At 73.5% G+C, this 57671-nt stretch carries 47 protein-coding genes, 2 pseudogenes and 1 riboswitch (1 of these 50 cut by a window edge); of the genes and pseudogenes, 23 read left to right on the top strand and 26 right to left on the bottom strand.

Annotated features, from left to right (window positions below; genetic code table 11):
* Positions 1-22: 22 nt before the first annotated feature.
* The 10 genes from AB0P06_RS04850 to AB0P06_RS04805 all read right to left on the bottom strand — a co-directional run bounded on the left by AB0P06_RS04850 (position 23) and on the right by AB0P06_RS04805 (position 12480).
* Complete coding sequence (locus AB0P06_RS04850; protein ID WP_363605099.1) at positions 23-352, bottom strand: MazG-like family protein; 330 nt, start codon at positions 350-352, stop codon at positions 23-25.
* A 19-nt stretch (positions 353-371) separates the two neighbouring features.
* Complete coding sequence (locus AB0P06_RS04845; RefSeq protein ID WP_363605098.1) at positions 372-1697, bottom strand: UDP-glucose/GDP-mannose dehydrogenase family protein; 1326 nt, start codon at positions 1695-1697, stop codon at positions 372-374.
* A gap of 103 nt (positions 1698-1800) precedes the next feature.
* Positions 1801-2133: a hypothetical protein gene (locus AB0P06_RS04840; RefSeq protein WP_363605096.1), complete on the bottom strand. Its 333-nt coding sequence runs from the start codon at positions 2131-2133 to the stop codon at positions 1801-1803.
* Positions 2130-3137 (bottom strand): hypothetical protein, encoded by a 1008-nt coding sequence (locus AB0P06_RS04835; RefSeq protein WP_363605094.1) that lies wholly within the window; start codon positions 3135-3137, stop codon positions 2130-2132. Before AB0P06_RS04835 ends, AB0P06_RS04840 begins: the two co-directional genes overlap by 4 nt.
* A 60-nt stretch (positions 3138-3197) precedes the next feature.
* Complete coding sequence (locus AB0P06_RS04830; protein ID WP_363605093.1) at positions 3198-3425, bottom strand: hypothetical protein; 228 nt, start codon at positions 3423-3425, stop codon at positions 3198-3200.
* Between the two features lie 119 nt (positions 3426-3544).
* Positions 3545-4537 (bottom strand): methylmalonyl Co-A mutase-associated GTPase MeaB, encoded by a 993-nt coding sequence (gene meaB / locus AB0P06_RS04825; protein WP_363605091.1) that lies wholly within the window; start codon positions 4535-4537, stop codon positions 3545-3547.
* Between the two features lie 12 nt (positions 4538-4549).
* The gene (scpA, locus tag AB0P06_RS04820) at positions 4550-6754 is read right to left on the bottom strand and encodes a methylmalonyl-CoA mutase (RefSeq protein WP_363605090.1); all 2205 of its coding nucleotides are present in this window, start codon (positions 6752-6754) and stop codon (positions 4550-4552) included.
* Entirely contained in the window at positions 6751-8679 is a 1929-nt protein-coding gene (locus tag AB0P06_RS04815) for a methylmalonyl-CoA mutase subunit beta (protein WP_363605089.1), read from the bottom strand. The genes scpA and AB0P06_RS04815 overlap by 4 nt, the downstream gene beginning before the upstream one ends.
* Before the next feature lie 277 nt (positions 8680-8956).
* Positions 8957-11716, bottom strand: a complete 2760-nt coding sequence (locus AB0P06_RS04810; protein WP_363605088.1) for an FtsX-like permease family protein — start codon at positions 11714-11716, stop codon at positions 8957-8959.
* Positions 11713-12480 carry an ABC transporter ATP-binding protein gene (locus tag AB0P06_RS04805; protein WP_363605086.1) on the bottom strand — a complete coding sequence of 256 codons (768 nt, stop codon included), beginning with the start codon at positions 12478-12480 and terminating at the stop codon, positions 11713-11715. The genes AB0P06_RS04810 and AB0P06_RS04805 overlap by 4 nt, the downstream gene beginning before the upstream one ends.
* Before the next feature lie 243 nt (positions 12481-12723).
* Between AB0P06_RS04805 and asnB the strand changes: the two genes are divergently transcribed.
* From asnB to AB0P06_RS04790, 3 genes are all read left to right on the top strand, one after another.
* Positions 12724-14556, top strand: coding sequence for an asparagine synthase (glutamine-hydrolyzing) (asnB, locus tag AB0P06_RS04800; protein ID WP_363605085.1), 1833 nt, complete (start codon positions 12724-12726; stop codon positions 14554-14556).
* Positions 14557-14718: 162 nt separating this feature from the next.
* Positions 14719-14892, top strand: a riboswitch (M-box (ykoK) riboswitch).
* Positions 14893-15243: 351 nt separating this feature from the next.
* Positions 15244-16887, top strand: a complete 1644-nt coding sequence (locus AB0P06_RS04795; protein WP_363605083.1) for an NRAMP family divalent metal transporter — start codon at positions 15244-15246, stop codon at positions 16885-16887.
* 167 nt (positions 16888-17054) lie between these two features.
* Positions 17055-17720: a YoaK family protein gene (locus tag AB0P06_RS04790; RefSeq protein WP_363605168.1), complete on the top strand. Its 666-nt coding sequence runs from the start codon at positions 17055-17057 to the stop codon at positions 17718-17720.
* Between the two features lie 24 nt (positions 17721-17744).
* Here the strand turns inward: AB0P06_RS04790 and AB0P06_RS04785 are convergent.
* A pseudogene (locus tag AB0P06_RS04785) lies at positions 17745-17996 on the bottom strand (Uma2 family endonuclease); the annotation flags it as partial.
* A gap of 105 nt (positions 17997-18101) precedes the next feature.
* Positions 18102-18770 (bottom strand): hypothetical protein, encoded by a 669-nt coding sequence (locus AB0P06_RS04780; RefSeq protein ID WP_363605081.1) that lies wholly within the window; start codon positions 18768-18770, stop codon positions 18102-18104.
* Positions 18771-19205: 435 nt separating this feature from the next.
* Between AB0P06_RS04780 and AB0P06_RS04775 the strand changes: the two genes are divergently transcribed.
* From AB0P06_RS04775 to AB0P06_RS04740, 8 genes are all read left to right on the top strand, one after another.
* The gene (locus tag AB0P06_RS04775) at positions 19206-19730 is read left to right on the top strand and encodes a PadR family transcriptional regulator (protein WP_363605080.1); all 525 of its coding nucleotides are present in this window, start codon (positions 19206-19208) and stop codon (positions 19728-19730) included.
* The gene (locus AB0P06_RS04770; RefSeq protein ID WP_363605078.1) at positions 19727-20413 is read left to right on the top strand and encodes an ABC transporter ATP-binding protein; all 687 of its coding nucleotides are present in this window, start codon (positions 19727-19729) and stop codon (positions 20411-20413) included. The genes AB0P06_RS04775 and AB0P06_RS04770 overlap by 4 nt, the downstream gene beginning before the upstream one ends.
* Positions 20410-22638, top strand: a complete 2229-nt coding sequence (locus tag AB0P06_RS04765) for an FtsX-like permease family protein (protein ID WP_363605077.1) — start codon at positions 20410-20412, stop codon at positions 22636-22638. Before AB0P06_RS04770 ends, AB0P06_RS04765 begins: the two co-directional genes overlap by 4 nt.
* 213 nt (positions 22639-22851) lie before the next feature.
* The gene (locus AB0P06_RS04760; RefSeq protein WP_363605075.1) at positions 22852-23733 is read left to right on the top strand and encodes a hypothetical protein; all 882 of its coding nucleotides are present in this window, start codon (positions 22852-22854) and stop codon (positions 23731-23733) included.
* A 127-nt stretch (positions 23734-23860) separates the two neighbouring features.
* On the top strand, positions 23861-25012 hold the full coding sequence (locus AB0P06_RS04755) for an ATP-binding cassette domain-containing protein (RefSeq protein WP_363605074.1): 1152 nt from the start codon (positions 23861-23863) through the stop codon (positions 25010-25012).
* A 63-nt stretch (positions 25013-25075) separates the two neighbouring features.
* Positions 25076-26401 carry an ABC transporter substrate-binding protein gene (locus AB0P06_RS04750; RefSeq protein WP_363605073.1) on the top strand — a complete coding sequence of 442 codons (1326 nt, stop codon included), beginning with the start codon at positions 25076-25078 and terminating at the stop codon, positions 26399-26401.
* Positions 26398-27276 carry a sugar ABC transporter permease gene (locus tag AB0P06_RS04745; protein WP_363605072.1) on the top strand — a complete coding sequence of 293 codons (879 nt, stop codon included), beginning with the start codon at positions 26398-26400 and terminating at the stop codon, positions 27274-27276. The genes AB0P06_RS04750 and AB0P06_RS04745 overlap by 4 nt, the downstream gene beginning before the upstream one ends.
* A 9-nt stretch (positions 27277-27285) precedes the next feature.
* Positions 27286-28065, top strand: a complete 780-nt coding sequence (locus tag AB0P06_RS04740) for a carbohydrate ABC transporter permease (protein WP_363605071.1) — start codon at positions 27286-27288, stop codon at positions 28063-28065.
* Positions 28066-28073: 8 nt separating this feature from the next.
* Here the strand turns inward: AB0P06_RS04740 and AB0P06_RS04735 are convergent, their stop codons facing one another.
* Complete coding sequence (locus AB0P06_RS04735; protein ID WP_363605070.1) at positions 28074-28874, bottom strand: IclR family transcriptional regulator; 801 nt, start codon at positions 28872-28874, stop codon at positions 28074-28076.
* Positions 28875-28942: 68 nt separating this feature from the next.
* Between AB0P06_RS04735 and AB0P06_RS04730 the strand changes: the two genes are divergently transcribed.
* Entirely contained in the window at positions 28943-29716 is a 774-nt protein-coding gene (locus AB0P06_RS04730; RefSeq protein WP_363605069.1) for an inositol monophosphatase family protein, read from the top strand.
* Between the two features lie 113 nt (positions 29717-29829).
* Here AB0P06_RS04730 and AB0P06_RS04725 read toward each other — a convergent pair whose 3' ends face one another.
* From AB0P06_RS04725 to AB0P06_RS04705, 5 genes are all read right to left on the bottom strand, one after another.
* Complete coding sequence (locus AB0P06_RS04725) at positions 29830-30714, bottom strand: hypothetical protein (RefSeq protein ID WP_363605068.1); 885 nt, start codon at positions 30712-30714, stop codon at positions 29830-29832.
* A gap of 40 nt (positions 30715-30754) precedes the next feature.
* Positions 30755-32089 (bottom strand): Dyp-type peroxidase, encoded by a 1335-nt coding sequence (locus AB0P06_RS04720; RefSeq protein ID WP_363605067.1) that lies wholly within the window; start codon positions 32087-32089, stop codon positions 30755-30757.
* A gap of 19 nt (positions 32090-32108) precedes the next feature.
* The gene (locus tag AB0P06_RS04715) at positions 32109-33122 is read right to left on the bottom strand and encodes a hypothetical protein (RefSeq protein WP_363605066.1); all 1014 of its coding nucleotides are present in this window, start codon (positions 33120-33122) and stop codon (positions 32109-32111) included.
* A gap of 44 nt (positions 33123-33166) precedes the next feature.
* Positions 33167-33700, bottom strand: coding sequence for a hypothetical protein (locus tag AB0P06_RS04710; RefSeq protein ID WP_363605064.1), 534 nt, complete (start codon positions 33698-33700; stop codon positions 33167-33169).
* A gap of 94 nt (positions 33701-33794) precedes the next feature.
* Positions 33795-34775: an alcohol dehydrogenase catalytic domain-containing protein gene (locus tag AB0P06_RS04705; RefSeq protein ID WP_363605062.1), complete on the bottom strand. Its 981-nt coding sequence runs from the start codon at positions 34773-34775 to the stop codon at positions 33795-33797.
* Between the two features lie 218 nt (positions 34776-34993).
* Between AB0P06_RS04705 and AB0P06_RS04700 the strand changes: the two genes are divergently transcribed.
* From AB0P06_RS04700 to AB0P06_RS04670, 7 genes are all read left to right on the top strand, one after another.
* A complete protein-coding gene (locus AB0P06_RS04700) occupies positions 34994-36058 on the top strand; it encodes an aminopeptidase P family N-terminal domain-containing protein (protein WP_363605060.1) in 1065 nt (354 codons plus the stop codon).
* A gap of 26 nt (positions 36059-36084) precedes the next feature.
* Positions 36085-37005: a hypothetical protein gene (locus AB0P06_RS04695; protein WP_363605059.1), complete on the top strand. Its 921-nt coding sequence runs from the start codon at positions 36085-36087 to the stop codon at positions 37003-37005.
* 35 nt (positions 37006-37040) lie between these two features.
* Positions 37041-38750, top strand: a complete 1710-nt coding sequence (locus tag AB0P06_RS04690; protein WP_363605058.1) for a dihydroxy-acid dehydratase — start codon at positions 37041-37043, stop codon at positions 38748-38750.
* Between the two features lie 35 nt (positions 38751-38785).
* A complete protein-coding gene (locus tag AB0P06_RS04685) occupies positions 38786-39652 on the top strand; it encodes an SMP-30/gluconolactonase/LRE family protein (RefSeq protein WP_363605057.1) in 867 nt (288 codons plus the stop codon).
* 56 nt (positions 39653-39708) lie between these two features.
* Positions 39709-41196, top strand: a complete 1488-nt coding sequence (locus AB0P06_RS04680; RefSeq protein WP_363605056.1) for an aldehyde dehydrogenase (NADP(+)) — start codon at positions 39709-39711, stop codon at positions 41194-41196.
* The gene (locus tag AB0P06_RS04675) at positions 41187-41948 is read left to right on the top strand and encodes an endonuclease/exonuclease/phosphatase family protein (protein WP_363605054.1); all 762 of its coding nucleotides are present in this window, start codon (positions 41187-41189) and stop codon (positions 41946-41948) included. The genes AB0P06_RS04680 and AB0P06_RS04675 overlap by 10 nt, the downstream gene beginning before the upstream one ends.
* A gap of 81 nt (positions 41949-42029) precedes the next feature.
* Positions 42030-42371, top strand: coding sequence for a hypothetical protein (locus AB0P06_RS04670; RefSeq protein ID WP_363605053.1), 342 nt, complete (start codon positions 42030-42032; stop codon positions 42369-42371).
* Here the strand turns inward: AB0P06_RS04670 and AB0P06_RS04665 are convergent.
* Positions 42347-42817 (bottom strand): NUDIX domain-containing protein, encoded by a 471-nt coding sequence (locus AB0P06_RS04665; protein ID WP_363605051.1) that lies wholly within the window; start codon positions 42815-42817, stop codon positions 42347-42349. The two genes, AB0P06_RS04670 and AB0P06_RS04665, sit on opposite strands and share 25 nt — an antisense overlap.
* Positions 42818-42953: 136 nt before the next feature.
* The gene (locus tag AB0P06_RS04660; RefSeq protein ID WP_363605166.1) at positions 42954-44444 is read right to left on the bottom strand and encodes an SDR family NAD(P)-dependent oxidoreductase; all 1491 of its coding nucleotides are present in this window, start codon (positions 44442-44444) and stop codon (positions 42954-42956) included.
* A 309-nt stretch (positions 44445-44753) separates the two neighbouring features.
* On the opposite strand from AB0P06_RS04660, the gene AB0P06_RS04655 reads away from it, so the two are divergent.
* Positions 44754-46193, top strand: a complete 1440-nt coding sequence (locus AB0P06_RS04655) for a GuaB1 family IMP dehydrogenase-related protein (RefSeq protein ID WP_363605050.1) — start codon at positions 44754-44756, stop codon at positions 46191-46193.
* Here the strand turns inward: AB0P06_RS04655 and AB0P06_RS04650 are convergent.
* Both AB0P06_RS04650 and AB0P06_RS04645 read right to left on the bottom strand, forming a co-directional pair.
* A complete protein-coding gene (locus tag AB0P06_RS04650; RefSeq protein ID WP_363605049.1) occupies positions 46154-47026 on the bottom strand; it encodes a DUF5995 family protein in 873 nt (290 codons plus the stop codon). The genes AB0P06_RS04655 and AB0P06_RS04650 overlap by 40 nt on opposite strands.
* Positions 47027-47243: 217 nt before the next feature.
* On the bottom strand, positions 47244-48353 hold the full coding sequence (locus AB0P06_RS04645; RefSeq protein ID WP_363605048.1) for a PP2C family protein-serine/threonine phosphatase: 1110 nt from the start codon (positions 48351-48353) through the stop codon (positions 47244-47246).
* A 166-nt stretch (positions 48354-48519) separates the two neighbouring features.
* Between AB0P06_RS04645 and AB0P06_RS04640 the strand changes: the two genes are divergently transcribed.
* The 3 genes from AB0P06_RS04640 to AB0P06_RS04630 all read left to right on the top strand — a co-directional run bounded on the left by AB0P06_RS04640 (position 48520) and on the right by AB0P06_RS04630 (position 51447).
* On the top strand, positions 48520-49494 hold the full coding sequence (locus AB0P06_RS04640; RefSeq protein WP_363605047.1) for a pseudouridine synthase: 975 nt from the start codon (positions 48520-48522) through the stop codon (positions 49492-49494).
* 91 nt (positions 49495-49585) lie between these two features.
* Positions 49586-50380, top strand: a complete 795-nt coding sequence (locus AB0P06_RS04635) for an SDR family NAD(P)-dependent oxidoreductase (RefSeq protein ID WP_363605045.1) — start codon at positions 49586-49588, stop codon at positions 50378-50380.
* Entirely contained in the window at positions 50377-51447 is a 1071-nt protein-coding gene (locus tag AB0P06_RS04630; protein WP_363605043.1) for an S-adenosylmethionine:tRNA ribosyltransferase-isomerase, read from the top strand. Before AB0P06_RS04635 ends, AB0P06_RS04630 begins: the two co-directional genes overlap by 4 nt.
* A gap of 122 nt (positions 51448-51569) precedes the next feature.
* Here AB0P06_RS04630 and AB0P06_RS04625 read toward each other — a convergent pair whose 3' ends face one another.
* The 4 genes and pseudogenes from AB0P06_RS04625 to AB0P06_RS04610 form a co-directional block, all read right to left on the bottom strand.
* Complete coding sequence (locus AB0P06_RS04625) at positions 51570-55283, bottom strand: SpoIIE family protein phosphatase (RefSeq protein ID WP_363605042.1); 3714 nt, start codon at positions 55281-55283, stop codon at positions 51570-51572.
* Positions 55284-55426: 143 nt separating this feature from the next.
* Positions 55427-56080, bottom strand: a pseudogene (locus AB0P06_RS04620) (thiolase family protein); the annotation flags it as partial.
* A gap of 152 nt (positions 56081-56232) precedes the next feature.
* Positions 56233-56796, bottom strand: a complete 564-nt coding sequence (locus tag AB0P06_RS04615) for a hypothetical protein (RefSeq protein WP_363605041.1) — start codon at positions 56794-56796, stop codon at positions 56233-56235.
* A 126-nt stretch (positions 56797-56922) separates the two neighbouring features.
* Positions 56923-57671, bottom strand: partial view of a methyltransferase domain-containing protein gene (locus AB0P06_RS04610; protein ID WP_363605039.1) — the 3' portion only. The gene runs 376 nt beyond the window's last position; 749 of the gene's 1125 nt are visible here — the last part of the coding sequence; its start codon lies off the right edge, out of view; it ends in the stop codon at positions 56923-56925.

The following is a 57671-nucleotide window of genomic DNA, read 5'->3' as shown; positions in this document are numbered from 1 at the left end:
GGCAGCCGTCCGGTGGCGAGGGTCAGGTGGCGGCCGCCGCCTCGCGTCCCCGGCGGGTGCGGCGGTGGAAGATCTCGGTGAACGTTTGGCGCCAGCCGTGGGGGTCGACGTAGTGCATGGCGATCACGGACGCGATGACGGCGCCGGTCAGGTCGTTCTGCACCTCGGCCCACGAGTGGATGTCGGTGCAGGTGGTGAGTCCCTTCAAGCCGTGCAGGGCGTGCATGGCTTCGCCGGCTTCCTCGCCGACCTTTCCGATCTGAAGGGCTCTCAGTTCCTCCAGGGGCAGCTCGGCGCCGGCGACGCGGCACACGGCGGACAGCTTCTCGATCGCGTCGAAGAGATCTTCCATTGCCGTGACCCTTTCCTGGTTACCGGGTGGGTTGGGGTCGGCCAAGCTGGTGGACGGCCCATCCGTGGGTGCGCCACAGGTCGGCGTCCAGGACGTTCCGCAGGTCGATGACCAGCGGGTTTTGCACCAGCGACCGGAGCTCGGTGGGGTTGGCGTCGCGGAACTGCGGCCACTCGGTGCCGATCACGACCGCGTCCGCGTCGCGGGAGGCTTCGGCGGTGGTGTCGGCGTAGTCGAGTTCGGGGTGCCGGACGATTGCGGTCGCGTTCGCGTGCGGGTCGTGGACGGTGACCTGCGCGCCTCGGGTGTGCAGCAGTGAGGCCAGAGCGAGTGCGGGGGATTCGCGGACGTCGTTGGTGCCGGCCTTGAAGGACGCGCCCCACATGGCGATCCGAGCGCCGTTCAGGGGCCGCGCCAGGTGGGCTTCGACCAGGGCGGCGGCGGAGTGCGGCCGGTTCTCGTTGATGCGCTCGGCCGCCCTCAGCAACTCGGCGGCGTCGTTCGCGCCGAGGTGAGCGGCGGAGGCGGTGAACGCCCGGACGTCCTTGGGCAGGCAGCCACCGCCGTAGCCGATGCCGGGCTGCATTCCGCCGGCGCCGATACGCGGGTCCATGCCGAGGGCCCGCACCAGGGTGATCACGTCGGCACCGGCGGCGGTGCACATGTCCGCGACGGCGTTGACGAACGACACCTTGAGGCCGAGAAAGGTGTTCGCGGCGCCCTTGATCAGCTCGGCCGTCTCCGGGGTGGTGACGAACAGCGGGCAGCCGTCCGCCAGAATCGGCGCGAACACCTCACGCACGACGGCTTCGGCGTCAGGGCTGGTGAGCCCGGCCACCAGCCGATCCGGGCGAAGGGTGTCCTCGACGGCGTGGCCTTCGCGCAGGAACTCGGGGTTCCACACGACGTGGACGGCTTCGCCGGCCGGGGCGAGCCGCTGCACAAGCCGCGTCAGGTGGGCGGTGGTGCCGACGGTGACGGTCGACTTCCCGATGATCGTGCACGGCCGCGTCAGGTGCGTCGCGAGCGTCCGAGCGGCCCCGAAGACCTGTCCCGGGTCGTAGGACCGGCCGTCGGCGTCGATCGGGGTTCCGACCGCGAGGAAGTGCACGTCAGCGAACGCGGCGGCCTCGGCGATGCTGGTCGTGAACCGCAGTTGCCCGGAGCCGGTGTGTTTGGCGAGCAGTTCGGGCAGCCCGGCTTCGAAGATCGGGGCTTCGCCCTGGTTGAGCTGGTCGATCTTGGCTGCGTCGAGATCGACGCCCAGGACTTCGTGGCCGAGGTGGGCCATTCCGGCGGCGTGGGGGATGCCGAGGTGGCCGCAGCCGATCACGGAAACGCGCATCGTGGTCCTTGTCGGATGGAGTGGTCGCGGGGCGCGCGGGCGTGCGCGCTCCCGCGACGCTACCGGCCCGGCGGGGCCCAACTGACCGACATGTGATGGACCGTCACGCGGAGACGTTCGGCAACTCGCACAGCCGGCGCAGGGCAGGGATCGCGGCCTGCCGCACGACCACGTCGCCGGTATGGGCTCCCTCGATCGGGCAGGGCTTGAAGGTGCCGTTCTCCACCAGCCCTTCGGGGTCGACGTAAAAGATGCGCATATCCATCTCGCGGGCGCGCTGCTGGACCGCGCGCCGGTCTGCGTGCAAGCCGACGACCAGCAGGGCCCGGGCCTCGGGCAGCAGCGGCACCGGTGGGATCTTCTGGTCATAGCGGCGGACGAAGACCTCGGGCAGCCCGGCCCGCGCCGAGAGGCTGTCGAAGTTGTGCGTGATCACCGGGCCGACACCAAATGGCCGGTGGTGTGGAGGGCCTTGAGCGCGCGGTGCGCGGCCGTCGGCTCGGCCAGGAAGTATGCGCGGAACATCGCGACCAGGTCGGGTGCCTTGGTGTCGGCGCTGAGCAGCATCTCTGGGATCAGCGTGTCAGCCTCGTGGCTGAGGGTGAAAGCGTGGGACTGCGTCAGGGTGTTGTCGCGGCGGTCGGTGACCCGGTACACCTCGTGCAGGTAGTGCAGCGGCGGGATACCGGCTTCGATCGACGTGCCGCAGCCGACCTCGACCTGAAACGGCAGGAAGTCCAGGATCGGCGTCAGGTCGGGCGCGATCGTCGGCTCTCCACGTCGGTCCTTGATCCGCATGCCGCCCGCGAGAACGTCCCACGGCAGGTTCCGCACGGTGCGCGGAACCTTGAAGTCCTCCGAGATGAAGCACAGGTCGACGGACCGGAAGCCGGTCGGCGTGGGGCGCCCGGCACGCTCGTCCTGTGGGTGGTCGTCGTACTCGGCAACGGCGACCCGCAGGTCACCCTTCGCCCACACACCGTCGCCCTTCGAGCGCCACGCGCCCTGGTCGAGCCACATGCCGATCTGCCGCAGGTGTGTGGCGATCTCGTCGGCCGGGGCGGTGAAGGAGTGGAACAGGTACAGGTCCGAGAGGACCAGGCGCGTGACGGGGAACGTGTAGTCCAGCCCGTACTGGTAACGGTAGGCCCAACCGGGGGCGGTCGAGCAGACCTCCAGCAGGGTGTCCAGCGCGGTGTCCGACTGTCGGGTGTCCGCCTGTGCAAGGGCGATGCCGAGCAGCAGGCGGTTCCGCGCGGACGGCGTGAGGCTGGAGGTGTCGCCGATCGATTCGAACAGGCCGAGCGCCTTGCCGGGGCGGCCGGTCGATACGGCAGTGCCGACGGCCTGCGCGGTGACCGTGGCCGGTCCGAACGCCGTGCCGTTCACGGTCACGTCCCGGTCCATCCGGGCGGCGACCGCGTGGCCTTGGGACAGCAAGTCGTCGGCCCCGTCGACGTTGCCCTGACGGGCCGCGACGACGGCGGCGAACGTGACGTGTCACCCGTAGGTGGCGAGCAGGCCGAGCTCCCGGTGCCCGTAGTGGGGTTCGATCGACTCGTACGACGCCCGTGCGGTCTCCTCCGCCTGGTCGAGCCGGGCATCCCGCATGTAGATCCACGACCGGCCGGACGCGACCATGGCCGAGCGGACGGTGTCGCCGGAGCGGTAGGTCTCCCATGCGGCGGTGAGCCCGGCCGCGAGCTCGGCCGGGGGCGGCGGCTGCACGTCGACGCCGACATCGGCGGCGGTGTCGTGGACGGCGCGGGACAGTTCGCGCGGCCGTGCCGCCTGACCGTACGACGAAGCGCCTCGACATCGCGTGCGAGTCGAGGCGCTTCGTGGACCTAGGAGGCGCCGAAGAAGCTGTCCAGGATCTGCTGGGCGGCCAGGCCGGCCGGGAGGGAGCCGGCGCGGACCTGGGCCTCCAGTTCGGGGGCCAAGCGCCGTACTTCGGGGTGTTCGTGGAGGCGGGCGTAGAGCTGGTCGTGGACCATGGCCCAGGTCCACTCGACCTGCTGGTCGCGCCGCTTCGTCGCCAGCGCGCCGGTGGCGTCGAGGACCTTGCGGTGCTGCTGGAGCCGTTCCCACAGTACGTCGAGTCCGGCGCCGTCCCGGCCGCTGCAGGTGAGGACCGGGGGTGTCCAGGGCGCGTCCGGGGCCTGCAACAGCCGTAGCGCGCCGGCGAGTTCGCGCGCGGCGGCGCGGGCGTCGGTCTCGTGCGGGCCGTCCGCCTTGTTGACCGCGATGACGTCGGCGAGCTCCAGTACGCCCTTCTTGATGCCCTGCAGCTGGTCCCCGGTGCGGGCCAGGCTGAGCAACAGGAAGGTGTCCACCATCCCGGCCACCGCCGTCTCGGACTGGCCGACTCCCACCGTCTCGATCAGCACGACGTCGTAGCCGGCCGCCTCCATCACCACCATCGACTCCCGGGTGGCCTTGGCGACGCCGCCGAGGGTGCCGGAGGTGGGGGAGGGGCGGACGAAGGCGTGCGGGTCGACGGCGAGGCGCTCCATCCGGGTCTTGTCGCCCAGGATGGAGCCGCCGGTGCGGGAGGACGTCGGGTCCACGGCGAGCACCGCGACCCGGTGTCCCGACGAAGTGAGCATCGTGCCGAAGGAGTCGATGAAGGTCGACTTGCCGACACCGGGCACACCGGTGATGCCCACCCGGACCGCCCCGCCCGCGTGCGGCAGCAGCCGCTGGAGCAACTGCTGGGCCAGCACGCGGTGGTCGGGCCGGGTGGACTCGACGAGGGTGACGGCGCGCGCGATGTGGGCGCGCGAGCCGTCCAGGACACCCGTCACGTAGCTGTCGAGGTCGATCGTCCGTGGAGGCATGCGATCAAAATCTCACAGCTCGTGGCCGAGGTCGGCGGCGAGCGTCCCCAGCAGGTCGTAGGCGGCGTCCGGGATCACCGTGCCGGGCGGGAAGACGGCCGTCGCCCCCGCCTCGTACAGGGCGTCGAAGTCCTGCGGGGGGATCACCCCGCCGACCACGATGGTGATGTCCTCGCGCCCGGCCTCGGCGAGTTCGGCGCGCAGCGCGGGCACCAGGGTGAGGTGTCCGGCGGCCAGCGAGGAGACGCCGACGATGTGCACGTCCGCCTCGACGGCCTGGCGGGCGACCTCGGCCGGGGTCTGGAACAGCGGTCCGACGTCGACGGTGAAGCCGAGGTCGGCGAAGGCCGTGGCGATCACCTTCTGGCCGCGGTCGTGGCCGTCCTGGCCCATCTTGGCGACCAGGATGCGCGGTCGGCGGCCCTCGGCCCGCTCGAACCGCTCGACCAGGTCACGGGTGCGCTGTACGGAGGCCGACGGCCCCGCTTCGTCACGGTACACGCCGGAGATGGTACGGATCTGGCCGGAGTGCCGGCCGTACACCTTCTCCAGGGCGGCCGAGATCTCGCCGACGGTGGCCTTCGCCCGGGCCGCGTTGACGGCCAGGTGCAGCAGGTTGCCGTCCAGCGAGCCGCCGCGCTGCGGGCCCGCCTCGGCGGCCCGGGTCAGCGCGTGCAGCGCGCCCCGGCAGGCGGCCTCGTCGCGCTCGTCGCGCAGCCGGCGCAGCTTCTCGATCTGGCGGGCGCGCACCGAGGAGTTGTCGACCTTGAGCACCTCGATCTGCTCGTCGCTCTCCACCCGGTACTTGTTGACGCCGATCACCGGCTGGCGGCCCGAGTCGATCCGGGCCTGGGTGCGGGCCGCGGCCTCCTCCACGCGCAGCTTGGGGATGCCCGCGTCGATGGCCTTGGCCATGCCGCCGGCCGCCTCCACCTCCTGGATGTGCTGCCAGGCGCGGCGGGCCAGGTCGTGGGTGAGCTTCTCGACGTACGCGGAGCCGCCCCACGGGTCGATGACGCGGCAGGTGCCGGACTCCTGCTGGAGCAGCAGCTGGGTGTTGCGGGCGATCCGGGCGGAGAAGTCGGTGGGCAGGGCCAGCGCCTCGTCCAGCGCGTTGGTGTGCAGCGACTGGGTGTGGCCCTGGGTGGCGGCCATCGCCTCCACACAGGTGCGGGTGACGTTGTTGAACACGTCCTGCGCGGTGAGCGACCAGCCCGAGGTCTGCGAATGCGTGCGCAGCGACAGGGACTTGGGGTTCTTCGGGCCGAACTCCTTGACCAGTCTGGCCCAGAGCAGCCGGGCCGCGCGCAGCTTGGCGATCTCCATGAAGAAGTTCATGCCGATCGCCCAGAAGAACGACAGCCGGGGCGCGAAGGCGTCCACGTCCAGTCCGACGTCCAGGCCCGCCCGCAGGTACTCCACGCCGTCGGCCAGGGTGTAGGCCAGCTCCAGGTCGGCGGTGGCCCCGGCCTCCTGGATGTGGTAGCCGGAGATGGAGATCGAGTTGTACCGCGGCATCTTCTGCGAGGTGTACGCGAAGATGTCCGAGATGATCCGCATCGACGGCTGCGGCGGGTAGATGTAGGTGTTGCGGACCATGAACTCCTTGAGGATGTCGTTCTGGATGGTCCCCGCCAGCTTCTCGGGCGCCACCCCCTGCTCCTCGGCGGCCACGATGTACAGCGCCAGGACGGGCAGCACCGCGCCGTTCATGGTCATCGACACCGACATCCGGTCCAGCGGGATGCCGTCGAAGAGCTGGCGCATGTCGTAGATGGAGTCGATCGCCACGCCCGCCATGCCGACGTCACCGGTGACCCGCGGGTGGTCGCTGTCGTAGCCGCGGTGGGTCGGCAGGTCGAAGGCGACCGAGAGGCCCTTCTGACCGGCCGCCAGGTTGCGGCGGTAGAAGGCGTTGGACTCCTCGGCGGTGGAGAACCCGGCGTACTGCCGGACCGTCCACGGCTGGTTGACGTACATGGTCGGGTACGGGCCGCGCAGGTACGGGGCGATGCCGGGGTAGGTGCCCAGGAAGTCCAGGCCGGCCAGGTCGTCCGCGGTGTACAGCGGTTTGACGCCGATGCCCTCGGGGGTGTCCCAGAGCAGTTCCTCGACGTCCTTGCCGGTGGCCTGCCGCCAGGCGGACCGCCACTGCCCGTCGGTGACGTCCGGGCCGGTGTCCCCGTCCAGCCCGATCTCGGTGAAGTCGGGGATCATCGCGCCACTCCGATCTCGGTGGTCTCGTCCAGGATCTCGTCCCGGGCCCCGCTCAGGATCTCGTCCTGGAGGGCGGTCAGCACGGCGACGGCGTCGCCGCCCGCGAAGACGAACTCGTCCACGCCCGCCCGCCGGTAGGCCTCCCGCTGTTCGCCCGGCCGCCCGGCCAGCAGCACCCGCCGGGCCCCGGCGGCCTTCAGCGCCGCGGCGACGGTCTCGGCGTGCTCGCCGTACAGCCGGTCGCTGGAGCAGAGGCAGGCCACCCGGGCACCGCTGGCGGTGAACGCCTCGGCCAGCGCGGCGGCGTCGGTGCCTTCGGCGGCGGTGGTCGCGATGCCGCCGGCCTGGAACAGGTTGGCGGCGAAGGTGGTGCGCGCGGTGTGCGCCGACGCGGTGCCGATCGAGGCCAGGAAGAGCCGCGGCCGTTCCCCGGTGGCGGCCAGCCGCGCGTCCGAGCGGTCGCGCAGTGCCTCGTAGGCCTCGGCGCGCCGCACCCGGGGCAGCCCGCCGGCGGGCCCGGCCGGGGCCGGCTCGCGGACCAGCGGCTGCTCGTCCAGGTTCGGGAACTCGCTGACCCCGGTGACGGGTTCGCGCCGCCTGGCCAGCGCGACCGAGCGCTCCGCCCAGGTCGCGGCGATCCGCTCGCCGACCAGTCCGGAGCCCAGCGAGGCCTGCTGGCCGCCGGCCCGTTCGATCTCCTGGAACCAGGCCCAGGCGGCCCGGGCCAGCTCGTCGGTCAGCCGCTCCACGTACCAGGAGCCGCCGGCCGGGTCGATCACCCGCGCCAGGTGGGACTCCTCCAGCAGGATCGCCTGGGTGTTGCGGGCGATCCGGCGGGCGAACGCGTCCGGCAGGCCGAGCGCGCTGTCGAACGGCAGCACGCTCACCGCGTCCGCCCCGCCGACCCCGGCCGCCAGGCAGGCGACGGTGGTGCGCAGCATGTTCACCCACGGGTCGCGCGCGGTCGTCATCACCGTGGAGGTGACGGCGTGCTGGCGCTGCGCCGAGGCCTCGGGTGCGGCCCCCGACACCTGGGCCACCCGGGCCCAGAGCCGGCGCGCCGCACGGAACTTGGCGATCGTCAGGAACTGGTCGGCGTCGGCCGCGTAGCGGAAGTCCAGCTGCCCGAAGGCGGCGTCGACGGAGAGCCCGGCGGCACCGAGCGCACGCAGGTAGGCGACGGCGCTGGCGAGCGAGCAGCCGAGCTCCTGCGCGGGGGAGGCGCCGGCCTCGTGGTAGGGGAGGGCGTCGACGGTCAGTGCCCGGACGCCCGGGTACCCGTCGGCGCAGCGGGCCGCGAGCGCGCCGGCCTCGGCGAGCAGCGCGTCGGTGCGTTCGGCCCGGCCGGTCCTGGCCTGGAGGCCCAGCGGGTCGGCGCCGAGGCTGCCCGCGGCGGCGCCGGGGGAGACCTCGCGCTCCCGGTAGAGCGTGAACAACCGCTCGGCGGCGTCGGTGAATTCGGCGCCGGCGTCGAGCACCACGGCGGCCAGGTCCGGATAGACGCCGGACAGCACCTCGGGCAGCGCCGCGACCGGCAGGCCCGCGCCGCCCAGCTCCAGCCAGAGCGAGCCGACGCCGTTCTCCAGGTCCGCGAGCACCGCCTCGTTGGTGCGGCGCGGGTCCGGGTCGGCGTGCCGCTGGCGGACGTCCCAGCCGGAGACGGCGGAGCCCTGCGGCCGGCCGCCCCGGACGAACGGCGGGAAGCCGGGGTGACCGGGCGTGGCCGGGGCGTCCTCGGCGGTGTACAGCGGGCGGGCGCGCAGCCCGTCCTGGAGCGCGGTGGTGAGCGCCTCCTCGGCCGCCGCGCCGTCCGCGGGCTGGGCACCCGACTTGCGCAGCACACCCTCGACGAGGTGCTGCCACTGCTCACGGTGTGCTGCCGGGAACTCGGCGGCCAGGGGAAGCCCTTCGGGCGGGACCGTCATGTCCGGCAGGTTAGCGTCCGGCGGCGGGCGTGCAGGAGAGGCGGGGAGTGTGACCTTTCCCTCGCTCTGCCGCGTCGGTCCACTCCGGACCGGGTGGAGTGCACCGGAACCGGCGTGCGCGAGCCTGCTGGACGGGCGGTTCGGGGGCGCTGTCCGGCCCGGACGGCGAAACGCGTTCCGCCCGGGGCCTTGGCCGGCCGCGTCCAGGGGTGACAGGCCCGGACGGCCGGGTGGCCCGCCTCCGGACCGGAGACGGGCCACCCGCGGTGAGCCCGCGTCAGGAGACGCGCCGGGTCAGCAGGATCCGCGAGCGGGTGAACGCCGCCGTGATCAGCCCGGCCACCACCGGCAGGACGAGCGCGGTGAGGGCGATCAGCACCCATGGCGCGGTGACCGGTGCCGGGCCGCCGTCGAGGCCGCCGGCGGTGCGGACCTTGAGCAGGCTCATCGCCGGGACGAATCCGTTGACCGTGCCCAGGACGGCCCCGAGAGCCGCGATCAGCGCGCACTGCAGTCCGGCCAGGGTGCGGCGGATCCGGGGCGGGGCGCCGACGGCCGCCAGGGTGGCCTGGTCGTGCCTGGAGTCGGCGGCCGCGAGGCCGGTGGCGATGCCGGCCGCGCCGAGGACGACGAGGGCGGCGAACCCGCTGAGCGACAGCGTGACCAGGTCGCTCTTGGGCTGGTAGCCGCGCTCCACCCCGACGCCGGCCATCCGGTCCAGCCGGGCGGCTGCGGCGTCGGCGCGCTGCTGCGCCTTGTCGTCCGGCGGCGTGGCGGGCAGCCAGATGGCACCGGTCGCCTGGGCGGAGAGCCCGAGCCTGTGCACCGTCGCCGGGTTCACCAGGACCTGTCCGTACCGGGCGGCCGACGGGTTGTCGACCAGGACGGCCTCCACGCCGACCTCCTGGACGTCCGGTGCGGGGATCTCGCCGGGCTGCAACGGGGCGCCGCCGCCGCGCAGCTGGAACACGGCCTTGCCGTCGAACAGGTAGGAGGGGTCGAACACGACCGCCTTGCCCGCGGCGAGCGCCTGCTCGGCGGCCGGATCGTGCACGGCGAACAGGTTGTGCAGGACGGCGTCGTCGCCGACGACCAGCCGGCCCTGGCCGGCGAACCGCCTGGTCCGGTCGCCGCCCTTGGGGTGGACGGTGCTGGAGCAGTTGGCGCAGAAGCGGTAGACGGCCTGGTAGAGGTCGCCGCGCGGGCCGAGGTCCGGCAGCTCCTGCTCCATCGTGGCGCGCAGCCTCGGCAGGTCGGGGCTGTCGACGCCGGTGGTCAGGGTGACGGCGCCGTTCGGCGTCTGCGGCCGGTAGTCCTGCCGGGCCTGGGCGTCGGTGCTGGCGGTGTAGACGCCGACCGCGACGGCACCGGCGACGGCGGCCATGACGGCGGCGACGGCGGGTGCGGTCCTGGAACGGTGCCGGGCCGAGTCGCGCAGGGCGAGCCGGGCCGCGATCGGGAGGAAGCGGGCGAGCCGTCCGAAGAGCGAGATCAGTACCGGGGTGCAGGCGAGCAGGCCGAGTTCGGCGCTGACCGAGCCGCCCAGCACGCCGAGCGTCCGGGCGTCGTACCCGCCGGCCACCGGGGTGCCGGGCATGCCGGTGCCGCTCCCCGCGCTGTAGAGCGCGAGCGCGGCGCCGCCGGCCAGCATCACCAGGCCGAGCAGGGTGATCCAGCGGTTCGGCGCGTTGACGGTGTCGCGGCCGGAGAGGCCCGCGGTGACGCTCCGCCGGGCGGCCTGCAGGGCGGGCAGGGCGGCGGCGAGCAGGGCGGTGGCCACGCCGATGCCGGCGATGGCGGCCAGGTCGAGCGGCGCCGGGTCGAAGTGGCCGAAGCGGCTGCCGCCCGCCCGTTCGATCCAGGGCCGCACCAGCGCGACCAGGCCGATCCCGAGGACGACACCCGTCACCGCACCGGCCAGGCCGAGGACGACGCCCGCGCCGAGCACCACCGCGCCCACGTGGGTCCGGTTGCCGCCGGCGGCGGCGAGCAGGGCGAGCTGACGGCGCGAGCGGCGGGCGCCGACCGCGAACGCGGGGCCCGCGAGCAGGGCGACCTCCAGCAGCGCCATGCCGGTGACCGTGGCCACCATGACGGCGGTGGTGGTCCGGGCGGAGGTCTCGGCGTACCGGGGGCCGTCCCGGTAGTAGGGGACGGCCGAGCGGTCCGGCGGGTCGAGGGCGACGGAGCGGGAGGTGACGGTGTAGCCGTACGCGTTGAACTCCCGCACCTTGGCCCAGTCGATCACCGCCCCGGCGGGGAGCCGGACGAGCCAGGCGTCCGTGCTCACCGGCTTCTCGTCCGCCGACCCGATACCGGCCACGGGCCTGTCCCTGTCCCGGGCCTCGGCCAGCGGGGCGATCAGCTCCCCGGGGCGGGCGACGAGTTCGACCTTCCTGAGGTCGCCCGGGTGTTCGACCACGCCGGTGATGGTGAAGGGGGTGCGGTCCAGCCCCTTGACCGCGGTCGTCCCGCCGAGCCGCAGCCCGGACCGTTCGAGGAAGGCCCGGGTGGCGGCCGCCTCGTGCGGGGCGCCGGGGGCGCGGCCGTCGACCACATCGAGCCGCCCGGCCCAGACCGGGTCGGTGAGGTCGGCCTCGGCGGTGTCGGTGCGGAGCAGGCCCTCGCGGGAGCCGGCGCTGGCCTCGGGGCCCGGCCGGGCCGCCGTGAGGACGCTGCCCTGGGGCAGCAACGAGGCCACCAGCGTGGCGGGTTCGACGGCCGCGCCCTTGGTCTCCTCGGGCGTGGCGGGCTTCCCGGGGGTGGCGGTGCGGGTGAGGGTGCCGTCGTCGGCGAACGGGGCCTGCTCGGCGGTGCGGCCCGGGGCGAGGGCGCTGATCAGGGCGTCGGAGCCGCCCATCACCCGCTCGACGCGCTCGGCCGGGGTGAGCTGTCCGCTGCGGTGGACGATGTCGGCGCCGGTGACGCCGAGGACGGGCAGGGCGACCATGGCGACGACGAGGGCGCTGCGGCCCTTGGCGCGCAGGGCGTCGCGGCGGGCGATGCGCAGGGCGACCCGCCAGGCGCTGAGCTTCACCGGGCCACCTCCGGGTGGTCGGCGCCGAGGTCGCGGAGCGTCCCGTCGGGGCGGCGGGTGCGCTCCTCGACGATCCGTCCGTCGCGCAGGAGGACGACGCGGTCGGCCCAGCCGGCGTGGGCCGGTTCATGGGTGACCATCATGGCGGCGGCCCCGGCGTCGCAGCGGGCCCGCAGGACGGCGAGGACGGACTCGCCGGTGGCGGAGTCGAGCGCGCCGGTGGGCTCGTCGGCCAGCAGCAGCCGGCGTTCGCCGATCAGTGCGCGGGCGATGGCGACGCGCTGCTGCTGGCCGCCGGACATGTCGTCGGGGAAGCGGTCGGCGAGCTCCGGGATGCCCATCTCCTCCAGGGCGGCGAGGGCCTCGCGGCGGGCGGCGCGACCGGAGACACCGTCCAGTTCGCGCGGCAGCGAGATGTTCTCGGCGGCGGTGAGGGCCGGGATCAGGTTGTAGTCCTGGAAGACGTAGCCGATCGAGCGGCGCCGGACGGCGGAGAGCCGCCCCCGGCTGAGCCCGCCGAGCGGGGAGCCCTCGACGAGCACCTGGCCGGCGCTCGGGGCGTCCAGGCCGCCCGCCAGGGTCAGCAGGGTGGACTTGCCGGACCCGGACGGGCCCATCACGGCGACGAACTCTCCGGCGTGCACGGTGAGTTCGACCCCGCGCAGCGCGTGCACTTCGGACGCGCCCTGCCCGTGGACCCGGGTGACGTTCTGCAGACGCAGGACGGCCTGGCCGGCGGTCCTGATCGGATCGGTGCGGGACACACTTTCCCCCTCATTGAGCTGTTCGGCTGCATATGCAGGTGAACTATATATGCAGGGCGACGACTGCTCGTGCCATCGGGGTGGCAGAAAATGTGTCCGATTCCGCTGGAACCGCAGGTGACCACCGCCCGACTGGTGGACCGGGCGCCGCCGGGCGACGGCCCGTCCGACCCACCCGCCCCGCCTGTCCCACCCGCTCCACCTGCTCCGTCCGACTCTGTCCGCCACAAGGAGTGCACGCGCATGTGCGGAATCACCGGCTGGGTGTCCTTTCATCAGGACGTCCGCCACAGCGCCCCCGTCATCGAGGCGATGACCGCGACCATGGCCCTGCGCGGGCCCGACGCCGGCGGGATCTGGCTCGGTGCCCACGCCGCGCTCGGTCACCGCCGCCTCGCCGTCATCGACATCGACGGCGGCGCCCAGCCCATGGCCGACCGCCAGGAAAACCCGGGCGTGGTGCTGACCTACAGCGGCGAGGTCTACAATCACCACCAGCTCCGCGCCGAACTCCGCGCCAGGGGACACCGGTTCGAGACCCGCAGTGACACCGAGGTGGTGCTGCGCGCCTACCAGGAGTGGGGCGACGCCCTGGTCGACCGGCTGGAGGGCATGTACGCCTTCGCGATCTGGGACGAGCGCGCCGAGCGGCTGCTGCTGGTCCGCGACCGGCTCGGCGTCAAGCCGCTGTTCTGGACCGCCGTCGGCGGCGGACTCGCCTTCGGCTCCGAGCCCAAGGCCCTGTTCGCCCACCCCGAGGTCACCCCCGCCGTCGACGCGGACGGCCTGCGCGAGGCCTACAGCCTGCTGTTCAACACCGGGCCCACGGTCTGGGCCGGCGTCCGCGAGGTGCACCCCGGCGGCCTGCTCGTACTCGACCGGGACGGCATCCGCGAGCGCCGCTACTGGGAGCTCCAGGCCCGCCCGCACGCCGACGACCTGGACACCACCGTCGAGCGGGTGCGCTCGCTGGTCAACCGCGCCGCCCGCGCCCAGCTGGAGGCGGACGTCCCGCTCTGCAGCCTGCTCTCCGGCGGCCTCGACTCCACCGTCGTCACCGCGCTCGTCGCCGACGAACTCCGGCTGTCCGAAGGCCCGCAGGCCAAGCTGCGCTCCTACGCCGTCGACTACAGCGACCAGGCCGAGCAGTTCACCGGCGACGTGCTGCGCACCGGCCACGACACCCCTTACGCCGCCGAGGCCGGCGCCTTCATCGGCAGCGACCACTCCACCGTGGTCCTCGACCCGCGCACCCTGCTCGACATCGAGAACCGCCGGGCCGTGGTCGTCTCCCGTGACTCGCCGATCGGCGTCGGCGACATGGACACCTCGCTCTACCTGCTGTTCGGCGAGATCCGCAAGCACTCCACCGTCGCCCTCTCCGGCGAGGCCGCGGACGAGGTGTTCGGCGGCTACCCGTGGTTCCACAACCCCAAGGCGCTCGCCGCGCAGACCTTCCCGTGGCTGCTGGTCACCGGCGACGAGGCCGCCATGCCGATCAACCCCGACCTCGCCGCCCACCTGCGGATCGGCGAGTTCCGCGACGACACCTACCGCACCTCGCTGGCCGCCGTCCCGCACCTGGACGGCGAGAGCGCCGCCGAGCACCGCCAGCGCGAGATGCAGCACCTCTCGCTGACCCGCTGGCTGCGCCAGCTGCTGCACCGCAAGGACCGCCTCTCGATGGCCCAGGGGCTGGAGGTCCGCGTCCCCTACTGCGACCACCGGCTGGTCGAGTACGCCTTCAACGCCCCCTGGTCGATGAAGAGTTACGACGGCCGGGAGAAGAGCCTGCTGCGCGCCACCGGTCAGGGCCTGGCCCCCGACTCGGTGCTGTGGCGGCCCAAGAACCACTACCCGGCGACCCACCACGCCGACTACAACAGCGGCCTTCAGCGGCTCGCCCGGGAGGCGCTCGACGCGCCGCACGTCCGCGACATCGCCGACGAGACCGTCATCAAGGCCAGCCTCGACACCCCGGCCGACCAGTTGGAGTGGGGCCACCGGCTGCGGCTGGAGCGGGTGGTGGACCTCGCGCTCTGGCTCGACCACCACCGCCCCGCGCTCGCCCTCTGAGGCCTGCCGCCCGCGCCGCCCGCTCCCGCCCCGGACACCCCCGGGCCGGGAGCGGGCCCCGTTCCACCCGCTTTCGCCCAGGTCCCGGTCAAGCTTCTACAAAGCTGTAGAGACCCGTTCGGCGGAGGGGCTATGCTTCTCAAGGTTTGACAGAAGACGAAGAAGGCACCTCGTTCGGTGAGGCGTCTTCACGGACACAGGCCACTGACCCGACGACGTCGAGAGACGCCCAGGTTCAGGACAGATCCTCCCGACTTAAGGGTTGATCCCAAGTGGCTTCCCCGCCAAGGGGATTACGCCGTGAAGTGCCAAAGCTCTGACGAGTAGGGGTGTGCCGGCCCGGCGGGTCGGCCCGCTCCTTGCCGTGTCGATCCGGCGCACCCGTGGTGCGTCGCCGGCCGGGAGGAGGCGAGAGACATGGACGGTAGTAGTCCGGGCCACAGTCGCCCCGGCCCCCGCCTGCTTTCGCTCACCCCCGGCACGCGGTAACAACCTCCCCCGCGCGCACTCCTGACGCACCGTCATGTCCCGCCGCCCCCGGCCCGGCCGTGACGCGCGTCCGGCGCGCCGCCATGCCCGCCCGGCCCTTTGCCGCCGCGGGCCGCGGTGCCGTGCGCCCGCAGGGGGGATCGCTGCTGCGCGCCCCCGACCGGCCCCCTCGCAGAGAAGGGGTCAGGGAGGCACGTCATGACGAACGTGATGCTCGACCCCGAGGTTCCCACGCCGCGTGCGGCCGTACTGGACGACGCCCACCTGGGCGACATCAAGGGCGCCCTCGGCACCATCCGCCTCGACGACGACACCCCGCGCCACGGGCTCTCCGCCCGGCTCAGGACGCTGCTCGCGGTCATTGGTCCCGGCCTGATCGTGATGGTCGGCGACAACGACGCCGGCGCCTTCGCCACCTACGGTCAGGCCGGCCAGAACTACGGCACCCACCTGCTGTGGACGCTGCTGCTGCTCGTCCCCGTCCTCTACGTCAACCAGGAGATGGTGCTCCGCCTGGGCGCCGTCACCGGGGTGGGCCACGCCCGGCTGATCCTGGAACGGTTCGGCAGGTTCTGGGGCGCCTTCTCGGTGATCGACCTGCTGCTGCTGAACGCGCTGACGCTGGTCACCGAGTTCATCGGCATCACGCTCGCGGCCGGCTACCTCGGACTGCCCAAGGCCCTGGCCGTCGTGCTGGCCGCCGCGGTCATCATCGCCTCCGCGTTCACCGGCTCGTTCCGGCGCTTCGAGCGGATCGCCATCGCCCTGTGCGCAGGCTCGCTGCTGCTGGTACCGGTCTACTTCCTGATCCACCCGTCGGCGACGCGGATGGCCCGTGACCTCGTCGTGCCGAACCTGCCGGGCGGCGCCGGGCAGTTGTCCACCGTGATGTTGCTGATCATCGGCATCGTCGGGACCACGGTGGCCCCCTGGCAGCTGTTCTTCCAGCAGTCGTACGTCATCGACAAGCGGATCACCCCGCGCTTCATGGCCTACGAGAAGGTCGACCTGTGGATCGGCATCGTCGTCGTGGTCGTCGGCGCCGCCGCGATGACGGGCTTCACCGCCGCGGCCTTCGCGGGCACCGACGGCTTCGGGCAGTTCACCGACGCGGCGGGCATCGCGCACGGCCTGGCCGCGAAGGCGGGCGAACTCGCCGGGGTGCTCTTCGCGATCGCGCTGCTGGACGCCTCGATCATCGGGGCCTTCGCGGTCTCGCTCTCCACCGCGTACGCGGTCGGCGACGTGCTCGGCGTGAAGCACTCGCTGCACCGGGGCGTGGGCGGGGCCAAGGGCTTCTACGCCGTCTACGCGGGCCTGGTGACGGTGGCCGCCACCATCGTGCTGATCCCCGGCTCCCCGCTCGGTCTGCTCACCGAGGGCGTCCAGACCCTGGCCGGCGTGCTGCTGCCGTCCGCCTCGGTCTTCCTGCTGCTGCTCTGCAACGACAAGGACGTCCTCGGCCCCTGGGTCAACGGGCCCCGGACCAACGCCTTCACGGCGGCGGTGGTCGGCGTCCTGGTCACCCTCTCGGTGGTCCTGACCGCGGCCGTGCTCTTCCCGGACATCAGCGCCGACACCATCCTCACCGTCATGGCGGTCTGCGGCGTCCTCGGGGTGTCGGCCGCCGGGTACTCCTTCGTCCGCAGGCGCACCGGCACCGAGAAGGACCGCATCGACCGCACCGGGCGGGAGAACTGGCGGATGCCGCCGCTGGAGACCCTCGCCCGGCCCACGGTCTCCACCGCCTACAGGATCGGCATGGGCGCGCTGCGCGGCTACCTGCTGGTCGCGATGGTCCTGGTCGTCGTCAAGATCGTCCAGGTCGCGCTCAACCACTGAGCCGCCGAGCCTCCGGGCTCGCCCCGACCGACCTGCGGGCCCGCCCGGTGCTCGCCTGACCGGGATCCCGGGCCGACGGGCGTAGAACGGAGTACCCGCGATCATCGAAGCGCACCACTGGAGGACACAGGGTGAAGACCGACCGCCGCCACGGCCCGCTGGTACCGATGCTGCTGGTGCTCACCGTCGTCACCGGGCTGGTGGACGCGGTCAGTTACCTCGAACTCGGCCATGTCTTCGTCGCCAACATGACCGGGAACGTGGTCTTCCTCGGCTTCGCCCTGGCCGGCGCGGCCGGGCTCTCCGCCACCGCCTCGCTGGCCGCCCTGGCGGCCTTCCTGGTGGGCGCGTTCGCCGGTGGCCGGCTCTGCGAGCGGCTGCCCGGTCACCGGGGAAGGCTGCTCGTCGCCTCGGCCGTGATCCAGGCGGTCCTGCTGGCGGGCAGCACCGCCCTGGCGGCCGTGGCCGGCCACACCACCGACGCGGCCCGGTACGGCCTGATCGGCCTGCTCGGCTTCGCGATGGGCCTGCAGAACGCCGTCGTGCGCTTCCTCAAGGTCCCCGACCTCACCACCACCGTGCTGACCATGACCCTGACCGGCCTGGCCGCCGACCGCGCGGGCGCCCGCCGTCTCGCCTCGGCCGTCTGGATGTTCGCCGGCGCCCTGCTCGGCGCCCTGCTGGTGTTCCACGCCACCGTCACCACCGCGCTGGCCGTGGCACTCGCCCTGCTGATCGCGGTCGCCGCCGCCACCCACCGTGCCGCCACCCCCGCCCCCGGCGGGCCCACCCCGGCCTGGACCCGCCCGGGGGGCGCCGGGGACAAGCCCTGAGACGTGTCCGACGGTCGGACGCCGTCAGAACCCGCCGGTGTCGAGGCTGAGGCCGAAGGGCTCCGGCAGGTGCACGGGAGTCCCGAACGGGTGCGGCCCCTCCACGTGCGTGTAGCCGAGCTTCCCGGGCTGGGAGAACAGCGTGCAATCGCGTTCCTGGCGGTCCACCAGCAGGTACACGGGCGCCCCGTACTGCGAGTGCCGGCGGCGTTTGGCCGTGCGGCCGGTGTCACCGTTCGACGGTGACGTGACCTCGACGACCTGCTCCACCGTGCGGTGCGAGATCTCCGCGAACGCCCTGACCCAGTCGACGAGTTCGGCCGGCAGCTCAAGGGTGGGGCGGCGGCTCGCGGCTGCGGGTGAATCGGCCATGGGCGCAGCTCAGCCCTCCTGAGGGCCGCCCGGGCTGCGGCTGCCGCGGCCGCTCCAGAGCGGTTCCAGGCGGGCCCAGGACCGCTGCCACTCCTGGTCGGCCCGCCGGTCGAGGGCGCGCAGCCGCAGTGCGAGGCCGCCGCCGAGCGCGGCGGCGAGGGCGGCGAAGCCGGAGAGGCCGGTGCAGACCGCCTCGACCGCGACGCCGACCCGGGTGGCCGGGGGGTCGGCCCGTCCGCCGTCGTCGTCCACCCAGACGGTGACGGTGGACCCGGCGGTGGCGGAGCGGGGCGCCTCGGCCCGGCCGGTGTGCTGCTGCCCGTCGGGGTACGTCCAGGAGACGGTGACGTCGGCCCGGCTCTCGTAGCCGCCCGCCCAGCGGCTGTTCGCGGCGTTGCCGGGCCGGGCCGCGGTGAGCAGGACGGCGTCGACCCGGTGCAGCCGGGCGCGGTCCGCCGAGGCGTCATGGTCGGCGGCGTGGAAGGAGAGCAGCGCGGCGCCGACGGCGGCGGACAGCGCGAGGAGCAGGCCCAGGAGCGCCGCGGCCCACGCCCGGCTGCGGGACCGGTCCAGCGGTCGGACGAGCGGATCGCGGCGGGCGCCGAGGGCCCGTCGCAGGTGCCGGCCCGCCCGCCGCGGCAGCGACGCGGCCCGGGTCGGGCGGGGTGTGCTGGACACGATGCGTGCTCCTCCGGGGTGTTCGCCGGGCTTCGGCATCCAATCTCTCTCCGCTCCCGGTCCGCGCACAAGGGCTGAGCGGACCGTACCGGCCGGTCCCGTACCGGGACCGGCGGCCTGACGACAGGGACGTTCGGCCCTCGGCGGGGGAGGGGGTGGCAGGGCAGGCTGGTCCCGGCCGCGTCCTCTTGTTGCCGGGACGCGGCGAGGTCCGGCCTGCTGTGGGGGCTCGCCGGGCCGCGGTGTGGAGCAGGGGGCGGACGTGGGGCCGTCCCCTGCTCACGCATGTCCCGCCCGGCCCGGCCGCTCCCGTGCGTCAGCGCCCAGCCGGCCCTGATCGCCTCCTGACCGCCTCCTGATCGATGTTCGAGCAGCTCAGCGGACTATTCTCGCCAGCTATACACTCGAAGTATACGTCTGGTGTATGGTCAGCTCATGAGTGTTCCTTTGACCCTTCTGGGCCTGCTGGAGCGAGAGCCGAGCCATGGCTACGACCTCAAGCGCGACTACGACGCCTTCTTCGGGCGGGGCAAGCCCCTGCCGTACGGCCAGGTCTATGCCACGCTCGGCCGACTGGCCCGGGACGGCAAGGTCGTGCCCGCCGAGGCGGAGCCCGGTGACGGTCCCGACCGCAAGCGCTACGTCATCACCGAAGCCGGGGTGACGGAGTTCGAGACCTGGCTCACCGAGCCGGTGTCGCCCGAGCCCAATCTTCAGACGGTGCTCTTCACCAAGGTCGTCCTGGCCCTGATGCTCGGCCGCGACGCCGAGCTGTACCTCGACACCCAGCGCGCCGCCCACCTGCGGCGGATGCGCGAGCTGACCGAACTGCGGCGCACGGGCGCGCTCGTCGACGCCCTGCTCGCCGACCACGGACTGTTCCACCTGGAGGCCGACCTGCGCTGGATCGACCTGACCACCGCCAGGCTGGACGCGCTCGCCGAGGCGGTTCGGTCATGACCCACCTGATCGAGGCCCGCGACATCGAACTCGCCTTCGGCGAGACGCCCGCCCTGCGCGGCGCCGGTCTGGCCGTCGACGCCGGCGAGGTGCTCGCCATCATGGGCCCGAGCGGCTCCGGCAAGTCGACGTTACTGCACTGCCTGGCAGGCATCCTCGTCCCCGACGCGGGGGAGGTCCACTTCGACGGGCAGCGGATCGACACCATGAACGAGGCCCAGCGCAGCGCCCTGCGGCGCGACCGGTTCGGTTTCGTCTTCCAGTTCGGCCAGCTCGTCCCCGAGTTGACGGCCGAGGAGAACGTGGCCCTGCCGCTGCTGCTCGGCGGCACCCGCCGTACGGCGGCCCTCGCCGAGGCCCGGCCCTGGTTCGCCCGGCTCGGCCTGGACGGCCTGGAGCGGCGCCGCTCCGGCGAGCTGTCGGGCGGTCAGGCACAGCGGGTCGCGCTCGCCCGCGGCCTGGTCGCCCGCCCGCAGGTGCTCTTCGCCGACGAGCCGACCGGCGCGCTGGACTCGCTCACCGGCGAGCAGGTGATGGAGCTGATGGTCGGCGCCGCCCGCGAACAGGGCACCACCGTCATCCTGGTCACCCACGAGCCCCGGGTCGCCGCCTACGCCGACCGCGAGTCGATCGTCCGGGACGGGAAGGCCACCTCGCTCTCGGCCGGACGGGTCGCCTCGTGATCGAGTTCGCGCTCCGCCTCGCCGTCAGCGGAGGCCGGGAGGCCATCGCCCGGCTGATCGTCATCGCCGCCGCCGTGGCCATCGGCGTCGGCATGCTGCTCTCCACGCTCGCCAGCATCAACGCCGTCGACAAGGCCAACGACCGGGTGCTCTGGTACAACACCGGGGCGGCCGCCCGCACCGAGACGGCGGCGGTGGACCCGCTCTGGTGGCGGACCCACGCCGACTACTACGACGGCGTCAGGCTCTTCGAGGTGGACGTCGCCGCCACCGGGCCGACCGCGCCCGTCCCGCCGGGCCTGGCCGCGGTGCCGGCACCCGGCGAGTACTACGCCTCGCCGGCCCTCGCCAAGCTGCTGCGCGAGACCCCGGCCGTCGAGCTGGCCGACCGCTTCCCCGGCCGGCTGGCCGGCACCCTCGGTGACGAGGCCCTGCAGTCCCCGGACTCGCTGGTCGCCGTCATCGGCCGCACCCCGGAGGAGGTCAGGGCCCAGCCCGAGGCCAGGACCGTCACCACCATCGCCACCACGCTCCCCGCGGCCTGCGACAACGACTGCCCGGGCGGTGGCGTCCGGGGCGACGCCATGACGCTCATCCTCTCCGTCGTGGCCGGCGCGCTGATCTTCCCGGTGCTCATCTTCATCGGCACCGCGACCCGCCTCTCCGCGGCCACCCGCGAGCAGCGGTTCGCCGCGATGCGTCTGGTCGGCGCCACCCCCCGGCAGGTGTCGGTGATCTCCGCGGTGGAGTCCACGGTGGCCGCCGTCGCCGGGACGGCCGTCGGCTTCGCGCTCTTCTTCCTGCTGCGCCCGGTGGTCGCCACCGTGCCGTTCACCGGAGAACGGTTCTTCACCGGCGACCTGACCCTGACCGCGGTCCAGGTACTGGGGACCGTCCTGGGCGTCCCGGTGGCGGCGGCGGTCGCGGCCCGGTTCGCGCTGCGCCGGGTGACCATCTCGCCGCTGGGCGTCTCCCGCCGGGTGACCCCGCGTCCGCCCCGGGCCTGGCGGCTGGTCCCGCTGCTGGGCGGCCTCGCCGAACTCGCCTGGTTCGTCGACCGCCGCCCGGAGACCACCGACGGGCAGACGGCGGCCTACCTCACCGGCTTCCTGGTGGTCATGCTGGGCCTGGTGGTCGCGGGGCCCTGGCTGACCATGGCCGCCGCCCGGGCCGTGGCCCTGCGCACCAGCCGCCCCGCCACGCTGATCGCCGTCCGGCGGCTCGCGGACGACCCCAAGGCGGGCTTCCGCTCGGTCAGCGGCCTGGTCCTCGCCCTCTTCGTCACCACCGCGACCGTCTGCATCATCGGCACCATCAACGAGAACCGGGGCTCGCTGGCCGGTGATCCGCTGACCCGGACCGCGGTGGAGCACGGCGCCATGGTGGACGAACCGCCGATGACGGACGCCGTACCCGACCGCGTCCTGGCGGACGTCCGGGCCGTCCCGGGGGCCGAGGGCCTGGCGGTGGTGCACGCCAACCCGGACAAGATCGCGAAGGACCCGGCGGACCCCCGCCCCTTCGCGCCCGGCCTGGTGCTCTGCTCGGACCTGGCCCGGATTCCGGTGGTCGGCCACTGCCCGGCCGGCGCGAGTGCCGCGGCCATCCCGCTGTACGCGTTCCTCGACCTGCGGTCGCAGGCCGACACGGAGTGGCCCGCCGCGCCGATCACCCCCGAGGCCCTCGGCCGGCTGCCGGTCCAGATGATCTACGCGACCACCGACGGCTCGACGGCGGCCATGGAGCAGACCAGGACCGTCCTCACCCGCGCCTACCCGCACTACATGTCCCGGACGGTCGGCGACTGGGGCTCCGAGCAGCAGCGGCAGATGGCGGGCTGGCGCCAGCTGGCGAACGTGGTGCTGCTCGCCACCCTGCCCATCGCGGGCTGCAGCCTCGCGGTGAGCGTGGTCGCGGGTCTCTCCGACCGCAGGCGGCCGTTCGCGATGCTGCGGCTCACCGGGGCACCGCTGCGGCTGCTGCAACGGGTGATCGGGCTGGAGAGCGCGCTGCCGCTGCTGGTGGTGGCCGCGATCGCGACCGGGACGGGCTTCGGGGCGGCGGCGATGTTCCTCAAGTCGCAGATGAGCTACGACCTGGTCTCCCCGGGCGCGACGTACTTCGTCCTGGTCGTCCTCGGGCTGGTCGCCTCGCTCGGGATCATCGCCTCGACCCTCCCGCTGCTCCGGCGGATCACCGGTCCCGAAGCGGCCCGCAACGGCTGACCGCACCCGCCCGGCCCAAGGCCCCGGGTGTCGCGCCTCCTCACGGGGGGAGGCGCGGCACCCGGGGCTTTTCCGTGTCCGCGCCCCCTCGGCCGGTGACATCTGACGTTCACCTTCCGCCCATTGACCCTGTCGGAACGCCCCTGTTGTAATCCTCTTGGCGATAAGGAACGCCGTTCTGCTATCCCGAACAATCGAGAACAGTAGAGGTGAGTGGCAGTGAAGCTGGGCCGGATCAGCATCAGCGCCGCCCTCGTGGCGGCCGTGGCCGTCGCGGCGGCGACCCCCGCGCAGGCCGCGAGTTGGACGCGGACGTCGCAGTACTACCGGTGGACCGGATTCAACGCGCTGGAGCGCGGACAGGGTGTGGCGACCGACGGCACGTACTTCTACTACGCGGGCCCGGGCGGGATGGTGAAGGCGACCATCTCCAACGACCACGAGGTGGCCTCCTCCACCTTCCCGATCCCGTCGGCGCTCGGCTCCTCGTTCAAGAGCGACCACATCGGCGACCTCGAGTACTACGGCGGCTATGTGATCGCGCCGATCGAGGACGGCAAGAACGGCTACCAGCACCCGGTGCTGGCGCTCTACGACGCGAGCGACCTCAGCTACACCGGCCGCTACCTCCAGCTGCCGCTCGCGCAGATGCCGGGCGGCGTGCCGTGGGTCGCGGTGGACGCCGCGGCGGGCCTGGTCTACACCGCGCCGTGGTCGCAGAACACCGCGGACGGCACCGCCAAGCTGGTCGCCTACAGCCTGTCCGACCTGCTCGGCCTGCCGGCCGGCAGCACCCTGCCGGTGGTGAAGACCGTCACCCTGTCCCAGCCGCTGAGCCGGATCCAGGGCGCGGCCATGTGGCAGGGCAGGCTCTACGCCTCGGTCGACGACAGCGGCAAGTCCGTCTTCTCGATCGACCCGGTCTCCGGCCAGGTCGCCTACGAGTTCCACCAGGACGCCGAGCCGGGTGACGAGGTGCAGGGCATCGCCGCCTGGGACCTCGGCCCGTCGGGCGGCCAGCTGCACATCGTGCACGTCGGCTCCGGCTGGAAGTCGATCTTCCTCTACCTCCAGCACTACACCAAGACCGGCTGATCCACGCGGCAATCCGCATTTCATCGGCAGGTCACCGGCGCGCCGCCGCCACGACCGGGTGGCGCGCCACCATGTTCAGACACGCAGATCAATGTTCGGAATCACAGAACTTGAAAGGCCGGCAGGCATGCCAGACGTGGTACTGGAGCAGATCTCGAAGACCTACCAGGGTGCCAGGGGAGTCCGCCACCAGGCCCTGACCGGGATCGACTTCACCGTGCCCAGCGGCGAGTTCGCCGCCCTGCTCGGCCCGAGCGGCTGCGGCAAGTCCACCACCCTGCGCATCGTGGCCGGCCTGGAACGCGCGGACGGCGGCGACCTCAGGATCGGCGGCCGCTCGGTCACCCGGGTGCCCGCCGCCGAACGCGGGCTGGCGATGGTCTTCCAGAACTACGCGCTCTTCCCGCACCTCTCGGTCGCCGAGAACATCCTCTTCGGCCTCCGGTCCCGCCGGGTGCCGAAGGCCGAGCGGACGGCGCGGCTGGCCGAGGCGGCCCGGCAGCTGCGCCTGGAGGAGCAGCTGAACCGCCGCCCCGCCCAGCTCTCCGGCGGCCAGCGCCAGCGGGTCGCGCTCGGGCGGGCCCTGGTCAGCGGGGCCGAACTCGTCCTGATGGACGAGCCGTTGTCCAACCTGGACGCCCGCCTCCGGGCGGACATGCGCACCGAGCTGCGCGAGCTCCAGCAGCGCCTCGGGCTGACCGTCCTGTACGTCACCCACGACCAGGTCGAGGCGATGACCATGGCCGACCGGGTGATCGTCATGCGGGACGGCGGCATCGACCAGATCGCCGCCCCCGAGGAGCTGTACGCCCGCCCGGCCTCCACCCGGGTCGCGTCCTTCATCGGTTCCCCGCCGATGAACCTGCTCGACGTCCGCCGGGACGGCACCGCGCTGCTGCTCGGCGGTCCCGGCGGGGGCGGCACCGCTGTCGACAGCACCGCCGCCGACGGTCCCCTCCGGATCGAGGCCGCCGCCCTGCTCAGGGGCCTGCCGGACGGGCTGCCCGAGGAACTGGTCCTCGGCATCCGCCCGGAGGACCTGACGCCGGGCCCGGGCGAGCTGACCCTGCCGGCCGTCCGGATCCGGGACGAACTCCTCGGCGCGGACCGGCTGATCGCCTTCCGGGTCGGCGGCCGCACCGTCCAGGTCAGGGTCCGCGCCGACGAGCACCGCCCCGGCGGCGACCGCCTCGGCGCCCGGTACGCCGCCTGCCACCTCTTCGACCGCCGGACGGGAGCCCGCCTCGACGTCCGCCGGCCGGCCGGCGTCCCGCGCTGAACCCCCGTCTTCCCCTCGCCAGTTCCACCGATCCTCGGCTGTACAGAGCATCAGGAGATACCCGTGTCCCTCTCTCCCCGCACCCGGGCGCTCGCCGCCGCGGCGCTCGCGCTCACCGCGGTCGCCGGCTGTTCCTCCGCCTCCGGCGGCCCGGGCGGTGACGGCGGCAAGGACGGCGCCGTCAGCATCGACTTCTACTACCCCGACCAGGTCGGCACCCTCAGCGCGCTGATCGACGGCTACCTCAAGGACTTCGCCAAGGAGCACCCCGAGATCAAGGTCAAGGGCGTCTACTCCGGCGACTACGACCAGACCCTGGCCGCCGTCAACACCGCGATCGACGCCAGGAAGGCGCCCGCACTGGCCATCATGGACCAGTCCTTCATGCACGACCTGGTCGAGCGCAAGGCCGTGACGGCCTGGAACCCCTTCCTGACCAGCGACGCGGACAAGAAGTGGAAGGACGGCTTCTACCCGCAGTTCATGTCCAACTCGGTCGGTGCGGACGGCCAGGTCTGGGGCGTCCCGTTCGCCCGCTCGACCATCGTCCAGTACTGGAACAAGGACTACTTCAAGAAGGCCGGCCTCGACCCCGAGAAGCCGCCGACGAGCTGGGACGAGCTGATTGCCGACGCCAGGGCCGTCCAGAGCGGGGCCGGCGCCAAGTGGGTCCTGTTCGTCCCGACTTCGACCGGCACCGCCTACTGGCTCTACCAGGCGCTGGTCCAGCAGGCCGGCGGCGACGGCGCGCTCAGCGACCGGGCCGGCACCAAGGTCACCGTCAACTCCGACCAGAACGTCAAGGCGCTGGAGTTCTGGGCCTCGCTCGGCGCCCAGAAGATCGCCCCGACCACCGAGGTCGCCTGGGGCACCTCCACCGACGACTTCCTGGCCGGCACCACCGGCATGCTGTGGACGACCTCCGGGCGGATCGGCTCCATCCAGGAGAAGGCCGGGTTCGACTGGGGCGTCTCCGCGCTCCCGGCGGGCGCCGGCAAGGGCGCGCCCACCGGCGGCGGCAGCCTGATGCTGTTCGAGGCGGGGGTCTCCAGGAAGCAGCAGGAGGCCGCGGTCACCCTGGCCAGGTTCCTCACCACGCCGGAGCGGGCCGCGGACGTCTCGATCAAGTCCGGCTACATCGCGACCTCCGAAGCAGCCTGGAACACCGAGGCGATGCAGACCTACCTCAAGCAGCACCCGCAGGCCAGGGCCCCGCACGACGCGGTCGCCGACGCCATCCCCGAGATGGCCACGCCCGACCGCGACCGGGTCGTCTACCAGACCCTGGCACCGGCCCTGCAGGCCGTGCTGCTCAAGGGCGCCGACCCGCGGCAGGCCCTGAACAAGGCCCAGTCCGACATCGACGCCATCCTGAAGACCCACCGGTGAAAGCCCGCACCGCGCCGCGCAGGCTCCCGGACCAGGTGTTCGCGTACGCCCTGCTGGTGCCCGCGTTCGCCTTCCTCGTCCTGTTCACGGTGAAGCCGCTCGTCTCGACGGTCCTCAGCAGCCTGCGGGACCGCCGGGACGAGGGGCCCACCCTGGACAACTACCGCTTCCTCGCCGAGGACGAGGTCTTCCGCAAGGCGCTGGTCAACAACCTGCTGTTCTCGGCGCTGACCGTCCCGGTCTCGCTGGCGCTGGCCATGCTGCTCGCCGTGCTGCTCCAGCGGGCGCTGCGCGGGAAGGCCCTGCTGCGGGCCGGCGTGTTCGCCCCGGCGATCCTGCCGGTGGTCGCGATCGCCGTCATCTGGCTGTACTTCTACCAGCCCAACATCGGCGTGATCAACGAGGTGCTGGGCTGGTTCGGGATCACCGGGCCGGACTGGCTCGGCGACACCGCCCTGGTGCTGCCGTCCCTGATGGCGATGATGGTGTGGAAGGAGGCCGGGTTCTTCATGATCTTCTACCTGGCCGGGCTCCAGGCCATCGATCCCGAGCTGGACGAGGCCTCCCGGCTGGAGGGCACCGGCCGGTTCACGCACTTCCGCCGGGTGACCTTCCCGCTGCTGATGCCGACCACGCTGTTCGCGGCGATCGTGGCGCTCGCCGACAGCATCAAGATGGTCGACTTCGTCTTCGTGATGACCCAGGGCGGCCCGGACAACTCCAGCAACCTCCTCCTCTACTACATCTACCGGGTCACCTTCGCCCAGCACTGGCCGCAGTACGGCGCGGCGATCTCGCTGCTGGTGATCGGCGTCCTGGTCGCCCTGGCCGTCCTGCAGATCCGCCTGCTGGACCGCCGGATCCACTACCGCTAGGAGCCCCAGGTGGACCGTATCGTCAGCTGGCCCGACCGGGTCGAGACGGCGCTGGCGTGGCTGGCCGGCCTGCTCTGGACCGCCCCGCTGCTCTATGTCTTCGTCCGCGCCTTCGAGTCGGGCACCGCCGATCTCTCCTCGGCCTGGCAGGCCGCGCCGTTCGGCCGCTACTACCTCAACACCGCGCTGCTGGTCACCGGGATCACCGCCGCCCAGCTGGTGGTGGGGGTGCTCGCCGCGTACGCCTTCGCCCGGTTCGAATTCCCCCTGCGGGGACCGCTGTTCGTCTTCGTCCTGGTCCAGCTCATGATCTTCCCCGAGGTCCTGATGTCGGAGAACTACCGGACGATCGCCGGCTTCGGCCTGCTGGACACCCTGCCCGGGGTGGGACTGCCCTATGTGGCCAGCGCGTTCTGCGTGTTCTTCCTGCGCCAGGCGTTCCTCGGGGTGCCGGACGAACTGGTGGAGGCGGCGCAGATCGAGGGCACCTCCCGGCTGGGCATCCTGTGGAAGGTGTTCGTCCCGGCCGCCAAGCCGAGCATCGTCGCGTACGCGCTGGTGTCGATCTCCACCCAGTGGAACAACTTCCTCTGGCCGCTGATCGTCGCCGTGTCGGACGAGACCAGGCCGGTGACCGTCGGCCTGGTCCGGTTCCTGGCCCCGGAGACGGGCCTGGACGTGCCCCGGATGGCGGCCGGTACGGTCATCGTCACGGCGCCGCTGCTCGCCCTGTTCCTGATCGGGCAGCGGCAGTTCATCAACAGCTTCCTGCGGTCGGGGATCAAATAGACACCCTGCTAGAGCGCCCGGTGGCCGCCCAGCGCCCGGGTGATCCGGTCGGCGGCCTCGGCCAGCACCCCGCCGAGCTCGGTGATCTGGCGCACCGACTGGTCGCCCTTGAGGCCGGTGACGGAGAGCGCGCCGAGCACCGTCCCGGTGTGGTCGAAGACCGGGGAGGCGACGCAGAGCACCCCGTCGGAGTCCTCCTCGTCGTCCACGCCGTAGCCGCGTTCGCGGGTCAGGTCGAGCTCGGCCCGCAGCTCGGCCGCCGAGGTGATGGTCTTGCGGGTGCGGAAGGGCAGGCCGGTCTCCTCGGCGATGCGGTCGGTCACCGCGGGCGGCAGCAGGGAGAGGATCACCTTGCCGGCGGCCGAGGTGTGCGGCAGCTCGCGCACGCCGAGCGGGGTGTGGAAGCGGATGGTGCCCGGGGCGTCGACCCGGGCGATGAACATCGGGTAGCCGTCGTCGTTGATCGCGGCGCGCGCCGTCATCCCGGTCTGCCGGCTCAGCTCGTGCAGCGCCGGTTTGACCACGTCGGCCAGCGGGTGCGCGGCGGACGCCCGGTCGCCGAGCCGCACCAGCGCCATACCGAGCCGGTAGCGGGGGCCGGGCTGCACGTCGCGCAGATAGCCGGCGTCGACCAGGGTGCGGGCCAGCGAGTAGGCGGTGGACTTGGAGGTGCCGAGGCCGCGGGTGAGCTCGGTGAGGGTGACCCCCTCGGCCGGGCCCTCGGCGACCAGGTCCACCAGCCGCAGCGCCCTGACCACGCTCCCCACCGCGTAGGTCCGCTTCTCGCCGGTCTCCGTGGTGTCCGCCATCGCTGTGCTGTCCCCGTCCTGCTGTATGGAACCCAATTCTTCTCTGCCGAACATTCTAGGAGGGGTCCGTGGACCTGCTGACGCTCGCGACCGCGGTGGCGCGAAGGGGAGCCGACTTCGTCCTGAGCAGACGGGTGGCGGCGGTCTCCGTGGTCGCGACCAAGGCCTCCGAGCTGGACGTGGTGACGGCCGTCGACCGCGAGGCCGAGACGCTGATCCGCGAGGCGCTCCGCGCGGCCCGCCCGCGGGACGGCTTCCTCGGCGAGGAGAGCGGACACCGGCCCGGCGGTAGCGGGCTGACCTGGATCGTCGACCCGATCGACGGGACGGTCAACTACCTGTACCGGGCGGTGCCGTACGCGGTGAGCGTGGCCGTGGGGAGCGGGCCGCCCGAGGCGTGGACGGCCGAGGCCGGCGCGGTGGTGGTGCTCCCGGCCGGGGAGGTGTTCGCCGCCGCCCGGGGGAGCGGCGCGACCCTGGACGGCCGGCCGCTGCGGGCGAGCGGGGAGACCAGGCTGGACCGGGCGCTGATCGGCACCGGCCTGGCGTACGACCGCGAGGCCCGCGCCGGACAGCTGGCCGTGCTCGGCCGGCTCGCCCCCGGGGTACGGGACGTGCGAATGAGCGGTTCGGCCTGCGCCGACCTCTGCGCGGTCGCGGCCGGCCGGCTGGACGGCTGCTACGAACGCGGCCTCGGCCCGTGGGACCACGCGGCGGGCGCGCTGATCGCCCGCGAGGCGGGCGCCGTCGTCGAGGGCCCCGGCGGCGGCCCGCCGGACGCGGAGCTGGTGCTGGCCGCCGCCCCGGGGATCGCCGCCGCGCTGCGCCGGGCGGTGGGGTGAGGGCAGGGTGCCTCCTGCGGATCCCGCCGGGCGGGCGACGTTCCCCGGCCTTCGGCCGGGTCCGGCGGGCCGAAGACGGGGAGGGCGGCCTGCCATGAACAGCGATCCCCCGGTCAGCGCGTGTCATCGGCTGCCGTGGGTCCGCTTCGCCGACGGCTGAGCACCGTGGCGATCGGGAGGGCCGCTGCCAGACCGCTGAGCAGGACGGCGGCGAGCGCGCCCAGGACGGCGGGCTGGTCGCCGAAGGCGATGCCGATTGCGGCCAGGGCGGGCCCGGCGTTGCGTACCGCGGTGACGCCGCCCATGGTGGTGCGGCGCACCGGCGGACCCGTGGCCAGCAGTGTGCCGACGGCGAAGGCGGCGGCTGCGAGCAGGAAACCGGCGAGGAGGGTGAGCGAGCCGAGGAGTGCGACGACGCCACTCCAGTTGCCGACCAGCATGCCCGCCAGCACGATCAGGAATGTCACGTTCGAGACCGCGGCCGCCGTGGGGTGCCACGACCGCGCGGTGGGCGTCGCGTAGCGGCGCAGCAGCAGGCCGATGACGAACGGTACGAGCTGTAGGAGGGCCACGGTCCGCACCAGCGCCGCGACATCGAGGGAGATCCCCCCGCCGACCTCGGCGGCGGTGAGAATTCCGTTGACCGTCGGGGCGAAGGTGAGGCTGCCGAGGGCGGCGAGCAGCACCTGCATCGCCGCGCCCGCGCTGACGTCGCCGTTCTGCACCATGGCCAGCTTCGCGCCGAAGGGTCCGCCGGGGGAGGAAGCGACAAGGACGAGTGCGATGAACGCTGCCGAGGGGAGGCCGAACAGCGCACCGATGCCCCAGCCGAGCAGTGGGACGACCACCAGGTTGGCGAGCAGCGCGAGTAGCAGCAGCGGGATGCCGGCGAAGACGCCACGCAGTGCCGCCACGGTGGCCCCCAGGCCGGCGGCGAACATGGTGGCCGCGATGAAGATCACGGTGACGGCGTTGAACAGCATGTGCAGGGTGTCCATGGGGCTTTCCCCTTGCGGTGGAGCGCGCGTCGCCGCCCTCTCAGTCCTGGGGATCGCCGAGCCAGCGCAGGGCGCTCAGGCTCGGCAGGAAGCAGTACTCGCCGCCGCGGGTGGCGACGAAGCGCGGCAGGGGGGCAAGGCGGCGTCGCACCGGCCGCCGGGGGACGGTGAAGCCGGCGGTGCCGTCGTGGGAGCCGGTGACGGGGTCTTTGGTGCTGCCCGCGCCGAAGAAGACGCCGTCGTTCATCCACTGCGACTGCACGAACTCGAACTGCCGCCCGAGGTGGGCTCCGATGAACGCGAACATCAGGCCGCGGTCGACCCCGTCGTCCTCCAGAACTCCCTCGGGCAGCGGAGGACCGTAGACGGTGCCGCGTCTGATCATGCGGTGCAGTCGCACCTGTCCTGCCACCGAGGCGTCGCGGGGGTTGGCCCGGCGGATGTGGCAGCCGCCGGGTGTGACGAATCCCGCCGGGTCGTCCCGCTCGTACAGGAAGGTGTTGCGGCGGTGCGGGTCGGCACCGATCGCGGGGTCGTCGTGCTGCGGACACAGCGCCAGGGGCGCTCCGCTGCGCCAGCGTCCCATGATCTTGGCCGCGAGCAGTTCCTCGTCCTCGGGGCCGTCGGCGTTGTCCCGCAGGTAGCGCCGGAACGCGGCGACCTCCTGGTGGAGTTTTCGGAAGACCGCGTAGCTGCCGTTGCGTCCCAGCACCTCCGGCTGCGGAGTTCGGACACCGCCGATCTCGTCCCGGTAGCCGAGCACGAACTCCCCGGCCTTCAAAGGTTCTTCCAGCTGGTTCGACCCGGCGATGCCGCTTCCTTCGACGGCCGGATGGCTGATGCCGTCGCGGTAGCCGAAATGCTCGGTCTCGGTGGGCAGCGCCTGACAGTCCTGTCGCCAGATCGCGGTCACCCCGGGAAGGCTGTCGTACGCAGGGCGGGCCCGGTCGAGGGCGGCCTTCAGCCGAGGGGTGTCAGGCGCTACTGCGGTGAGCACCACATGGACATCCGAGGTGCCCAGCGGCGCTTCCCAGTTCTCGGGGCTGCTCTCGCCGACATCGCTGAGCGCTTCGGCCCGGGCGGCCATCCCTTGCCGGAACTCCCAGGCGAAGGTGGCCAGTGATGCGCGCGGCACGCCCAGCGCCGCCAGACCGTGGCAGGTGACCGCGACACTGAGCCAGGTTTCCCCCAGGGGGCTGACCGAGTCGGCGGCAGAGGCCACCATCGCGCTCGCGCGCCGTATCAACTCCCGCCCGTGTGCCCGGTCATCGATGTGGAACACGAGGTACGTCGCGGCGTAGGGGGTCGGCCGAGGACTGAGAACCCCGCGCTGAATATCGCCGAGTTCCAACGCGACGTGCGTAGGTCCGCTCACGGTTGGCCTCCCTGCGGTACTACTTCGAGACGAGGTTCCGCCAGAAATTTCGCAGGCTCTCGTCGCCGCCGAACAGCGAACTGAAGATCGTGGAGTCCGCCAGCAGCACATCGCCGGCCTGCTCACCGCTCGGAGGCATCCACAGGAACATGTTGAACTCGGTGTTGCCGGCCTCGGTGAACGGATGCGGCCTGGAGGTGTCGATCGGCTGTCTGGCCAGCACGTGGATGACATCCGGCTCGTCGGTGGTCACGGCGTAGTGCGGCAGGTGCAGATGGAAGTTGAAGTTCGTCACCCCTTCCAGCCACCCTTTCGCGTCCAGGTCCCCGACCGTGGACAGCGGGGCGATCCTGTTCTTCTCCCGCACCGCGGGGCGCAGCCCGTAGCGGTTCTCGACCGGCACCCCGAGACCCTGCATCAAGCCCCGGACGTACGTGGCGAACCGCTGCTGGCGGGGGACCAGGGGATCGCCGTGATGGCGGTACTCCAGGTCGCGCACGGCCAGATCGTCCGATGCCCCGACGTCATGGTGAGGCCCCAGGACCAGACAGGCGTCCTCTCGGCCGAGGAAGGCCCGCAGTGCCTCGACCTCCTCGGGCCGGGCCTCCTGCCCGGCGACCATGTGGTCCAGCCCGAACACGAACAGCGTGTCGGTGTCGGCCAGTACGCGCTCGTCGAGCGGGGTCCGGAAGCCGGCCTGATCGATGCGCTGATACACCGGGACGGGGTGCCCGGTGACCTCCTCGACGAACTGCTGGAACGGCACCCAGGCCCAGAAGAACAATTCCAGTGCGCCGGCGATGCCTTGTTGGAACCGCAAGGGGTCGGACCACTTCGGGTCCTCGTAGGCAGGCCACGCCACCCGCCTGACCTCCGTCATCGTGGAGAACCGGTTGTCCAGTTCAGCCGGATTTCTGCCCGCCTCGGCCGGATAGCTCCACGAGACGTAGATGCTCACCCGTCGCCGTCCCGGGGTGTAGTCGCGCGGGACGTGGTTCTGGTTGTAGGTGCGCGCGGTCCCGACCTTGCTCATCTCGTCTCCGATCCGCGGTGGGACAAGCTTGGGACGGCCCGTTCTCACTGCAGCTGGTCGAGCATCTCCGACAGGGCATCCTTGATCCGCAGAGCCTTCTTGATCTCATCGGCCGTCACGTACGGGTACTCCCCGTACTCGATGAAGCTCGGGCAGTGATGTTCGCGCACGAACCTGACGAACGCCTCGGGGTTGGTCTGCCAGTCCTCGGGGAACCCTTCGAGGTTCTCGAAGGCCGTGCTCACACCGGCCTTGCTGAAAAGCGCGACGGCGTCCTCGGTGTACTTGTCGAAGTCGGTGTCGAAGATCCCCTGGTACATGAAGCGCGTGTCGTCGTCGAAGAGCACCCAGCGCAGGTAGTGCAGTTTCAGCGGTGCGAGAAGATGTGGATCGCCCTCCAGCGCCTCGGCCAGGGTGTGGCCGTGCTCACGGATCGCGTCAGCCCGGCCCGGTTTGACCTTCGCGACGATGGTGAACCCATAACACGCCGGTGTCTTCGGATAAACGGGGCCGTATTTCCCCTGCTCGAACTGGTCGTTGTCCTTGGGGATGACGGCCGCCTGCGGCTTGATCTCCATGTCCGCTCCTCCCGCCGCCTACCGGCCGGGAACAATCCCCCTCATTCTCCCACGCGGTACGTCCTTCCGCGCTTCGCCAAGTCCGGCCACCCGGCTAAGGCAGCGTCAGCAGCACCTTTCCCCGGGGGCCCGCGCCGCCGCGCAGGGTGGCCAGCGCGGCGGCGGCCTCGGCGAGCGGGAAGCGGTGGGTGATCACGAAGCCGGGCGCGACCTCGCCCGCGTTGAGCAGGCCCACCGTCTCGCGCCAGACCTCGGAGGTGTAGGCGAAGCTGCCGCGCACGGTGAGGTCCCCGTTGACCAGCTCGTCGATCGGAAACGCGGCCGTGCGGCCCGTTCCGGCCAGGCCGAGCAGCAGGACCGTCCCGCCGCGCCCGGCCGCGCCGAGCGCCGTCCCGACCGCCTCGGGTGTGCCGGCCGCCTCCACGACCAGCTGGTAGCCCCCGCCCGCCTCCTCGGGGTCGAGGGTGAACCGGTCCGCGCCGGCCGCCGCCGCGAGCCCGGCCTGCTCCGGGCGGCGGCCGAGCAGGCAGACCTCCGCCGGGGACCAGAGCCTCAGCAGATGGACGGCGAGCAGGCCGATCGTGCCGTCGCCGACCACCAGCGCCCGCAGCCCCGGCTCGGGCGCGGCCCGGCGCAGGCCGCGCAGCACCACGGCCATCGGCTCGACCAGCGCCGCCTCGGCCAGGTCCACGCCGGGCGCCAGCCGGTGCACCAGCCGGGCGGGGACGAGCAGTTCGTCGGCGGCCGCGCCCGGCCGGGTGAAGCCGATCTCGTCGTAGGTCGCGCAGAGGTTGGTCGCGCCGCGCCCGCAGGCGGCGCACCGCCCGCACGGGACGATGCCCTCGCCGACCACCGGGGTGCCGTCGGCCAGGACGCCGGACCACTCGTGGCCCAGCACCAGCGGGTAGCGGACGTAGGCGGGGTCGACGGCACCGTCCACCAGTTCCAGGTCGGTGCCGCAGAGGCCGACCGCGCGCGGGCGGACCAGGAGCTCGCCGGCCTCCGGGTCCGCCGCGGGGGAGGGCGCGTCGGTGAGCGCGACGGCGTGCGGCCGGTCGACGCGAAGGGTGCGCATGGTCGGTCTCCTCGGTGCAACGGGTGCGGGCGCCGTGGTGGCGTCGGGCCGGCCGGCCTGTCGTGTGCTGAGCTCGTGGCGGCGGTTCAAATGTTCTGCATTACAGAACGTTGGTTGTTAATTCAGCATAGCAGCCTTGACGATCACGAAAGCGGGCTGCTTAGCTCTTCATCGTTCACTGGAACGCGGTTCTGCACTACAGAACAGGCTCAGATGTGTTGACCGAAGCACTCGCCCGGGTCCGGGCCTGGCTGGCCGAACGGGAACTGCCCGCGCTGGTCGCCACCCGGCCGCCGGCCGTCGCCTGGCTCACCGGCGGGCCGAACCCCCCGATCGACCGGACGGCCCCGTTCGACACCCTCTGGGCGGTCGTCACCCCGACCACCGCCCTGCTGCTGACCACCGAGGTCGAGTACGGCCGGCTCATCGCCGAACACCCCGATCCCGACAGCGAGTTGCGGGCCGTCCCGTGGTACGATCCGGCCGCCCCCGCGGTCGCCGCCGCACGGTTCACCGGCCACGACCCGGCGCTGATCGCCTCCGACGGCCACCCCGCCTTCGGCGTCGACGCCACGGACGACCTCGTGGCGTTGCGGCTGGCACTCACCCCCGGCGAACAGGACGCCCTGCGCGCCCTCGGTACCGACGCCACGGCCGCCGTCGAGGACGCCCTGGACGACTGGCGGCCCGGCGACCGGGACCGCGACGTCCAGGCGGCGATCGCGGCCGGGGTGGAACGCGCCGGAGCCGACGCGCCGGTCCTGATCGTCGGCGGCGACGAACGGCTGCGCCACCGCCACCCGCTGGCCGTCGGCGCACCGTTGCACCGCACCGTCATGGCGGTCCTGGTGGCCCGCCGGGGCGGACTGCACGTCGCCCTGACCCGGTTCGCCGGGGACGCCCCCGACCGCACCGCGGTCCGCGCCATCGAGGCCGGGGTGCTCGCCGCGAGCCGCCCCGGCCGCAGCTACGGGGACGCGCTCACCGCCCTCGACCGCGCCTACACCGCCGCCGGGCACCCCGGCGGCTGGCGGCAGCACTACCAGGGCGGCCCGATCGGTTACGCCCAGCGGGAGTTCGAGATCGCGCCCGGGCAGACCGACAGCCGCTGGTACCGCCAGCCGATCGCCCTCGGGCACGCGCTGGCCTGGAACCCCAGCCTCCCCGGCGGAGCCAAGGCCGAGGACACCTACCTGCTGACCGACGCCGGGCCGGAGCGCGTCACCACGGCACCGCCCGTCGTAGACCGGCCCGCCATTACCGAACGACCCGTCACCACATGACCCGTCACCGACCCGAAAGGCAGCGCATGAGGGGCACCGAAATCCTCGCCGGACTCGGCCTGAGCGCCGAACCCGTCCCGCCGTCCAGCGAACTCCGGTTCCCCGACGGCGCCCACTACCGGGTGGAGATCCCCAGCGTCGAGGGACCGGACGTGCTGCGCGCCACCCTCGACGCGGGCGACGCCCTCGGCGTGACCGTCAACCGCGTCTCGCAGGGCAGCGGCGCCATGCTGCTCACCCGGGCCGAACTGGCCGAGATGGCCAGGATCGGCGCCGACCGGGGCGTCGAGGTCTCGCTGTTCGTCGGCCCCCGCGAGGGCTACGGCACCGGCAACCACTCCCGCTCGGCCGACGGCGCCGCGCTCGCGGGCCAGCTGCGCGGTACCCGCCAGCTCCGCTACGCCGTCGAGGACGTGCTGCGCGCCGTCGAACAGGGCATCCGCGGCTTCCTGGTCTCCGACCTGGGGCTGCTGGAGGTGCTGAGCGGCCTCCAGACGGCCGGGGAGCTCCCGGCGTCCGTGGTCTGGAAGGCCTCGGTGCTGATCGCACCGTCCAACCCGGTGGCCATGCGCCAGCTGGCCCGGCTCGGCGCGCACACCGTCAACGTGCCGTCCGACATCACCCTCGGCCAGCTGGCCGAACTGCGGGCGGTCACCTCGCTCCCCATCGACCTCTACGTCGAGTCCCCGGACTGGCTCGCCGGAGTCGTGCGCGGCCACGAGACGACCGACCTGGTGCTCGCCGGTGCCCCGATGTACGTCAAGTTCGGTCTGCGCAACGCCCGCAACCTCTACCCGGCCGGCGCGCACCTGGCGGCCGACGCCGCCGCGATCGCCGTGGCCAAGGTCCACCGGGCCGCCGTCGCGGGGGAGTGGATCGACCGGCTGGGCGTCCCGCTCGTCCAGTCCGGTCCAGGAGCGGAGGGACTGGGGGTGCCGGAGCTGTGACCGGCCGACCGCCGCAGGGCCCGGAACCCGCCCCGTTGCGCAGCCGCGCGTGGTTCGCGGGCGACGACGAGGTCGCCGTCCTGCACCGGGTGGCGATGCGCTCGGCCGGGATCGAGCTTGCCGCCGACGACCACCGCCCGGTGATCGGCATCGCCGACTCCGCGAGCGACCTCAACCCGTGCAACCTGCCGCTCGCCGGGCTGGTCGACGCCGTCCGCCGGGGCATCACCGAGGCCGGCGGCATCCCGCTGCGCTTCCCCGTCATGTCGCTCGGCGAGGACCTGATGAAGCCGACGGCGATGCTCTACCGCAACCTCCTCGCCATGGAGGTCGAGGAGACCCTGCGGGCCAACCCGCTCGACGGCGTCGTCCTGCTCGCCAACTGCGACAAGACCGTCCCCGGCGCGCTGATGGGCGCGGCCAGCGCCGACCTCCCGGCCGTCCTGGTCACCGGCGGCGCCCGCCAGCCGGCCGTGTTCCGGGGCCGCCGGCTCGGCACCGGCACCGACCTGTGGCGGCTCTGGGAGGACCACCGCACCGGGCGGCTCTCCGACGACGCCTGGACCGAGGTCGAACGCTGCCTCTCCTGCGGCCTCGGCGCCTGCAACACCATGGGCACCGCCTCCACCATGGCGGTCCTCACCGAGACGCTCGGCCTGGCACTGCCCGGCTCGGCGACCGTCCCGGCCGGGGACCGGGCCGCCGAGACGTTCGCCGAGCAGGCCGGACGCCGGGCGGTCGAGCTGGTACGGGAGGGCACCACCCCGTCGCGGATCCTCACCCGGACGGCGTTCCGCAACGCGATCACCGTGCTCAACGCCGTCGGCGGCTCGTCCAACGCGATCATCCACCTCTCGGCCCTCGCCGGGCGGCTCGCCCTGGACCTGGCACCGGAGGACTTCGCCCGCCCGGACGTGCCGGTGCTCGTCGACGTGGCACCGTCCGGCGCCGGCCTCGTCCAGGACCTGCACGCGGCCGGCGGCGTGCCGGCCCTGGTCCGCGAACTGGGCGGCCTCCTCGGCCAGGACGCCCCGACCGTGGCCGGGACGACCCTCGGCGCGGCCGCCGCCGGCGCACCCGGCCCCTCCGGCGTGCTGCGGCCGCTCGCCGACCCGCTGCGCCGGGGCGGGGCCTTCGCCGTCGTCCGTGGCTCGCTGGCCCCGGACGGCGCGGTGATCAAGATCTCGGCGGCCGGCCCGGAGCTGCTCGTCCACCGCGGCCCGGCGCTGGTCTTCACCTCGTACCAGGAGATGCGGGCGCGGATCGACGACCCCGACCTCGATGTCACCGCCGACACCGTGCTGGTGCTGACCGGCTGCGGGCCGGTCGGGGTGCCCGGCATGCCCGAGTGGGGCATGGTCCCGATCCCCGCCAAGCTGGCGGCGCGGGGCGTCACGGACATGGTCCGGGTCACCGACGGGCGGATGAGCGGGACCAGCTTCGGCACCGTCTTCCTGCACGTCGCCCCCGAGGCCGCCGTCGGCGGGCCGTTGGCGCTGGTCCGTACCGGCGACACGGTCGTGGTGGACGTCCCGGCCGGGCGGCTCGACCTGGACGTCCCGGCGGCGGAGCTGGCCCGTCGCCGCGCCGCCTGGTCACCGCCGCCCTCGCCGCACCTGCGCGGCTGGCCCGCGCTGTACCAAAAGCACGTCACACAGGCCTCGCAGGGCTGCGACTTCGACTTCCTCCGCGCCCCCATCGGGGCGCACCTGGGGATGGTCCCCCCGGTGATCGGGCGCTCCTGAAGGGCCCTCACCCGACCCGACGCGGAAGGAAACGGATGGAGTGGGAGATCGCGGTCGCGGCCGGCGCAGAGCTGGGCGAGCGGCCGGTCTGGGACGACCGGACCGGTGAACTCGTCTGGGTCGACCTTGCGGCCGGTACGGTCCACCGGCACCGGCCGGGCGGGGACTCGGCCGTACGGTACCCGGGCACGGTCGGCGCGGCCGGGCTCCGTGCCGCGGGCGGTCACGTCCTGGCGGCCGGCACCGACTTCGTCCTGACCGGCCCCGACGGCGGCGTCGAGCGGCGGATCCCGCTGCCCGGCGCCCCGGCGGGCGTCGCCTTCAACGACGGCGCGGTGGACCCGGCCGGGCGGTTCTGGGCCGGGACCGCCGCCCTCGATCTGCGGCCCGGCGGCGGCGCCCTCTACCTGCTCGAAGCCGACCTGACGGTGCGGCTGGTCCTGGACGGCGTCACCGAGTCCAACGGCCTCGCCTGGAACCTCGCCGGCGACCTGCTCCACTACGTCGACTCCGGCGCGCCCGAGCCGCGCGTCCGCGTCTTTCCGTACGACAAGCGGACCGGTGAGCTCGGCGCGCCCCGCGACCTCGCCCGGTTCGGCCCCGGCGACGGCATCCCCGACGGGCTCACCGTCGACCGCGAGGACTGCCTCTGGGTGGCGCTCTGGGAAGGCGCCGCCGTCCGCCGGTACGGGCCCGACGGCACACTCCTCGCCCACCTGCCGCTGCCCGTCCGGCTGGCCACCTGCCCCGGGTTCGGCGGGCCCGGCCTGGACCTCCTGTACGTCACCACGGCCCGGCAGGGCCTCGACCCGGCCGCGCGGGCCGCCGAACCGTCGGCCGGGCACGTCCTGGTCGCCCGGCCGGGGGTCCGCGGGGTGCCCGCCCACCGCTTCGCGAACTGACCCCCCGTACCGACCCCGCGCACCGCCGCCGCACCAGGAGAACGGCCCTGAACGCCATGGACACCCCGAACACCGCACCTACCGCACCTACCGGACCCGCCGCGCACCCGCCCGGCGGCCACCCCGCCGACGCCCTGGCCGCCCGGGCCGCCGCCGCCCACGCCGAGCTGCGCCGCCGGCCCACCGCCTACCACGGGCGGCTGCTGCACGCCGTCGCCGACCGGATCGACGCCGTCGGCCCCGACCTCGTCTCCACCGCCCACCGCGAGACCAACCTGCCCGAGCCCGGCCTCACCGCCGAACTCGCCCGCACCGTACGCCAGCTGCGGATGTTCGCGGACCTCGCCGCCGACGGCTCCCACACCGAACCGGTCGTCGACCGCGCCGACCCCGCCGCCCGTCCGCCCCGGCCCGACCTGCGCCGGATGCTCGTCGGCATCGGCCCGGTCGCGGTCTTCGGGGCCGGCAACTTCCCGCTCGCCTTCGGCGCCGCCGGTGGCGACACCGCCTCCGCCCTGGCCGCCGGCTGCCCGGTGGTCTGCCGCCCGCACCCCCTGCACCCGCGCACCGCCCGGCTCACCGCCGCCGCGGTCCTGGCCGGTCTGCGCGACGCCGGTGCCCCCGACGGCACCTTCGCGCTGCTCCCGGACCCGGCCCTGGAGGCCGGCCGCCGGCTGGTCACCGCCGACCCGATCCGCGCCGTCGCCTTCACCGGCTCGTCGACCGGCGGGCGCGCCCTGTTCGACCTGGCCGCCGCCCGCCCCGACCCCATCCCCGTCTACGCCGAGATGGGCAGCGTCAACCCGGTCGTCCTGCTGTCCGACGCCCTCGCCCGCCGGGGCGAGGAGATCGCCCGGGGCCTCGCCGCCTCCCTCACCACCGGCTACGGCCAGCTCTGCACCAGCCCCGGCGTCGTCCTGCTGCCGGCCGGCGCCGGGGACTTCGCCACCCGCCTGCTCGCCGCGCTGGACGAGGCCCCCGCCGGCCGGCTGCTCAGCCCCGACCTGGCCCGCCGGCTCACCGCCGGACTCGCCGAACTCGCCGCCCTGCGCGGCGTCGTGGTGCTGCGGGACGGCACCGCCGACGACGACGGCGCCTTCACCACCACCGTGCTCGGCACCGACACCCGGACCTTCACCGAACACCCCTCGCTGCGCGAGGAGTACTTCGGCCCGGCCACCGTCCTGGTCCGGTACGACGACCCGGCCGCGCTCCCGGCCGTGCTGCGGGCCCTGCCGCCCGGTCTCACCGTCACCGTCCACGGCGACGCCGAAGCCGAACTCGTCGACGCCGCCGTCCAGCAGGCCGGCCGGGTGGTCTTCGACGGCTTCCCCACCGGGGTCGCCGTCTCCCCGGCGATGACCCACGGCGGCCCCTACCCGGCGACCACCTCCGTCCTGCACACTGCCGTCGGCCCCACTGCCGTCCGCCGCTTCCTGCGGCCGGTCACCTACCAGAACGCGCCGCGGTCCGCGCTGCCGCCGGAGCTGCGCGACGATCGTCCGGCAAGCCCCACCAGCAGGGAGAACCCACCATGCGCGTGATGGCGTACAACATCCTCGACGGCGGGGAGCGCCGCACCGAGCCGCTGCTCGCGGTGATCCGCGCCCAGCGCCCCGACGTCCTGGGCCTCTGCGAGTGCGCCGGGTTCGACACCGACGGCACCTTCGAGTGGTTCGCCGAGGAGCTCGGCCTGGTCGGCGTCCTCAACCGGGCCCCCAGCGGCAACCATGTGGCGCTGCTGCACCGGCCCGAGCTGGCGGTCGTCCGCACCTCCACCCAGTCGGCCGGGATGTACAACGGCATGGTGGAGGCGGTGCTGCGCACCGGGCTGGGGGAGGTCGCCTTCGTCATGACGCACCTCCACCCGTTCTCGCCGCTCTTCCGGCTGGCGGAGGCGGAGACCGTCGCCGGCGCCGCCTCGTTCGCGCCGCACTCGGTGGTGATGGGAGACCTCAACAGCCTCTCCGCCGCCGAACACCCCGACACCCACCGGGCGTTGGCCCGGACCCTCCGGCTGCGGACCACCACGGCCGACGGCCGGATCGACACCGGCCCGGCCGACCTGCTGGCCGCCCGGGGCTGGACCGACCTCGACCGGGGCACTCCGCGACCGACCTACCCGACCCGCATCCCGATCGCCGAGGAGGCCCCCGGCGGCGCGGCCCGGCTGGACTACCTCTTCGCCACGCCCGAACTGGCCGCACGCTGCCGCGAGTTCACCGTGGTCGACGACGACCTCGCGCACCTGGCCTCCGACCACCTGCCGGTCGTCGCGGAGTTCGACCTCGGCTGAGCGGGTGCCGGGTCGGACACCGGGCCGGGAGCCGGGCACCGGAGTAGACTTCCGGGCCGAAGGCTTCGGTGAGGGGGAACCGTGGTGCGGCTGAGTGTCGACATCCGTGCCTCGCTGGTCGCGCGGGCCTTCCACCACGCCTTCACCCGGCCGGTGGTGGCGATCGACGGTGTGGAGGCGCCCGCGGTCTGGGGCCGGACGCGACTGCCCGTCGAGCCCGGGCCGCACCGGCTGGCCGTGTACTTCCGCTACCGCGGCCAGCGCACCGCCCGGCTCGGCCTCGGGCAGAGCGAGTTCACCGCCGACACCGCCGTGCCCGGTCCGCACGCCACCGCCCGGCTCGGCCCGCGCAACGGCAGCCACTTCCGCGTCACCGTCGACACGCGGACGGGTGGGCGTCAGCCCGAGGAGCCCACGGGGTAGGCGTACGTCCCCGCGCGCAGGACGTCGCGCAGCGCCGTCGGGCCCGGCAGCCAGCTGCCGAGGACCAGGGCGGACGGGTAGAACATCGGCCCGGGCAGGGCGTCGACCGGGAACCGCTCCCAGCCGGCGCAGGCGTGCGGCTCGGTGACCTCGGCGGCGGCCAGGCTCGGCGGGGCGAGCACGGCCGCGGTGAGCCGGGGCCGGCCCAGCTCGTGGTCGAGGAGGACGGCCAGGACGCGCATCTCCGAGGCGGGGAGCACGATGCCGGTCTCCTCGGCGAGTTCACGCGTGGCGGCCTGCTCGAAGGACTCGCCCGGGTCGTCCACCTTGCCCCCGGGCAGGCTCCACGTGGGCGGCTCGCCGGCGGTGATCCGGCGGCCGAGCAGCACCCGGCCGTCCCCGGTGGGCACGATCACGCCTGCGCCGAGCATCGGTGCGGTGGTCAACTCCGGTCTCCTTCACGGACGGCGATGCGGGCGGCGATACGGCGGTGATACGGGTCTTCGGACGGCGACCCGGACGGGCGGGGGAGCCGACGGGCCGCCACCGCGCGGCGGCGGCCCGTCGTCGGACGGCGGCCCGTCACCAGGCGGCGCGGTCGAAGTCCTTGAGGAAGCAGCCGTACAGGTCCTCGCCCTGCTCGCCGCGGACGATCGGGTCGTACACCCGGGCGGCGCCGTCGACCAGGTCGAGCGGGGCGTGGAAGCCCTCCTCGGCGAGGCGCATCTTGTCCGGGTGCGGCCGCTCGTCGGTGATCCAGCCGGTGTCGACGGCGGTCATCAGGATGCCGTCGGTCTCGAACATCTCCTGCGCGCTGGTGCGGGTGAGCATGTTGAGCGCGGCCTTGGCCATGTTGGTGTGCGGGTGGCCGGCGCCCTTGTAACCGCGGGTGAACACACCCTCCATCGCCGAGACGTTGACCACGTACTTGCGGCGGGAGGCGGAGGCGGCCATCGCCGGGCGGAGCCGGCTGATCAGGATGAACGGCGCGGTGGAGTTGCAGAGCTGGACCTCCAGCAGCTCCACCGGGCCGACCTCGTTGACGGTCTGCACCCAGCTGTTGGTGGACGCGAGGTCGGGCACCAGGCCGCCGGCGTCGATCGCGGTGCCGGCCTCGATCCGGGCGGGCGTCGCGGAGCCGGTGACCAGGGCCAGCGAGGTGACGTCCTCGGCGGAGATCCGCTCGCTGCCGCCGGTGGCCTGGGCGGGCAGCGCGGGCAGGTCGACGCTGCCGCTGCCGAACCGGCCGATGGTGGTGGACTGCGGCAGCTCGCCGGCCGGCAGCGGCGCCGACTCGGCGGCGACCAGCTCGCGGTAGGACTCCGGCGGCCGGCGCACGGTCTGCGCGGCGTTGTTGATCAGGATGTCCAGCGGGCCGTCCGCGGCGACCTCGTCCGCGAGCGCCAGGACCTGGGCCGGGTCGCGCAGGTCGATGCCGACGATCTTGAGGCGGTGCAGCCACTCGGCGCTGTCCGGCATCGCGGTGAAGCGGCGGATGGCGTCGTTGGGGAAACGGGTGGTGAGGGTGGTGTGGGCGCCGTCGCGCAGCAGCATCAGCGCGATGTACATACCGATCTTGGCCCGGCCGCCGGTGAGCAGCGCGCGCTTGCCGGTGAGGTCGGCGCGGGCGTCGCGGCGGGCGCGGTTCCTGGTGGCGCAGGGCTGGCAGAGGTTGTGGTAGAACGCGTCCACCTCGACGTACCGCTGCTTGCAGGTGTAGCAGGAGCGCGGGCGCTCCAGGATGCCGGCGATCTCTGCGGTGGTGACGGTGGTCAGGCCGAACGCGCCGGCCGTCTCGTCGTCGATCCGGGTCGGCGCGCCGGTGGCGGTCCGTGCGGTGACCTCGCGGTCGTTGGCGGTCTTCCGGGCCCGGGTCTCCTGGCGGCGGCGCTGCTTGAGCGTGCGGAATATGCCGCCGACGGCCTTGCGGACGGTGATCGCATCCGGGTGGTCCACGTGCAGCTGGTCGAGCTCGGCGAGCACGTCGAGGCAGAGCCGCAGCCGCTCGGGGTCGAGACCGGGGCCGTAGTCGATCTCCTCCTCGGGGCCTTCGCCGCCGCCGTCCCGCTCGATGTCCTGCTCGAAGTCCACGCCCGCCGTCATTCCCGCTGCCGTTCTCTGGTCTCGCCTCGCCGTTACCGCGTGAATGCTACGGGAGCGGCCGTGGCCGGGGCGAAAAGCGGACCGGCTGGAGGAACCTCCAAGCCGGACGCCGATCCGGTGATCATGCTTTGTGCGGTGCGCCAGCAATCCTGTTCGAACTGGCTTTTGGTTCCACCGTCCCGGAGAATCGAATGCTGGGTGCGGGGTGCCCGAACGCGCCCTGCGGCACCACCGCAATCGCGCCCGAGGTGTACCTCCCCCCAGCCAGAGAGCCCCTTCATGCGCTTCCTGAACGACCTCATGCCCTCGTACGACCTGACGTACGACGACGTCTTCATGGTCCCCAGCCGTTCCGCCGTGGGCTCCCGGCAGGCGGTCGACCTCTCCTCGAACGACGGCACCGGCACCACCATCCCGCTGGTCGTGGCCAACATGACCGCCATCGCCGGCCGCCGGATGGCCGAGACCGTCGCCCGCCGCGGCGGCCTGGTCGCCATCCCGCAGGACATCCCCACCGAGGTCATCGCCGACGTCATCGGCTGGGTCAAGCAGCGCCACCTGGTGCACGACACCGCCATCACGCTGGACCCGGGCGCCACCGTCGCCGAGGCGCTGTCGCTGCTGCACAAGCGGGCGCACGGCGCGCTGGTCGTGGTCGAGGACGGCCGGCCGGTCGGCGTGGTCACCGACTCCGACTGCCAGGGCGTCGACCGCTTCACCAGCCTCGCCGACGTCATGTCCCGCGACCTGGTGCTGCTGGACGAGGGCATCGACCCGCGCGCCGCCTTCGACCGGCTGAGCGAGACGCACCGCAAGCTCGCCCCGGTGGTGGACGCCGAGGGCCGCCTGGTCGGCATCCTGACCCGCAAGAACGCGCTGCGCGCCACCCTCTACACCCCGGCCGTGGACGCCGCCGGCAGGCTGCGGATCGCGGCCACCGTCGGCATCAACGGCGACGTGGCCGGCAAGGCCCAGGCCCTGATCGACGCCGGGGCGGACGTGCTGGTGGTCGACACCGCGCACGGCCACCAGGAGTCGATGATCAGCGCGCTGCGCGCGGTGCGCGGGCTGGACCCGCGGATCCCGATCGTGGCCGGCAACGTGGTCTCCGCCGCCGGTGTCCGCGACCTGGTCGAGGCGGGCGCCGACATCCTCAAGGTCGGTGTCGGCCCCGGCGCGATGTGCACCACCCGGATGATGACCGGCGTCGGCCGCCCGCAGTTCTCCGCCGTGCTGGAGTGCGCCGCCGAGGCCCGCCGGCTCGGCCGGCACGTCTGGGCCGACGGCGGCGTGCGCCACCCGCGCGATGTCGCGATGGCGCTGGCCGCCGGTGCCTCGAACGTGATGATCGGCTCCTGGTTCGCCGGTACCTACGAGTCGCCGGGCGACCTCCAGACCACCGCGGACGGACGCCAGTACAAGGAGAGCTTCGGCATGGCCTCGGCGCGCGCGGTGAGCAACCGCACGGCCCAGGACTCCGCCTACGACCGCGCCCGCAAGGCGCTGTTCGAGGAGGGCATCTCGCACTCGCGGATGTTCGTCGACCCGGCCCGCCCGGGCGTCGAGGACCTGATCGACTCGATCGTCGCCGGGGTGCGCAGCTCCTGCACCTACGCGGGCGCCTCCAGCCTGGAGGAGTTCCACGAGAAGGCCGTGGTCGGCATCCAGAGCGCCGCCGGCTACGCCGAGGGCAAGCCGCTGCACTCCAGCTGGGCCTGATCGCCCGGGCGCGGTGTTCGGCCGACGCCCGGCCGGTTCCCCGCCCCGGGGAGCCGGCCGGGCGCCGGCGCGGCGGTGGTGCCGTGGAACCCCAGCGGGGTGAGCAGGGCGCGGCCGAGCAGGCCGACCGATTCGTCCAGCGCGGCGGCGAGCGCGGCCGCCGCCAACGGCACCTCGCGCAGCTCCCAGAGCGCGAGCACGCTCGTCCACGCCGCCTCGCGGGCCGCGTCGACCGACCAGGCGCCCACCCGGTGGGTGAGCGGCTCGGCCCGCTCCAGCAGGTCGGGCCCGGGCATCAGCTGCTCGCGGACGGTCGTCTCCACCTCCGCCAGCAGTCCGTTGATCCGGTCGTAGTCCCCGGCCAGTTCGTCCGGCGGGCAGCCCAGCCGGTGGCAGGTGTCCAGGACGGCGAGCGGCAGATCGTGCTGGATGTGGGCGTTAATCCCGGCCAGGGCGAACTGGACCGGGTGCACGTCCGGGTCCGCGCGCAGCTCGAACAGCGGCCGCCAGCAGGCGGGCGGCCGCCCACCGGCCGCGTCGGCGTCCACGGCCAGCAGATAGCGCCCGGCGAACACCGCGTCCAGCTCGGCCATGGCGACCGGGTCGGCGAAGTAGGGCCGGTCGCACGCCGTCAGCCGGTCGCGCACGGTCTCCGTCACCGTGAGGTACATCCGGTTGAACACCGCCACGCCGTCGCCCCCGGGCAGGCCCGCCCCGATCTCCCGCAGCCGGCCGATCACCCCGTCGACCTTCCCGAGGCCGGGTCCGAGCCCGGGCCCGAGCCGGGGACCCGGTCCGGGTTCGACCGCCGCCGTCACCGCACCACCCGGCATACGTCACTCCCCGACGTCGATCGCGCACCGATCGCATCATCGTGTCAGCGGAACGCCGGGCCGCAGTCGGTGCCGCGCGGCCGACGGCCGTCGGAGTGATCAGCCCAACTCGTACTCCAGGACGTACAGGACGTAGGCGTGCCTGCCCTCCCCGTCGGCGGAGAGCCGGAACGTGCCGGTGAACCCGGCAGGTTCGCCCGGCACCTGGCCGCTGCGGTCAGTGCTCCCAGTGCTCCCGGCGCTCCCAGCGCACCGCCAGCAGCGCCGCGTCGTCGGCCAGTCCGGCCTGGCCGACCCAGCGGCCGACATCCGCGAGCAGCTCGTCCAGCACGTCCGCCGGGCTCCCGGCGTGCAGCCCGGCGAACCGCTCGGCCAGCGGGTAGAACCGCCCGGCCGCGTTCCGCGCCTCGGACACGCCGTCGGTGTGGAGCAGCAGCAGATCGCCCGGGCGCGGCTCGAACCGGCCCACGCGGTACCGGCCGCCGACCAGGCCGAGCAGGCCCAGCGGCGGGGCGTGCAGGGGCGGTTCCAGTTCGCCGACCCGCCCGGCCCGGCGGTACAGCGGGTTCGGATGGCCGCAGTTCACGAAGTCGACCGGCCCGCCGTCCGGCGCCGCGTTCAGCAGCAGCGCCGTCACGAAGCGGTCGTTCTCCGGGCGGCCGGTCAGCGCCGCGTCCAGCCGTTCGGCCAGCCGGGCGAGGTCAGGCTCGGTGCGCGCCGCCTCCCGGAACACCCCCAGCACGTCCGCGGCCGTCTCCACCGCCGGGAGCCCGTGCCCCTGCACGTCCCCCAGCAGGATCCGCACACCGTACGGGGTGTTCGCCACCTCGTACAGGTCGCCGCCGATCCTGGCCTCGGCCGCCGCCGCGACGTACCGCACGGCGGTCCGCAGCGGCCCGATCCGCTCCGGCGGCGGGCGCAGCAGGGCCCGCTGCGCCGCCTCGGCCACCGTCCGGACGTGGAGCAGCTCGCGCTCCCGGGCCGCCACCAGGACGACGTTGCCGGCGCTGGCCAGGGTGGCGGCCAGCACGGTGATCAGCGCGGTGACGTGGACGGAGTCGGGCAGACCGCTGTTGGTCAGCTCCAGCAGTGCGACGGCGGCGATGGCGATCGCCCCGGCGATCAGCGGCACCCGCGCCGTCCGCGTGGTGGCCCCGGCCAGTATCGGCGCCACCGCCAGCACGGGGGAGAGGGTCGTCCCGGGCCCGGTGACGAGGTCGGCCACCACGGCCGCGCCCAGCAGCAGGAACGCGCCGCACAGCAGCAGCCTGGTCCGCCGCGGCAGATGCAGCGGCGGCACCGCGTCCGGTAGGCTCTCGGCGCTCACCTGCCAGCTCCTCCCGTCCTGGGCACGGCCGGTCCGACCTCTCACCCTCCACTTTCCTCCGCGCGCGCCGCCACCGGCACCTCGGGCGCCGCCCGATACCGGGCGGCTCCGGTGGCAGGGCTCCGGCGGCAGGGCTCCGAAGGGGTCCGGTTAGGCTGGCCGGGAGATGAGACGGAAGAGCAAGCCGCCCGCCCCCCTCCCGCAGCGCAACGGGGTGGACCCGGTACACCTGCGGCTGCCGGCCGAGGGCGCGTGGCCGACGGTGCGGGCGCACCTGGTCGACCGGTTGCCCACCGTGGACCCGGCGCGGATCGACGCCCTGCTGGCCGCCCGCGAGATCGTCGGCGAGTCCGGGCCGATCGGCCCGGACGAGCCGTTCCGGCCCGGTGCCCACCTCTGGCTCTACCGGGATCCGCCGGACGAGACCCCCGTCCCGTTCCGGCTGGACGTGCTCCACCACGACGAGCACCTGGTGGTGGTCGACAAGCCGCACTTCCTGGCCACCACACCGCGCGGCCGGCACGTCGTCGAGACGGCGCTCTCCCGGCTGCGGCACTCGCTCGCCCTGCCCGCGCTCAGCCCGGCGCACCGGCTGGACCGGCTGACCGCGGGCCTGGCCATGTTCGTGGTGCGGCCCGAGGACCGCGGCGCCTATCAGACGCTGTTCCGGGACCGGCTGGTCCGCAAGGAGTACCAGGCCGTCGCGCCGTACGACCCCGCGCTCGTGCTGCCGCGGACGGTGCGCAGCCACATTGTCAAGGAGCGCGGGGTGATCGCGGCCCGGGAGACCGACGCCCCGCCGAACAGTGAGAGCCGGATCGACCTGGTCGAGCGGCGCGACGGCCTCGCCCGCTACCGGCTGCGGCCGCTCAGCGGGCGCACCCACCAGCTGCGGCTGCACATGAGCAGCCTGGGCGTGCCGATCCTCGGGGACCCGGTGTACCCGGTGGTACTGCCGGAGACGGCTCCGGACGACTTCCGCCGCCCGCTGCAACTCCTGGCATCGGTGGTCGAGTTCACCGACCCGCTGACCGGGCGGCCGCGGCGCTTCGAGAGCCGCCGCACGCTGACCGCCTGGTCGGACCCGGAGGCGTGGGCCGCCGGGCCCGAGCCCGCTGGACGGTCCGGGACCGCCGGATGATCTAGGACCGCTGGTCTAGGGCCAAGGGACGACTCCGCTCCGGGCCCGGCGGCCGATCCGTCTCGGACCGGGCCGGGGCGATCGTGGGGGCATGAACGCACCGCAGCACACCGCCTCCACCGTCCGGCCCGGCCCCGTCGCCCTGGTCACCGGCGCCTCGCGCGGTCTCGGCCTCGCCCTCGCCAGGGGGCTGGCCGCCGCCGGCTGGCAGTTGGTGATCACGGCCCGCGACAGCGCCGAGCTCTCCGCCGCGGAAGCCGAACTGGCCGCCGTCACCACGGTCTCCGCCCCGGCCGGTTCGGTGGTCGACGACGATCACCGCGAACGCCTCGCCGAGGCCGCCGCCGCCCTCGGGGGCGCCGACCTGCTGGTCAACAACGCCTCCACGCTGACCGGTTACGACCTCGCAGGTGCGCCGCTGCCGCACCTGGCGGACTTCCCGCTGCCCGGTCTGCTGGAGACCTTCGAGGTCAATGTCCTGGCACCGATCGCCCTCACCCAGCTCCTCCTGCCCCAGCTGCGCGGCCGGGCCGGCGCGGTGCTCAACATCAGCTCGGACGCTGCCGTCGAGGCCTACGAGGGCTGGGGCGGCTACGGTGCGAGCAAGGCCGCGCTCGACCACGCCTCCGCCGTACTCGCCCAGGAGGAACCGCGGTTGAGGGTTTGGGCGGTCGACCCGGGTGACCTGCGGACCAGGATGCACCAGGAGGCGTTCCCCGGGGAGGACATCTCCGACCGGCCGCTGCCGGAGACCGTGGTCCCGGCCCTGCTGGCCCTGCTCCGTGACCGCCCCGCCTCCGGCCGCTACCGCGCCGCCGACCTGACGGCCGCCGCCCCGGCCCTCGCGCCCGATGCGGCCCTCGCCACCGTCCGGGGCGGGCGATGAGCGGGACGCTCCTGGACCCCGGCATCGACGTCACCGTCCCGCCCGAACTCTCCGCCCGCGCACCGGCGGAGGCCCGGGGAACGGCCCGGGACGGCGTCCGGATGCTGGTCGGCCGCCGACGCGGCACGGCCGTCGAGCACCACGCCTTCACCGAGCTGCCCGAGGTGCTGCGCCCGGGCGACCTCCTGGTGGTCAACAACTCGGCCACCCTGCCCGCCGCGCTGCCCGGCCGGCTGCCCGACGGTACCCCCGTCGCGCTGCACCTCTCCTCCGCCCAGCCCGACCAACGCGGTTCCTTCCTGGTCGAGTTGCGTCGCGTCACCCCCGGTGAGGCCGCCGCCCACTACCCGCCGGCCGAGTCCCCGGCCCGACCGGGCCTGCGGGTGGCGCTGCCGGACGGCGCGTCGGCCGTACTCGTCGAACCGTTCACCGCCCGGCTCTGGTACGCCCGACTCTCCCTTCCGGTACCGCTGTTGCGCTACCTGGCGGGCCACGGCAAGGCCATCCGGTACGGCTACGTGGACCGGGACTGGCCGATCGAGGCGTACCAGACGGTCTTCGCCACCGTCCCCGGCAGCAGCGAGATGCCCAGCGCCGCACGGCCGTTCAGTGCCGGGACGGTGGCCCGGCTGGCCGGGTGCGGGGTGCTGGTGGCGCCGGTCACCCTGCACACCGGTGTGGCCTCCCCGGAGGCGCACGAGGCGCCGTACGCCGAGCGGTTCCAGGTGCCGGCGGCCACCGCCCGGCTGGTCGGGCACGTCCGGGCCGGTGGCGGGCGGGTGATCGCGGTCGGCACCACCGCCGTCCGCGCCCTGGAGTCGGCGGTCGGCCCGGAGGGGACGGTCCAGCAGGCCGACGGCTGGACCGAGTTGGTGATCACCCCCGAACGCGGGGTGCGGGCGGTGGACGGCCTGCTCACCGGCTGGCACGAGCCGCGCGCCTCCCACCTGCTGATGCTCGCGGCCGTCGCCGGGCGTCCGCTGCTGGCGCGCTGCTACGCGGAGGCCGTCCGGCACCGCTACCTCTGGCACGAGTTCGGCGACGTCAACCTGCTGCTGCCGGACTGAACCGCCCGCCCGGCCGGCCCCGCGAACAGGCCGCAGGCCGGGTGTCCGGGCAGGCCCGCCGGTCCCCGTCGGTGGATCCGTTCGCCGCCTCCTGCCGGTCCCGGTCCCGGTCCCGGCTACGGCTACAGCACGGAGGAGCCCGGCGGCAGCTCCAGCTCGAACCAGACCACCTTGCCTTCCTTGGTCCGGCGGCTGCCCCAGCGGTGCGCGAGTTCGTTGACCAGTTGCATGCCGCGGCCGCCCTCGTCCTCCTCGTGGGCACGCCGGATCCGGGGCGTCTCGCTGTCCTGGTCGGCGACCTCCACCGTGAGCACCCGGTTGCAGAACAGCCGTAGCTGGGTGGGGGATCCGGCGTGCACCAGGGCGTTGGTGATCAACTCGCTGGCGAGCAGCTCGGCCCAGTCGGCGAGCGGGTCCAGCCCCCAGCCGGCCAGCGTGTCGCGGGTGAACCGGCGCGAGTGCGAGACCATGGCGCGGTCTCCGGTCAGCGGCAGGGTGGCGATCCGGTCGGTGCCGATCGGCCGGGCCTGCGCCATGATGACGGCGATGTCGTCCTCGCTGGTGCGGTCGGTGAGCGCGGCCAGCACCGCGTCGCAGGTCTGCTCCAGCGAGCCGCGCCGGTCGGCGATCGTCCGGCAGAGCAGCCGCAGGCCCTCGTCCAGGTCGTGCCCCCGGCGCTCGACCAGGCCGTCGGTGTACAGCGCCAGGATGCCCTCCTCGGGGAGGGTGAACTCGACGCTCTCGAAGGGCACTCCGCCCACACCCAGCGGTGCCCCCGGCGGCAGTTCGAGCAGCCGGGCCAGCCCGTCGGGGCCGGCCACCACCGGGGGCAGATGGCCGGCGCAGGCGGCGGTGCAACGGCGGTCCACCGGGTCGTAGACCACGCAGACGCAGGTGGCGAACTGGCCCTCGCCGAGCGCGGACGTGGCCTCGTCCAGCCGGTGCAGCACCCTGGTCGGGTCCAGGTCGAGCGTGATCAGCGTGCGTGCCACCGTGCGGAGCTGGCCCATGGTGGCGGCGGCCCGGATGCCGTGGCCCATCACGTCGCCGACCACCAGGGCGACCCGGCCCGAGGAGAGCGGGACGACGTCGAACCAGTCGCCGCCGACCTCGCTGACCACGCTGCTCGGCAGGTAGCGGTAGGCGATCTCCAGGCCCAGCGCGCGGTGCACCTCCTGCGGGAGCAGGCTGCGCTGGAGCGTCAGTGCGGTGTCCCGCTCCCGGCGGTAGAGCCTGCCGTTGTCCATGGCGAGCGCCGTCCGAGAGGCGAACTCCTCGGCCAGCGCCCGGTCCGCCGGTCCGAACGGCTGCGGGTTGCGGGTCCGGATGAACTCCACGCCGCCCAGCACCAGGCCGCGTGCCAGCAGCGGCACCATCAGATAGGAGTGCACCCCGGAATCCAGACCCGGCTGCACCCGGTCCGGCGAGGACGCGATCCGGCGCAGCGCCGCCTCGTCGACCTCCGGGACCAGGATCGAGCGGCCGGTGCGCAGGCTCTCCGCGTACATCTGGGCGGACTGCGAGGTCGCCCCCACCTGGTCGGACGCCTCGGCCATCGTGCCGTCGGAGTCCGTTTCGCCGACCGCCACCGCCCGCATCAGCACCGAGCCCTTCTCCGGTACCGGGCCCGGCTCGTCGCCGCTGAGCACCGCGTCCCGCAGGTCGACGGTGACGAAGTCGGCGAAGCGCGGGATCACCACCTCCACCAACTCCTCGGCGGTGCGGTGCAGATCGAGGGTGGTGCCGATCCGGTTGCTCGCCTCGTTGAGCAGCGACAGCCGCTGCTGCGCGGTCCACACCTCGTCCAGGGCGCGCTGGCGGGCCGCGGCCGCGTCGCGCTCCCGGGTGAAGAGCAGCGCGTTGTCGATCGAGAGCGCCGCCCGGACCGCCAGCTCCCCGGCCAGCGCCAGGTCTTCGTCGTCGTACGGCCGCTCCACCACCGTCCGGTAGAAGCCCGCCACGCCCACCGCCGCGCCGCGGGCGATCAGCGGCAGCACCATGAAGCAGAGGAGGTTCTGCTCCCGTACCGCCGCCGTACGCACCGGGTCGTCGGCGAACCAGGCCATCCCGGCCGCGTCCATCGTCGGCACCAGCACCGGCTTGCGGTGCCGCAGGCTCCACGCGTACGGCGAGCCCGGCCGGAACCGCTGCACCCCGCCCACCCGGTCGATCGGTCTCATCGTCGAACCGGGCACCGAGTAGAAGGCCATCCGGCGCAGCACGGCGGAGCCGTCCGCCGGGGCCCGGGCCTCGCGCTCGCCGCGGATCAGGTCGTCCAGTATCTCGACCACCACCGTGTCGGCCAGCCGGGGCGTCGCGACCTCCGCCAGCTCCAGTGCGGTCTGGGCGAGATCGAGCGTGGTGCCGATCCGGGTCGAGGCGACGTTGACCAGTGCCAGCCGCTCCTGCGCGGCCCTCGCCTCGCGCAGCGCCCGCTGGCGGGCCAGGACGGTCTGGTGCTCGCGCAGGTACAGCCGGGCGTTGTCGATCGCGACGCCGGCGCGCGAGGCCAGCTCGTCGCCGACGGTGATGTCCGCCGCCGCGAACGACTCCCGCTCGCCGCGCCGTGAGTACACCACCATGCCGAGCGTGGTGCCGCGCGCCACCAGCGGGGTGATCCGCACCGAGCGCGGGCGGTCGCCGAGGTACGCCTGGTGGCCGTTCTCGGTGATGCCCTCGCTCAGCAGCGGCAGTTCCCAGGACGGCACCACCACCGTCCGCCCGGTCGCCAGCGCCCGCGTGTACGGGGAGTCCGGTGCCAGCTCGTACACCGCGTCCACCGGCAGGGTCTCGGCCGGGTACGCCGGGTCGGCGGTGGCGAGCGCGAGCCTGCGCACCAGCTGCGGGGCGGCCGGGTCGAGCGGCGCCACGCCGCGCCCGGCGACCAGCGCCTCCAGCGCGAACACGCCGCTGATGTCGGCGATCTTGGGCACCATCGCATCGGCCAGTTCGCGGGCGGTCTGCCGCAGGTCGAGGGTGGTTCCGATGGACGCGCCCGCGTCGACCAGCAGGGCCAGCCGCTCCTGTGCGCGGGCCGCCCGGGCGTCCGCGCGGAAGTGCTCGGTGATGTCGATGACGGTCGAACTGACCCCGAGGACCCGCCCGCCGGGATCCTCCAGCCGGAAGTACGAGGCCGACCAGGCGTGGTCGTGCGCCGGGTCGCCCGGGGTGCGGCCGTGCGAGTGGGTGTCCACGACCGGCTCGCCGCTCTCCAGCACCCTCCGCATCACCGCCTCGCTCTCGGCGCCGTTGATCCCGGGCAGCAACTCGGTCAGCCGGTGGCCCAGATGGGCCTCGACGGGCAGACCGTTGACCCGGGCCAGCGCGTCGTTCAGTCGGACGAAGGCGAGCCCGGTGTCGAACACGCTCATGCCGATGGGGGACTGCGTGAAGAAGCCGTCGAGGATGGCGAGATCCGCCTGGATCCGGCGCAGCGTCGTGACGTCCGCGGCGACGGCGAGGACCAGCGGGGTGCCGCCGGGCCCGGCGATCGGGTGGGTGCGGAACTCCAGCGAGACCTGGTGGCCGTCGCGGTGCCGGACGGGGAAGACCCCCGACCAGCCGCGGCCGTCCAGAATCCCCTGGAAGAGGGCCAGCACCTCGGGCCGGTTCTCCTTCGAGGTCAGCAGCTGCGCGGCCTTGGCGCCGACCGCCTCCTCGGCGGTGTAGCCGAGCAGCGCCTCGGCGTCACTGCTCCAGTGCAGGATCCGGCCGTCGGCCTCGACCAGCGCGGTCGCGATCGGCACCATCAGCAGGGCGTCCTGATCCGGCGCCCCGACCGGCTGCCCCCGGCGCGGTCGTCCGGGGCCGCCGGCATCACGCTGCTCGTTCACCATGGCCAGAGAACCGCCCGGAGATCGTTTCCACCAGCCCTGCCATCTTCCCACGCGGGCCCGGCCGACCGCGCGGGCGAGGGGCGGGGGAGTCCGCCGGCCGCTCTTCGCGAGGCCCGGGCCTTCCGCGCGTTCCGGGGCGCCGCTCAGTCCAGCGCCTCCAGGACGGTGGCGTTGGCCAGGCCGCCCGCCTCGCACATGGTCTGCGGCGCGTAGCGGGCGCCCCGCGCGCGCATCGCGTGCACCAGCGTCGTCATCAGCCGGGTGCCGCTGGCGCCGAGCGGGTGGCCGAGCGCGATCGCCCCGCCGTGGACGTTCACCTTCGCCGGGTCCGCGCCGGTCTCCCGCAGCCAGGCCAGCACCACACTCGCGAACGCCTCGTTCACCTCGAACGGGTCGATGTCCGACAGCGAGAGCCCGGCCCGGCGCAGCACCTTCCCGGTCGCGGGCAGTACGCCGGTGAGCATCGGCAGCGGGTCCGAACCGGTCACCGCGAAGGAGTGCGGCCGGGCCGGCGGGCGCAGCCCCAGCCGCGCGGCCGTCTCGCCGCTGGTGATCAGCACGGCCGAGGCGCCGTCGTTGATCGGACTGCTGTTGCCCGCCGTCACCGACCAGCCGATCTGCGGGAACCGCTCGGCGAAGGCCGGGTCCTCGAACGCGGGCCGCAGCCCGGCCAGTACCTCGGTCGTGGTGCCGGGGCGCACCGACTCGTCCGCCGTCACGATGCCGCCGGGCGTCACCACCGGGGCCGGCTCCGCCTCGAACAGCCCGGCCGCCCGGGCGTGGGCCGCCTTGGCATGGAGGAACGGACCGAGCTTGCACCTTGTTCCCGACCTGCGATAACAAGCCCAAGGTGCATTGTGATGCGACCGTGTGTCCGCCCAGTTGACGTGAGCCCGTTCGGTCCCGCCTGCACATTCCAGCGGGCATGCAAGCGGGACCGATCGCGACGTTAGGCCGCCGGAAGGGCGAGCATCGGTCGGGCGTCACTCATGCTGGTCGGGGCGGGCGGAGTCGGCGGCGGGGGCGGTTGGGGGGAGTGCCACGCCTTGGCGGCCACGATCACGCCGCCGTCCTCGGGGCCGACCCACAGCGAGAGGTCAGCGGCGTATCCGAACCCCGCCATCGCGGCCAGCGTCCGGCCGCTCACGGTAGCGTCGTAGGTTGCTTCCTCAGGACGCTCCGGCCGATGGTGGATGAACCCGCCGAGTCCGGTGCACAGTCGGGCGTACAGCAGGGTGTCCAAGACCAGTGCGTGCCAGCCTTCGTCTACGGCCGGGGACGGCGCGATGCCGACGCGTGGGCACTTGGCCACGGTCGAGAGGAACGCCAGGGCCTCGGCCACAATGCGGCGACTCAGGTGGTGTTCCATGCCCGGGTTGCTGTCTCGCACGGTAGCGGCCACGCCCTCGAACTCCTCGGGCGTCAGCAGGTCCAGGGCCCGCACGGGCACGGCCGACGGCTCCGGGGGCATCGGGCCGGGTCCGGGCGGCTGATTGGGGCCGGGAGTGGTCATACTGGTGTCCTCCTCACACTGAGGCGATCGGTCACTGGTTAGTGGCCGGGTCGTTCGGTGGTGCGGGACCGCTCCGGTCGCTGCTCTCTGCCAAGATTTCGGCGACCGGAGCGGGTAGACGGTCAGTCAGTTCTGCTGCGGCACCGGATTCTCCGGGGAGTCGAGCCAGGCGGTCTGCCCGTGCGGGGTGGCAGTCAGACCGAAACGCTCATAGCCGGGGCGGCCTCGGTCATCCCACCAGCGGTAGGCGGCCTCCACCTCGTCCCAGAGCTTGCGTGGCCCGGACTGGTACACCTCGTACTCCGTGCGGTCTCGCACGTAGTCGGCGGACGCCCACGACTGCTTGTCTCGGCTGTACAGCCACAGCGTGTACGCGCCGTTGTCATAGCGCTCCGCTCGCCAGAACGCCCCGGGCACACCGAGCCCGATGACGAACTGCTGGAACCACTCGCCGGTGTCCCACGGAGACAGAGCAGTGACGCTCTTCTCTGCGTCAGCCGGCCAGGGCACCCCGCGCAGGTAATCGTCGAACGGTGGGCGCTCGGTTCGCTGCTGACGGATTCTCATAAAGCCCGATCCGCCGGTGAAGTGACCGACGGCCCGGCTCCGGTCCTCGTCCACGGCGAGTCGGACAATCTGTTCCCCGCCGTACTCGGTGCCGAGCGGGGCGACGATCACCGCACCCGGGGCGGCCTGCTCCAGCCACATCGGAGGGATCTCCAGCACTGAGCAGGTAGCGACGATCCGGGAGTAGCGTCCGCCCTCGGCCCACCCCTCCCGGCCGTCTCCCTCGATCACTGTCGGTGCGAGCCCCGCCCGGTGAAGGTTCTCCCGGGCTCCCTTCGCCACCTCGGGGTCGTACTCCACCGTGACCA

Source organism: Kitasatospora sp. NPDC088351, assembly GCF_040685575.1.
In the GTDB taxonomy this organism is placed as follows: Bacteria; Actinomycetota; Actinomycetes; order Streptomycetales; family Streptomycetaceae; genus Kitasatospora.
Note: the sequence above shows the minus strand (reverse complement) of the source record. Positions and strands in the feature narration are given on the sequence as shown.

Bases quoted from the DNA above. Each gene is read 5' to 3' on its own strand.
- AB0P06_RS04850 (WP_363605099.1), bottom strand. From the start codon at position 352: ATGGAAGATCTCTTCGACGCGATCGAGAAGCTGTCCGCCGTGTGCCGC.
- AB0P06_RS04845 (WP_363605098.1), bottom strand. From the start codon at position 1,697: ATGCGCGTTTCCGTGATCGGCTGCGGCCACCTCGGCATCCCCCACGCC.
- meaB (WP_363605091.1), bottom strand. From the start codon at position 4,537: ATGCCTCCACGGACGATCGACCTCGACAGCTACGTGACGGGTGTCCTG.
- scpA (WP_363605090.1), bottom strand. From the start codon at position 6,754: ATGATCCCCGACTTCACCGAGATCGGGCTGGACGGGGACACCGGCCCG.
- AB0P06_RS04815 (WP_363605089.1), bottom strand. From the start codon at position 8,679: ATGACGGTCCCGCCCGAAGGGCTTCCCCTGGCCGCCGAGTTCCCGGCA.
- asnB (WP_363605085.1), top strand. From the start codon at position 12,724: ATGTGCGGAATCACCGGCTGGGTGTCCTTTCATCAGGACGTCCGCCAC.
- AB0P06_RS04795 (WP_363605083.1), top strand. From the start codon at position 15,244: ATGACGAACGTGATGCTCGACCCCGAGGTTCCCACGCCGCGTGCGGCC.
- AB0P06_RS04790 (WP_363605168.1), top strand. From the start codon at position 17,055: ATGCTGCTGGTGCTCACCGTCGTCACCGGGCTGGTGGACGCGGTCAGT.
- AB0P06_RS04775 (WP_363605080.1), top strand. From the start codon at position 19,206: ATGAGTGTTCCTTTGACCCTTCTGGGCCTGCTGGAGCGAGAGCCGAGC.
- AB0P06_RS04770 (WP_363605078.1), top strand. From the start codon at position 19,727: ATGACCCACCTGATCGAGGCCCGCGACATCGAACTCGCCTTCGGCGAG.
- AB0P06_RS04755 (WP_363605074.1), top strand. From the start codon at position 23,861: ATGCCAGACGTGGTACTGGAGCAGATCTCGAAGACCTACCAGGGTGCC.
- AB0P06_RS04735 (WP_363605070.1), bottom strand. From the start codon at position 28,874: ATGGCGGACACCACGGAGACCGGCGAGAAGCGGACCTACGCGGTGGGG.
- AB0P06_RS04725 (WP_363605068.1), bottom strand. From the start codon at position 30,714: ATGGACACCCTGCACATGCTGTTCAACGCCGTCACCGTGATCTTCATC.
- AB0P06_RS04715 (WP_363605066.1), bottom strand. From the start codon at position 33,122: ATGAGCAAGGTCGGGACCGCGCGCACCTACAACCAGAACCACGTCCCG.
- AB0P06_RS04710 (WP_363605064.1), bottom strand. From the start codon at position 33,700: ATGGAGATCAAGCCGCAGGCGGCCGTCATCCCCAAGGACAACGACCAG.
- AB0P06_RS04705 (WP_363605062.1), bottom strand. From the start codon at position 34,775: ATGCGCACCCTTCGCGTCGACCGGCCGCACGCCGTCGCGCTCACCGAC.
- AB0P06_RS04695 (WP_363605059.1), top strand. From the start codon at position 36,085: ATGAGGGGCACCGAAATCCTCGCCGGACTCGGCCTGAGCGCCGAACCC.
- AB0P06_RS04685 (WP_363605057.1), top strand. From the start codon at position 38,786: ATGGAGTGGGAGATCGCGGTCGCGGCCGGCGCAGAGCTGGGCGAGCGG.
- AB0P06_RS04680 (WP_363605056.1), top strand. From the start codon at position 39,709: ATGGACACCCCGAACACCGCACCTACCGCACCTACCGGACCCGCCGCG.
- AB0P06_RS04675 (WP_363605054.1), top strand. From the start codon at position 41,187: ATGCGCGTGATGGCGTACAACATCCTCGACGGCGGGGAGCGCCGCACC.
- AB0P06_RS04655 (WP_363605050.1), top strand. From the start codon at position 44,754: ATGCGCTTCCTGAACGACCTCATGCCCTCGTACGACCTGACGTACGAC.
- AB0P06_RS04650 (WP_363605049.1), bottom strand. From the start codon at position 47,026: ATGCCGGGTGGTGCGGTGACGGCGGCGGTCGAACCCGGACCGGGTCCC.
- AB0P06_RS04640 (WP_363605047.1), top strand. From the start codon at position 48,520: ATGAGACGGAAGAGCAAGCCGCCCGCCCCCCTCCCGCAGCGCAACGGG.
- AB0P06_RS04635 (WP_363605045.1), top strand. From the start codon at position 49,586: ATGAACGCACCGCAGCACACCGCCTCCACCGTCCGGCCCGGCCCCGTC.
- AB0P06_RS04630 (WP_363605043.1), top strand. From the start codon at position 50,377: ATGAGCGGGACGCTCCTGGACCCCGGCATCGACGTCACCGTCCCGCCC.
- AB0P06_RS04625 (WP_363605042.1), bottom strand. From the start codon at position 55,283: ATGGTGAACGAGCAGCGTGATGCCGGCGGCCCCGGACGACCGCGCCGG.
- AB0P06_RS04615 (WP_363605041.1), bottom strand. From the start codon at position 56,796: ATGACCACTCCCGGCCCCAATCAGCCGCCCGGACCCGGCCCGATGCCC.